The organism is Streptomyces griseoruber, from assembly GCF_001514205.1.
Classification (GTDB): Bacteria; Actinomycetota; Actinomycetes; order Streptomycetales; family Streptomycetaceae; genus Streptomyces; species Streptomyces griseoruber.
In genome coordinates, this window is sequence record NZ_KQ948786.1 from 1 (window position 1) to 55,033 (window position 55,033).

At 71.4% G+C, this 55,033-nt stretch carries 58 protein-coding genes and 1 pseudogene (1 of these 59 cut by a window edge); 40 read left to right on the forward strand and 19 right to left on the reverse strand.

All coding sequences use genetic code 11. From position 1 onward, the window contains the following. Window positions 1-11 precede the first annotated feature (11 nt). From AQJ64_RS40565 to AQJ64_RS40600, 9 genes are all read left to right on the forward strand, one after another. Complete coding sequence (locus AQJ64_RS40565) at window positions 12-656, forward strand: HAD family hydrolase (protein WP_059203451.1); 645 nt, start codon at window positions 12-14, stop codon at window positions 654-656. Between the two features lie 69 nt (window positions 657-725). Then, the gene (locus AQJ64_RS40570; protein ID WP_059203452.1) at window positions 726-1,493 is read left to right on the forward strand and encodes a VC0807 family protein; all 768 of its coding nucleotides are present in this window, start codon (window positions 726-728) and stop codon (window positions 1,491-1,493) included. 66 nt (window positions 1,494-1,559) lie between these two features. Continuing rightward, window positions 1,560-2,786 (forward strand): MFS transporter, encoded by a 1,227-nt coding sequence (locus tag AQJ64_RS40575; protein ID WP_059203453.1) that lies wholly within the window; start codon window positions 1,560-1,562, stop codon window positions 2,784-2,786. Further along, complete coding sequence (locus AQJ64_RS40580) at window positions 2,737-3,909, forward strand: acetoin utilization protein AcuC (RefSeq protein WP_059203454.1); 1,173 nt, start codon at window positions 2,737-2,739, stop codon at window positions 3,907-3,909. The genes AQJ64_RS40575 and AQJ64_RS40580 overlap by 50 nt, the downstream gene beginning before the upstream one ends. Window positions 3,910-4,072: 163 nt before the next feature. Further along, window positions 4,073-4,879, forward strand: a complete 807-nt coding sequence (locus AQJ64_RS40585; protein ID WP_059203476.1) for a phosphatase — start codon at window positions 4,073-4,075, stop codon at window positions 4,877-4,879. 129 nt (window positions 4,880-5,008) lie between these two features. Further along, the gene (locus AQJ64_RS40590; protein WP_004984898.1) at window positions 5,009-5,221 is read left to right on the forward strand and encodes a helix-turn-helix domain-containing protein; all 213 of its coding nucleotides are present in this window, start codon (window positions 5,009-5,011) and stop codon (window positions 5,219-5,221) included. A 166-nt stretch (window positions 5,222-5,387) separates the two neighbouring features. Further along, a complete protein-coding gene (locus AQJ64_RS47160; protein WP_003948845.1) occupies window positions 5,388-5,486 on the forward strand; it encodes a 30S ribosomal protein bS22 in 99 nt (32 codons plus the stop codon). 305 nt (window positions 5,487-5,791) lie between these two features. Continuing rightward, the gene (locus AQJ64_RS40595) at window positions 5,792-6,883 is read left to right on the forward strand and encodes an NAD-dependent epimerase/dehydratase family protein (protein WP_055635594.1); all 1,092 of its coding nucleotides are present in this window, start codon (window positions 5,792-5,794) and stop codon (window positions 6,881-6,883) included. Between the two features lie 14 nt (window positions 6,884-6,897). Next, window positions 6,898-7,959, forward strand: a complete 1,062-nt coding sequence (locus tag AQJ64_RS40600) for a lysophospholipid acyltransferase family protein (RefSeq protein WP_055635593.1) — start codon at window positions 6,898-6,900, stop codon at window positions 7,957-7,959. 229 nt (window positions 7,960-8,188) lie between these two features. Here AQJ64_RS40600 and AQJ64_RS40605 read toward each other — a convergent pair whose 3' ends face one another. From AQJ64_RS40605 to AQJ64_RS40615, 3 genes are all read right to left on the reverse strand, one after another. Continuing rightward, window positions 8,189-9,424, reverse strand: coding sequence for a DUF5667 domain-containing protein (locus AQJ64_RS40605; RefSeq protein ID WP_059203455.1), 1,236 nt, complete (start codon window positions 9,422-9,424; stop codon window positions 8,189-8,191). 252 nt (window positions 9,425-9,676) lie between these two features. After that, entirely contained in the window at window positions 9,677-10,465 is a 789-nt protein-coding gene (locus tag AQJ64_RS40610; RefSeq protein WP_055637481.1) for an ECF subfamily RNA polymerase sigma factor, BldN family, read from the reverse strand. Window positions 10,466-10,783: 318 nt separating this feature from the next. Beyond that, complete coding sequence (locus AQJ64_RS40615) at window positions 10,784-11,716, reverse strand: HAD family hydrolase (RefSeq protein WP_079062236.1); 933 nt, start codon at window positions 11,714-11,716, stop codon at window positions 10,784-10,786. A 116-nt stretch (window positions 11,717-11,832) separates the two neighbouring features. On the opposite strand from AQJ64_RS40615, the gene AQJ64_RS40620 reads away from it, so the two are divergent. From AQJ64_RS40620 to AQJ64_RS52510, 7 genes and pseudogenes are all read left to right on the forward strand, one after another. Then, window positions 11,833-12,108: a glutaredoxin family protein gene (locus AQJ64_RS40620; protein WP_055637483.1), complete on the forward strand. Its 276-nt coding sequence runs from the start codon at window positions 11,833-11,835 to the stop codon at window positions 12,106-12,108. Between the two features lie 261 nt (window positions 12,109-12,369). Beyond that, the gene (locus AQJ64_RS40625; RefSeq protein ID WP_055637484.1) at window positions 12,370-13,134 is read left to right on the forward strand and encodes a redox-sensing transcriptional repressor Rex; all 765 of its coding nucleotides are present in this window, start codon (window positions 12,370-12,372) and stop codon (window positions 13,132-13,134) included. Further along, a complete protein-coding gene (locus AQJ64_RS40630; protein ID WP_055637485.1) occupies window positions 13,131-14,831 on the forward strand; it encodes a glutamyl-tRNA reductase in 1,701 nt (566 codons plus the stop codon). The genes AQJ64_RS40625 and AQJ64_RS40630 overlap by 4 nt, the downstream gene beginning before the upstream one ends. 5 nt (window positions 14,832-14,836) lie before the next feature. Beyond that, window positions 14,837-15,796: a hydroxymethylbilane synthase gene (gene hemC / locus AQJ64_RS40635; RefSeq protein ID WP_055637486.1), complete on the forward strand. Its 960-nt coding sequence runs from the start codon at window positions 14,837-14,839 to the stop codon at window positions 15,794-15,796. Then, window positions 15,793-17,502 (forward strand): bifunctional uroporphyrinogen-III C-methyltransferase/uroporphyrinogen-III synthase, encoded by a 1,710-nt coding sequence (locus tag AQJ64_RS40640; RefSeq protein WP_055637487.1) that lies wholly within the window; start codon window positions 15,793-15,795, stop codon window positions 17,500-17,502. The genes hemC and AQJ64_RS40640 overlap by 4 nt, the downstream gene beginning before the upstream one ends. Window positions 17,503-17,888: 386 nt before the next feature. Beyond that, the gene (locus AQJ64_RS40645; RefSeq protein ID WP_059203456.1) at window positions 17,889-18,254 is read left to right on the forward strand and encodes a hypothetical protein; all 366 of its coding nucleotides are present in this window, start codon (window positions 17,889-17,891) and stop codon (window positions 18,252-18,254) included. A gap of 114 nt (window positions 18,255-18,368) precedes the next feature. Further along, a pseudogene (locus AQJ64_RS52510) lies at window positions 18,369-18,604 on the forward strand (hypothetical protein); the annotation flags it as partial. On the opposite strand, the gene AQJ64_RS40650 reads toward AQJ64_RS52510, so the two are convergent. Continuing rightward, on the reverse strand, window positions 18,567-18,875 hold the full coding sequence (locus AQJ64_RS40650) for a hypothetical protein (protein WP_055637489.1): 309 nt from the start codon (window positions 18,873-18,875) through the stop codon (window positions 18,567-18,569). The pseudogene AQJ64_RS52510 and the gene AQJ64_RS40650 overlap by 38 nt on opposite strands. 87 nt (window positions 18,876-18,962) lie before the next feature. On the opposite strand from AQJ64_RS40650, the gene hemB reads away from it, so the two are divergent. Beyond that, window positions 18,963-19,955 (forward strand): porphobilinogen synthase, encoded by a 993-nt coding sequence (gene hemB / locus AQJ64_RS40655; RefSeq protein ID WP_055637490.1) that lies wholly within the window; start codon window positions 18,963-18,965, stop codon window positions 19,953-19,955. On the opposite strand, the gene AQJ64_RS47170 is transcribed toward hemB, so the two are convergent. Next, window positions 19,919-20,209 (reverse strand): hypothetical protein, encoded by a 291-nt coding sequence (locus tag AQJ64_RS47170; RefSeq protein WP_079062237.1) that lies wholly within the window; start codon window positions 20,207-20,209, stop codon window positions 19,919-19,921. The genes hemB and AQJ64_RS47170 overlap by 37 nt on opposite strands. 250 nt (window positions 20,210-20,459) lie before the next feature. On the opposite strand from AQJ64_RS47170, the gene AQJ64_RS40660 reads away from it, so the two are divergent. Further along, entirely contained in the window at window positions 20,460-21,653 is a 1,194-nt protein-coding gene (locus AQJ64_RS40660; RefSeq protein ID WP_055637491.1) for an aminotransferase-like domain-containing protein, read from the forward strand. A gap of 18 nt (window positions 21,654-21,671) precedes the next feature. On the opposite strand, the gene AQJ64_RS40665 is transcribed toward AQJ64_RS40660, so the two are convergent. Genes AQJ64_RS40665 through AQJ64_RS40675 form a run of 3 tightly spaced genes read right to left on the reverse strand, consistent with a single transcriptional unit; the run spans window position 21,672 to window position 23,482 of the window. Further along, window positions 21,672-22,457: a DUF4253 domain-containing protein gene (locus AQJ64_RS40665; RefSeq protein ID WP_055637492.1), complete on the reverse strand. Its 786-nt coding sequence runs from the start codon at window positions 22,455-22,457 to the stop codon at window positions 21,672-21,674. 36 nt (window positions 22,458-22,493) lie between these two features. Continuing rightward, the gene (locus AQJ64_RS40670) at window positions 22,494-22,679 is read right to left on the reverse strand and encodes a DUF397 domain-containing protein (protein WP_059203457.1); all 186 of its coding nucleotides are present in this window, start codon (window positions 22,677-22,679) and stop codon (window positions 22,494-22,496) included. Further along, a complete protein-coding gene (locus tag AQJ64_RS40675; RefSeq protein WP_059203458.1) occupies window positions 22,676-23,482 on the reverse strand; it encodes a helix-turn-helix domain-containing protein in 807 nt (268 codons plus the stop codon). Before AQJ64_RS40675 ends, AQJ64_RS40670 begins: the two co-directional genes overlap by 4 nt. 112 nt (window positions 23,483-23,594) lie before the next feature. Between AQJ64_RS40675 and AQJ64_RS40680 the strand changes: the two genes are divergently transcribed. Continuing rightward, window positions 23,595-23,996: an ATP-binding protein gene (locus tag AQJ64_RS40680; protein ID WP_055636859.1), complete on the forward strand. Its 402-nt coding sequence runs from the start codon at window positions 23,595-23,597 to the stop codon at window positions 23,994-23,996. Here AQJ64_RS40680 and AQJ64_RS40685 read toward each other — a convergent pair. Beyond that, on the reverse strand, window positions 23,993-24,403 hold the full coding sequence (locus tag AQJ64_RS40685; RefSeq protein WP_055636858.1) for a VOC family protein: 411 nt from the start codon (window positions 24,401-24,403) through the stop codon (window positions 23,993-23,995). The two genes, AQJ64_RS40680 and AQJ64_RS40685, sit on opposite strands and share 4 nt — an antisense overlap. Before the next feature lie 108 nt (window positions 24,404-24,511). Continuing rightward, window positions 24,512-26,275 (reverse strand): arginine--tRNA ligase, encoded by a 1,764-nt coding sequence (gene argS, locus AQJ64_RS40690; RefSeq protein WP_055636857.1) that lies wholly within the window; start codon window positions 26,273-26,275, stop codon window positions 24,512-24,514. A gap of 139 nt (window positions 26,276-26,414) precedes the next feature. On the opposite strand from argS, the gene lysS reads away from it, so the two are divergent. Then, window positions 26,415-28,160, forward strand: coding sequence for a lysine--tRNA ligase (gene lysS / locus AQJ64_RS40695; protein WP_055636856.1), 1,746 nt, complete (start codon window positions 26,415-26,417; stop codon window positions 28,158-28,160). A gap of 57 nt (window positions 28,161-28,217) precedes the next feature. On the opposite strand, the gene AQJ64_RS40700 is transcribed toward lysS, so the two are convergent. The 3 genes from AQJ64_RS40700 to AQJ64_RS40710 all read right to left on the reverse strand — a co-directional run bounded on the left by AQJ64_RS40700 (window position 28,218) and on the right by AQJ64_RS40710 (window position 31,504). Then, on the reverse strand, window positions 28,218-29,510 hold the full coding sequence (locus tag AQJ64_RS40700) for a DUF2637 domain-containing protein (RefSeq protein WP_079062238.1): 1,293 nt from the start codon (window positions 29,508-29,510) through the stop codon (window positions 28,218-28,220). A gap of 73 nt (window positions 29,511-29,583) precedes the next feature. Beyond that, on the reverse strand, window positions 29,584-30,549 hold the full coding sequence (locus AQJ64_RS40705; protein ID WP_059203459.1) for a hypothetical protein: 966 nt from the start codon (window positions 30,547-30,549) through the stop codon (window positions 29,584-29,586). 118 nt (window positions 30,550-30,667) lie between these two features. Next, the gene (locus tag AQJ64_RS40710; RefSeq protein WP_059203460.1) at window positions 30,668-31,504 is read right to left on the reverse strand and encodes a hypothetical protein; all 837 of its coding nucleotides are present in this window, start codon (window positions 31,502-31,504) and stop codon (window positions 30,668-30,670) included. Window positions 31,505-31,725: 221 nt separating this feature from the next. Here AQJ64_RS40710 and AQJ64_RS40715 point away from each other — a divergent pair, with 221 nt between their 5' ends. Then, window positions 31,726-32,919 (forward strand): RtcB family protein, encoded by a 1,194-nt coding sequence (locus AQJ64_RS40715; protein WP_059203461.1) that lies wholly within the window; start codon window positions 31,726-31,728, stop codon window positions 32,917-32,919. 66 nt (window positions 32,920-32,985) lie between these two features. On the opposite strand, the gene AQJ64_RS40720 is transcribed toward AQJ64_RS40715, so the two are convergent. Next, window positions 32,986-34,245: a tyrosine-protein phosphatase gene (locus AQJ64_RS40720; RefSeq protein WP_055638352.1), complete on the reverse strand. Its 1,260-nt coding sequence runs from the start codon at window positions 34,243-34,245 to the stop codon at window positions 32,986-32,988. Between the two features lie 91 nt (window positions 34,246-34,336). On the opposite strand from AQJ64_RS40720, the gene AQJ64_RS40725 reads away from it, so the two are divergent. Both AQJ64_RS40725 and AQJ64_RS40730 read left to right on the forward strand, forming a co-directional pair. After that, entirely contained in the window at window positions 34,337-34,621 is a 285-nt protein-coding gene (locus AQJ64_RS40725) for a hypothetical protein (protein WP_206189922.1), read from the forward strand. Next, the gene (locus tag AQJ64_RS40730) at window positions 34,609-34,911 is read left to right on the forward strand and encodes a hypothetical protein (protein ID WP_206189921.1); all 303 of its coding nucleotides are present in this window, start codon (window positions 34,609-34,611) and stop codon (window positions 34,909-34,911) included. The genes AQJ64_RS40725 and AQJ64_RS40730 overlap by 13 nt, the downstream gene beginning before the upstream one ends. A gap of 4 nt (window positions 34,912-34,915) precedes the next feature. On the opposite strand, the gene AQJ64_RS51915 is transcribed toward AQJ64_RS40730, so the two are convergent. Then, window positions 34,916-35,050, reverse strand: a complete 135-nt coding sequence (locus tag AQJ64_RS51915) for a hypothetical protein (protein ID WP_276206738.1) — start codon at window positions 35,048-35,050, stop codon at window positions 34,916-34,918. Continuing rightward, window positions 35,047-35,826 carry an SDR family NAD(P)-dependent oxidoreductase gene (locus AQJ64_RS40735; protein ID WP_055638351.1) on the reverse strand — a complete coding sequence of 260 codons (780 nt, stop codon included), beginning with the start codon at window positions 35,824-35,826 and terminating at the stop codon, window positions 35,047-35,049. The genes AQJ64_RS51915 and AQJ64_RS40735 overlap by 4 nt, the downstream gene beginning before the upstream one ends. A gap of 117 nt (window positions 35,827-35,943) precedes the next feature. Between AQJ64_RS40735 and AQJ64_RS40740 the strand changes: the two genes are divergently transcribed. After that, a complete protein-coding gene (locus tag AQJ64_RS40740) occupies window positions 35,944-36,381 on the forward strand; it encodes an ester cyclase (RefSeq protein ID WP_055638350.1) in 438 nt (145 codons plus the stop codon). Window positions 36,382-36,390: 9 nt separating this feature from the next. Here the strand turns inward: AQJ64_RS40740 and AQJ64_RS40745 are convergent, their stop codons facing one another. Continuing rightward, window positions 36,391-36,726, reverse strand: coding sequence for a YnfA family protein (locus AQJ64_RS40745; RefSeq protein WP_055638349.1), 336 nt, complete (start codon window positions 36,724-36,726; stop codon window positions 36,391-36,393). Window positions 36,727-36,837: 111 nt separating this feature from the next. Between AQJ64_RS40745 and AQJ64_RS40750 the strand changes: the two genes are divergently transcribed. From AQJ64_RS40750 to argG, 14 genes are all read left to right on the forward strand, one after another. Then, window positions 36,838-37,305 (forward strand): hypothetical protein, encoded by a 468-nt coding sequence (locus tag AQJ64_RS40750; protein ID WP_055638348.1) that lies wholly within the window; start codon window positions 36,838-36,840, stop codon window positions 37,303-37,305. Between the two features lie 58 nt (window positions 37,306-37,363). Then, entirely contained in the window at window positions 37,364-37,837 is a 474-nt protein-coding gene (locus AQJ64_RS40755; RefSeq protein ID WP_059203462.1) for a MarR family winged helix-turn-helix transcriptional regulator, read from the forward strand. A 6-nt stretch (window positions 37,838-37,843) separates the two neighbouring features. Beyond that, window positions 37,844-38,947, forward strand: coding sequence for a permease (locus tag AQJ64_RS40760; protein WP_079062239.1), 1,104 nt, complete (start codon window positions 37,844-37,846; stop codon window positions 38,945-38,947). Further along, complete coding sequence (locus AQJ64_RS40765; RefSeq protein WP_055639126.1) at window positions 38,944-39,702, forward strand: TIGR03943 family putative permease subunit; 759 nt, start codon at window positions 38,944-38,946, stop codon at window positions 39,700-39,702. Before AQJ64_RS40760 ends, AQJ64_RS40765 begins: the two co-directional genes overlap by 4 nt. Window positions 39,703-39,796: 94 nt before the next feature. Then, window positions 39,797-40,885: an LLM class flavin-dependent oxidoreductase gene (locus AQJ64_RS40770; protein WP_059203463.1), complete on the forward strand. Its 1,089-nt coding sequence runs from the start codon at window positions 39,797-39,799 to the stop codon at window positions 40,883-40,885. Then, window positions 40,882-41,481, forward strand: a complete 600-nt coding sequence (locus AQJ64_RS40775) for an FMN reductase (RefSeq protein WP_055637325.1) — start codon at window positions 40,882-40,884, stop codon at window positions 41,479-41,481. The genes AQJ64_RS40770 and AQJ64_RS40775 overlap by 4 nt, the downstream gene beginning before the upstream one ends. Before the next feature lie 93 nt (window positions 41,482-41,574). Continuing rightward, on the forward strand, window positions 41,575-42,294 hold the full coding sequence (locus AQJ64_RS40780; RefSeq protein ID WP_079062240.1) for a response regulator transcription factor: 720 nt from the start codon (window positions 41,575-41,577) through the stop codon (window positions 42,292-42,294). Beyond that, window positions 42,295-43,710: a sensor histidine kinase gene (locus AQJ64_RS40785; RefSeq protein WP_055637326.1), complete on the forward strand. Its 1,416-nt coding sequence runs from the start codon at window positions 42,295-42,297 to the stop codon at window positions 43,708-43,710. A 96-nt stretch (window positions 43,711-43,806) separates the two neighbouring features. After that, a complete protein-coding gene (locus tag AQJ64_RS40790; RefSeq protein WP_079062241.1) occupies window positions 43,807-45,072 on the forward strand; it encodes an ArgE/DapE family deacylase in 1,266 nt (421 codons plus the stop codon). 331 nt (window positions 45,073-45,403) lie between these two features. Further along, window positions 45,404-46,135 (forward strand): hypothetical protein, encoded by a 732-nt coding sequence (locus AQJ64_RS40795; RefSeq protein ID WP_055637327.1) that lies wholly within the window; start codon window positions 45,404-45,406, stop codon window positions 46,133-46,135. Window positions 46,136-46,392: 257 nt separating this feature from the next. After that, window positions 46,393-46,959, forward strand: coding sequence for a sigma-70 family RNA polymerase sigma factor (locus AQJ64_RS40800; RefSeq protein WP_059203464.1), 567 nt, complete (start codon window positions 46,393-46,395; stop codon window positions 46,957-46,959). 96 nt (window positions 46,960-47,055) lie between these two features. Beyond that, window positions 47,056-49,476, forward strand: coding sequence for a SpoIIE family protein phosphatase (locus AQJ64_RS40805; protein WP_059203465.1), 2,421 nt, complete (start codon window positions 47,056-47,058; stop codon window positions 49,474-49,476). A 99-nt stretch (window positions 49,477-49,575) separates the two neighbouring features. Next, window positions 49,576-49,812, forward strand: coding sequence for a hypothetical protein (locus AQJ64_RS40810; RefSeq protein ID WP_055633736.1), 237 nt, complete (start codon window positions 49,576-49,578; stop codon window positions 49,810-49,812). 402 nt (window positions 49,813-50,214) lie between these two features. Continuing rightward, entirely contained in the window at window positions 50,215-51,663 is a 1,449-nt protein-coding gene (argG, locus tag AQJ64_RS40815) for an argininosuccinate synthase (protein WP_055633735.1), read from the forward strand. A gap of 61 nt (window positions 51,664-51,724) precedes the next feature. On the opposite strand, the gene AQJ64_RS40820 is transcribed toward argG, so the two are convergent. Together AQJ64_RS40820 and AQJ64_RS40825 are read right to left on the reverse strand one after the other, a co-directional pair. Next, entirely contained in the window at window positions 51,725-52,162 is a 438-nt protein-coding gene (locus AQJ64_RS40820) for a hypothetical protein (RefSeq protein WP_055633734.1), read from the reverse strand. Window positions 52,163-52,238: 76 nt separating this feature from the next. Further along, window positions 52,239-53,036 carry an SAM-dependent methyltransferase gene (locus AQJ64_RS40825; protein WP_055633733.1) on the reverse strand — a complete coding sequence of 266 codons (798 nt, stop codon included), beginning with the start codon at window positions 53,034-53,036 and terminating at the stop codon, window positions 52,239-52,241. Window positions 53,037-53,469: 433 nt separating this feature from the next. On the opposite strand from AQJ64_RS40825, the gene gdhA reads away from it, so the two are divergent. Continuing rightward, the gene (gene gdhA, locus AQJ64_RS40830; protein ID WP_055633732.1) at window positions 53,470-54,834 is read left to right on the forward strand and encodes an NADP-specific glutamate dehydrogenase; all 1,365 of its coding nucleotides are present in this window, start codon (window positions 53,470-53,472) and stop codon (window positions 54,832-54,834) included. A gap of 88 nt (window positions 54,835-54,922) precedes the next feature. Further along, window positions 54,923-55,033 carry the beginning of an AAA family ATPase gene (locus tag AQJ64_RS40835; protein WP_055633731.1) on the forward strand. The gene runs 621 nt beyond the window's last position, so the window shows 111 of its 732 coding nt (coding positions 1-111); its start codon is at window positions 54,923-54,925; its stop codon lies beyond the right edge, outside the window.

Here is a 55,033-nt window from a genome sequence, read left to right on the forward strand (position 1 = left end):
GGGTTCATTGCATGCGCTACGACCTGGTGATCTTCGACAACGATGGCGTCCTGGTGGACAGTGAGCCCATCTCCAACCGGCTGCTGGCCGCCTATCTCACCGAGCTCGGGTACCCCACCAGCTACGAGGACTCCATCCGGGACTACATGGGGTCGGCGATGCACCGGGTCCACGACCTGGTCGAGGCGCGGACGGGGCAGCGGCTGCCGGCCGAGTTCGACGACGTCTTCCACCGGAGGGTGTTCGCGGCCTTCGAGCGGGAGTTGCAGGCCGTGGGCGGGGTCGTGGACGTCCTGGAGAAGCTGGCGGCGGACGAGGTGCCGTACTGCGTGGCGTCCTCCGGTAGTCATGAGCGGATCCGGGTGGGGCATCGGACGACCGGGCTGGACCGGTGGTTCGACGAGGGGCGGATCTTCAGCTCGCAGGACGTGGGGAAGGGCAAGCCGGCGCCTGATCTGTTCCTGTACGCCGCCGAGCGGATGGGGGTGGCTGCGGGGCGGTGTGTGGTCGTGGAGGACTCTCCGCTGGGAGTGCAGGCGGCGGTGGCGGCCGGGATGGACGTGCTCGGGTTCACCGCGATGACCCCGGCCGCGAAGCTCGCCGGTGCCACGCAACTCTTCTCCGGCATGGGGGAGTTGGCGGGGCTGCTGGCCTGACATTTGTCATGCCGAGTTGCTTACGATCGTTTCTACTGGTGGACCCCTGCCCGCGGCGAAGCTGAGGGCATGACGACGAACACGGTTGCCCAGGGTCGGAAGAAGACGAACGCGTTCGCGCCGCTCCTCATGGACGTGGCGGTGCCGATCGGGTCGTACTACCTGTTCAAGAGCGCGTTCGGGATGAGCACGTTCGCGGCGCTCGCCTGGAGCAGCGTCGGGCCGGCGGTCCGGACGGTGTGGAGCGTGGTCAAGGAGCGCAAGGCCAACGGGCTCGCCGGGCTGATCCTGGTGGTGAACGTGGTCGGGCTGCTGCTCAGCTTCGTCGCCGGCGACCCGCGGCTGATGCTCGCCAAGGACAGCGCGGTCAGCAGCACGGTCGGCATCGGGATCCTCGTGTCCGTGTGGCTGGGGAGGCCGATGATGACCGCCGGGCTCAAGCCGTTCCTGGTGAAGGGGAAGGCCGACCGTGAGGCCGCCTGGGAGCGGCTGCTGTCGGGCGGGTCGGTGCGCTCTGCGGCCTTCCTGCGGGCCGAGCGGGTCTACTCGGTGGTCTGGGGCGTCGTCCTGCTGGCGGAGTGCGTGGTGCGGCTCGTGGGGGCTTACACGGTGCCCGTGGACACGATGGTGTGGCTGGGGTCCGTGGTGATGGTCGTGGCGATCGGGACCGGGGTCGTGGTGAGCGGCGGGCTGGCGGCCGGGCCGATGGTGGGGATGATCGGTGCGGAGACCGGCGCGGAGACCGGCGCGGAGGGCACCGCCGAGGGTGGCGGTGAGCGTGAGGTGGAGGGGCACGGTCGGGGGCAGGGGATGCCGGCTCTGGTCGCCGCGAAGTAAAGCTGAGGGAAATTCATCTTTGGCTGGATCTACCCACGAGTACGCCGGGGCCCTACGCTCGCCGCCATGACAGAAGTGCTGCGGCGCGGTAGGGCCTCTTTGGCGTTCAGCTTCTTTGCGCAGGGGGCCGCGTTCGCTCTGCTCGTGACCCGGATTCCGGCGATCCAGGACCGGTACGGCGTCTCGGACGCGCAGCTGCCGATCTTCCTCGCCGCGGTGCCCGTGCTGGCCGGGGTCGGGAGCGTGACGACCGAGCAGCTGGTGAAGCGGATACCCGCCAGCCGGCTGCTGCGCTGGTCCCAGCCAGTGGTGCTGCTGGCGCTGGTCGGGGTGGGGTCGGGGGACGCGATGGCCGCCCTGGCGCTCTCGCTGGCCGTCTTCGGGCTCGCGGTGGGGGCGCTCGACGCCTCGATGAACATGCTCGGGGTGAGCCTCCAGCGGACGTACGGGCGCAGCATCATGCTGAGCTTCCACGCGGCGTACAGCCTCGGTGGGATCGTGGGGGCCTCGCTGGCGTGGGCGGGGGCGCACTGGCATCTCGCGCTGTGGCTGTCGTACCTGCCGGTGGTGGCGGTGCTGCTGCCGGCGGCGCTGGTGGCCAGTCGGTGGTACGTCGACGGGGACGCGGGGAGTGGGGCCGGGGTCGTCGAGGACGAGAAGGCCCGGGACGGTGGGGGTGTCGTCTTCAAGCTGCTGCTGCCCTTGTGCCTGGTGATGTCCTTCGCCTACATCGGGGACTCGACCGTCTCCAACTGGAGTGCGAAGTATCTGCAGGACGTGCTGGGGAGCTCGGAGCAGCTCGCGACCGTGCCGTACAACGTGTACATGGTGACCACGCTGGTCGGGCGGGCCCTCGGGGACTTCGGGGTTCGGCGGTTCGGGGCGGCGGCCGTGGTGCGGCTGGGGGCGCTGGTGGCGGCGGCCGGGTTCGCGGTGGTGGCGGTGGCGCCGGGGGCCTGGGTGGGGATGGGCGGGTTCACGCTGGTGGGGCTGGGGCTGTGTGTGCTGGTGCCGCAGACCTTCGCGGCGGCGGGGCGGTTGTTCCCCGGGGCGTCGGATGCGGCCATCGCCCGGCTGAACGTCTTCAACTACGTCGGGTTCCTGGTGGGGTCGCCGTTGGTGGGGGCGTTGGGGGACGCGTGGAGCTATCGGGGGGCGATGGTGGTGCCGATGGTGTTGGTGCTGGTGACGTTGGTGTACGCCAGGTCGTTCGTCGCTCAACCGGACCGATACGGTGGCGGGCATGAGCGGCCGCGCACAGCTGATGTGGGACGAGGCAGTAACGGGCTATGACTTCGGTCCGGACCATCCGATGGATCCGGTACGGCTGGAGCTGACCCGGAACCTGGTGGGTGCCCTGGGGCTCGACCGGGAGCTGGCGGTCGTAGGGGCGAAGCCGGCCGGCGAGTCGACCTTGCGGCTGGTGCACCGGGAGGACTACGTCGAGGCCGTGAAGGCGGCTTCGGCGGATCCCGCGGCGGCGGATCAGGGGTACGGGCTGGGGACGATGGACGATCCGGCGTTCCTGGGGATGCACGAGGTGTCGTCGGTCATCGCCGGGTTGTCGGTGGGGGCGGCGGAGGCGGTGTGGCGGGGGGACGCGCTGCACGCGGTGAACTTCGCGGGTGGGCTGCATCACGCGATGCCGGGGGGTGCGTCGGGGTTCTGCATTTACAACGATGCATCGCTGGCGATCGCCCGGTTGCTGGAGTTGGGGGCCGAGCGGGTCGCGTACGTGGATGTGGACGTGCATCACGGGGACGGGGTGCAGGCCGCGTTCTGGGAGGATCCGCGGGTGCTGACGATCTCGTTGCACGAGCATCCCCGGACGTTGTTTCCGCAGACCGGGTGGCCGGAGGAGACCGGGGCGGGGGCCGGGGAGGGGTCGGCGGTGAACGTGGCGTTGCCGGCGGGGACCGGGGATGCGGGGTGGTTGCGGGCGTTCCACGCGGTGGTGCCGGAGCTGATCGCTGATTTCCGGCCGGATGTGCTGGTGACTCAGCACGGGGCCGATACGCATTTCGAGGATCCGTTGGCGCATTTGGCGGTGTCGCTGGATGCGCAGCGGGCCGTGCAGGTGGCTTGTCATGAGTTGGCTCATGAGTACGCCGGGGGGAAGTGGGTCGCGTTGGGTGGGGGCGGTTACGCGGTGGTGGAGGTGGTGCCGCGGTCGTGGGCGCATCTGGTGGGGATCGTGGCGGGGAGGGAGGTGGCGCCGGAGACGGTGATTCCGGAGAGTTGGCGGGCGGAGGTGTTCGCTCGGACCCGGCAGTTGGCGCCGGTGCGGATGACTGATGGGCGGTGGCCGGTGGAGTGGGGCGTGTGGGAGGCGGGGTACGACCCTGCGGACCGGTTGGATCAGGCGGTGTTGGCTACGCGGCGGGCTGTTTTCCCGTTGCGGGGGTTGTTGGCGTAGCGGTCTCGCCCACCCGCTCGCCCGTCTCGGTCGGTTGAGAGGTGCCCCGCTCTGCGGGGCTCCGCTCCTGTCCCTCCCCCCTTACGCCAACCGTGCTCACTTCCCTCCGTTCGGGTCGTCGGGGAGGAGGGCGTGGGGGAGCATCGGGAGGGTGTTCAGGGATGTGGGTGGGATTCGGGGTTATCTCGTGGGGGTGGGGTTGGCGGGGGTGGTGGGGACCGCTCGGGAGGTGAGTCTGCGGAGGTATCGGGCGTTTGCCGCCCGCGATCCTCGGGTGTTGATCGGGGTGTGTCCCGAAGGGGATTGGGGGGTGGGGGAGTTGGTCGCGTTGATGGCGGCGAGGTGTGGGGTTTCGGACGATCCGCTGTGTGTTTCAGGGCAGGATGTGATTGATCCCGAGCGGACCGTTGCCGCGCTGGATGCCTTCGGGGAGCGGGTGGGGGCGGTTGCCCAGCGTGGTGGAAGCGTGTTGCTCGGGACCGGGCACCCGGACCGGCTGCTGGGGTTCTACGCCGGGCTTGCGGACGCTTTGTCGGCGGTGGGATGTACTGTCCTCACCCCAGCGCAGGGTCGCTGTGTCGACATAACGACCCGGTTCGGTCTACGTACCTGCCATCTCGACTACGTCGGAGGGGTTGGGGTCGTGCGGGAGTGCGGTGGTGAACGCGCCGGTTGTGCGACCCCCGTGCACAGCCATTCCCCGCTGCCGGTTCGGGTGGCGCTCGGGGCGGCCGCCGAGGAGGGCGGGGGGCTGCCGGATCTTGTGATCGGGGACCATGGCTGGGTCTGCGGTGCAGGTCAGCTGGGGGTTGAGGCCATCGGGCTGGCTGATACCGATGACCCGGCGTTGTTCGTGGGGGAGGCGGAGGGGGCCGTATCCGTCGTCGTTCCACTTGATGACGGCGTGCGGTCCGATTACTACCTGCCGCTGACCCGCTACGTACTCAATCGAGCGTGTCTGTCACAGTAGGCCTGCGATGGGTGCACCTCTTCCCCACTCGCATCACCCGCCCCTACATTGGGGAGTGAGCACGCAACGACGAAGAGTCACCGGAAGGGGAAGCCGGTGGCCGTCGAGTGCGGAAGGTTCAGGTGTGTCATGGCTGCAGCAGGCGAAAGGCCTCTGAACGAGGTTCAGTTCCTTACCGTGGCGGAAGTCGCCTCGGTGATGCGAGTGTCCAAGATGACCGTGTACCGGCTGGTGCACAGTGGTCATCTGCCCGCGATCCGGGTGGGGCGGTCCTTCCGCGTCCCCGAGCAAGCGGTCCACGAGTACCTCCGCGAGAGTTATGTGGGGGTGGAAACCGCCTGACGGACGGCGATCGTGGAGGGGGCCGGCACAGCGTACGGGTACCTCGGACCCCCTCCGGAGCCCTCGATTACGACCTCGGCGCTCGGGCGGGTAGGCTGGCCCCTCGTAGGTCGTATGGGCCCATGGCGCCCAAACACCGAGTGATGAGAAGTGAGCGAGGGTAGTCGTGGGCTCTGTTATCAAGAAGCGGCGCAAGCGGATGGCCAAGAAGAAGCACCGCAAGCTGCTCAAGCGCACGCGCGTTCAGCGTCGTAACAAGAAGTAAGGCCTGTCCTTCACTTCTTCGCGAGGCGCGAGCCGCGGAAGCGTGGTGTGGCCCCCAGTCGGTTCTGCCGGCGGGGGCCACTCGCATGTCCGGGTGGTGTGCGGTGGGCTGAATGCCGTGCGTGTGTCTGGACGGGCGCAGAGCCCAGAGGCCTCGCTGATCTGGTCGTATGGCCGGTCCGGTCGTCACTTCGTGCATCGGGCGGTCATCACAGCGCAACATCGACCCGATAGGTTGGCCCGCACGCGGGGAACGCGGCAGGGTACGAGCAGTGCATCAGTGCGGACGAGAGGAAGGCGCTGGTCTTGGGGAAGGTCGTGCTCGTCACCGGAGTGGCCCGCCAGCTGGGGGGCCGGTTCGTCCGACGGATTCAGCGTGACCCGGACGTCGAGCGGGTCGTCGGGGTGGACGCCGTGCGGCCGGAGCATCATCTGGGCGGTGCCGAGTTCGTCCAGGCCGACATCCGGCAGTCCACCATCGCGCGGGTGCTGGCCGAGACCGGCGCCGACACCGTCGTCCACCTCGATGTGACGGCGACCGCGCTGGGCAGCGGCAGCCGGACCACGGTCAAGGAGACCAACGTCATCGGGACCATGCAGCTGCTCGGCGCCTGTCAGAAGTCGCCCACGGTCAAGCGGCTGGTGGTCAAGTCCAGCACGAACGTGTACGGGTCCGCGCCCCGGGATCCCGCTGTCTTCACCGAGACGACCTCCGCCAAGTCCTTGCCCAGTGGTGGGTTCGCCAAGGACACCGTCGAGGTCGAGGGGTATGTGCGCGGGTTCGCGCGGCGGCGGCCCGATGTCGCCGTGTGCGTGCTGCGGTTCGCGAACATCCTGGGGCCGACCGCCGAGACCCCGCTCGCCTCGTACTTCGCGCTGCCCGTGCTGCCGACCGTGTTCGGCTACGACCCGCGGCTGCAGTTCGTGCACGAGGACGATGTGATCGAGGTGCTGCGGATCGCCTCGCACGAGCCGGCGCGGGGCACGCTCAACAGCGGGACCTTCAACATCGCCGGGGACGGGGTGCTGCTGCTGTCGCAGTGCTCGCGGCGGCTCGGGCGGCCCACCGTGCCGCTGCTGCTGCCGGCCGTCACCTGGGCGGGGTCGCTGGTGCGGACGCTGGGGATGACGGACTTCTCGCCCGAGCAGATCCGGCTGCTGACCCATGGGCGGGTCGTGTCGACCACGCAGATGCGCGAGACGCTCGGTTTCGACCCGCGGTACACCACGGCGGAGACGTTCGCGGACTTCGCACGCAGCCACGGGCCCGGGCTGCTGCCGCCCGAGGCCGTCGCGCGGGCCGTCGAGCGGGTCGGTGCGCTGCCGCTCGCCCGCAGCGGCCCCGGCAGCGCCCCCGGCCCCTCCGTGGTCCACCCCCCGACGCCGAGCGCCAACTGAGGAGCGCATCAACGATGGCGGACGCCAAGGTCATTCCGTTCGACGACGACCGGACCCGCGGGGGCGCCTCGGCGCGGCCGGCGCGGCGCCGGAGCGTGGGGAGCCGACGCAAGAACGGCGAGCCCGCACCGGTCCGTGAGCTTGCCGAGGCCGGTGAGATCGGCGCGGTCCAGCCCCTGCCCACCAGGGCTGTTGAGCAGGATGATGTTCCTGTGACGACGGATGCGCGGGACGAGGGGGGCCTGGAGCGGCGTATCGCGGGCGGGCTGTCCTTCCTGCGGCGCCGGCTCACGGGTGACTACGAGGTCGACGACTTCGGCTACGACGAGGAGCTCACCGACCAGGTCCTGATGTCGCTGCTGCGGCCGGTGTACGAGAAGTACTTCCGGGTCGAGGTCAAGGGCATCGAGAACATCCCGGCGGAGGGTGGGGCGCTGATCGTCGCCAACCACTCGGGGACGGTGCCGCTGGACGGTCTGATGATGCAGGTCGCCGTCCATGATCGGCATCCGGCGGGCCGGCATCTGCGGCTGCTCGCCGCCGATCTGGTGTTCGTGCTGCCGGTCGTCAACGAGCTGGCGCGCAAGCTCGGGCACACTCTCGCCTGCTCGGAGGACGCCGAGCGGCTGCTCGGGGCGGGGGAGCTGGTCGGGGTGATGCCGGAGGGCTTCAAGGGCATCGGCAAGCCCTTCAGCGAGCGCTACAAGCTCCAGCGGTTCGGCCGGGGCGGCTTCGTCTCCACGGCGTTGCGACAGGGCGCGCCGATCATTCCCTGCTCGATCGTCGGGGCGGAGGAGATCTACCCGATGATCGGCAACGCGAAGACGCTGGCGCGGGTGCTCGGGTTCCCGTACTTCCCGCTGACGCCGACCTTCCCCTGGCTCGGTCCGCTGGGGGCGGTGCCGTTGCCGACGAAGTGGACGATCCAGTTCGGGGAGCCGATCCCGACGGACGGCTATCCGCCGGAGGCGGCGGAGGACCCGATGCTGATGTTCAACCTGACCGACCAGGTACGCGAACAGATCCAGCACACGCTGTACAAGCTGTTGGTGCAGCGGCGGTCGGTGTTCTTCTGACGTGAGTGGGGCCGGTCACCGGTCGGGCGTGGTGCCGAGAGTCGGCGGTCGGAGTCCGGCGCGGCTGTTCGAAGCCTGCGAAGCGGTGCGAGAGCAGCAGACGCAGGGGCCAGGCTGCTGGTGCAGCGGCGGTCGGTGTGCTGCTAGGGCCTTCGGGTGTACGGCCAGGGCCTTTGGGCGTACGGCGGTGGGGGCGTCCCTCTCTGAGGGGCGCCCCCACCGGGTGTTTCTAGGTTGCGTCCTCGCTGTCGATGCCGAGGCCGGGGAGGAGGCCGGGGAGGAGGGGTGGGATGGTGACGTCGGGGGCGGTGGAGGGGGTGCTCGTCGACGGGGATGTCGAGTTCGTGCCCTCCGGCTGGTCCAGGAGGCCGCCCGTGCTGCCGCCCAGGAGGCCGTCGTCGGTCGTGCCGGAACCGGCCGACTTGCTGGGGCCGCCGCCCGTGCCCGTGCCGCCGGTGTGGGAGGCGTCGCCGGTGCCGGGGCTGGTGGAGCGGCCCGTGCCGGTCGAGGTGTCGGCGGACGACGAGCCCGAGCCCTGTCTGCCGGTGCCGCCCTGGGCGGGGGGACGGGGGAGCCGGGACTGGAGCGGGGCGACTTCCTCGTCTATGGCTTCGAAGACCGACGACACCTGCTGACTGACGTCGCCCAGCTGGACGGGCAGCCTCTCGCGCAGGGCGCCCCAGGCCTCGCGGTGGGAGCGGGAGAACGCGTCCAGGGCCTGGATGGGGCCCAGGGAGTCCGGGTCGCGCTCGTACGCCTCGTGGAGCAGGCGGTGGCCCTCGGAGGCGTCGTGCTGCATGCCGTTCAGCGCGCGGCGGATCTCGCCCAGTGATTCGTGGTCGAGGGGGCCGCCGCGGTCGCGCTCCATGAGGCGGCGGGCCTCGCTGAGCCGGGTGGAGGCCTGGTCGAGGTAGGTCCGGCCGCGTTCGTCGTCGCCGTCGGACAGGTAGTTGAGCTTGAAGTCCTCGATGCCGCGCTTGAGGCCGTAGAGCCCGTCACCGGGGAGGGCGTCGGAACTCGCGGCCGCCACCCCGCCGAAGGCTCCCGCGGCCACGCCCACGCTCAGGCCGCCCGCGGTGAGGCCCTTGGCGATCCGGCTGCGTGGCCGGAGCTTTCCCAGGGGGCTCGCCCGGTGCGCGCCGCCCTTGGCACGAGGGGATCGTTGTTCGGGTACCGACCTGTCCGCCGCCTCGCCTCCTGCGGTGCCCGCTTGCAGCATGGCCTCCATCGCGGCGACCAACTGGGCCCGCTGGACGACCTTGACCTCGGGGTCGAGCTCCGGTTTGGGCAGCTCGGCGAGACTCGTCGCGAGGGCCAGGAGGCCGCCCCGCTCGGTCTGGTCCGCAGCGGCCGGCGCCGGCGGTGATCCTTCGGTCTGCTCGGCCGCCGTGCCCTGGTCGGACTGCTCCTCCAGGGCCTGGGCGAAGGCGTTCGCCCGCCGGTGCGCCGATACGTTCGCGATCACTGGCGGCACCTCCTCTCGTCATGACGGTCGACTCCCCGGGGATCTCGAGGGTTGCACGGCCCGTTCTGCTTTCCCTCGATCGAGTGATCGGGGTCGGCCGGGACGTGACCACAGGGAGCCTGTATCCCGCACAACGACTGGCGCGGCACTTGGGTTACGGACGGAGGGTGTTCGGATCGGGAAGCCAACAGACTTTCACTGAACGTGAGTTGGGGATTGCCGACAGCTGGGGCGCACCGGGCCCGGGCGGGCTCAGCGGGCGTCGTCCGGCAGGAGCCGGGCGAGGGTGCGGACGGCGCGGTACTGGAGGGTCTTGATGGCACCCTCGTTCTTGCCCATCACCCGAGCGGTCTCGGCGACGGACAGGCCTTGCAGGAAGCGGAGGGTGACGCATTCCTGCTGCTGGGGGTTGAGCCGGCGTACGGCGTCCAGCAGGGCGGCGTTGGAGAGGGACTCCAGGACGGAGTCCTCGGGGGAGCGCTCGACCTCGTTGGCGTCGAGCATCTCGCCGGTGGTCACCTCCAGCCGGAAGCGGCTGGACTTGAAGTGGTCGGCGACGAGGTTGCGGGCGATGGTGACGAGCCAGGCGCCGAAGTCGCGGCCCTGCCAGGTGAAGGTGCCGATGCGGCGCAGGGCGCGCAGGAACGTCTCACTGGTGAGGTCCTCGGCGGTCGCCTTGCCGCCGACGCGGTAGTAGATGTAGCGGTACACGGTGTCGCTGTACTGGTCGTACAGGCGCCCGAACGCGTCGGCCTCGCCGGCCTGGGCGCGTTCGACGAGGTCCATCATCCGGGCGCTGTCGCTGTCGGCCGCGGGACGGCGGGCCGAGGTGGTCGCGCCGTTGGCGGAGCGTCCTCTTCTGCCGACCGCGGCGCTGCTTTCCGCCAGCGCGTAGCACGGGCCCGCGGGTCCCGCGGGGACGGCGGTGGCGAGGGCCGGGACGCCGAACGCGGTGGGGACGCGCAGCGACTGTTTGATCATGGCGACTGTTGCGCGCAGCGTAGCCAGGCCCGAGGCGTCAACCCCGACGTGTGGGTACACGGGACTCCCAGAGGCAGAGCTTCCATCACGTGCAGTGCGGGACCTTTCACCCGTCGTAGCGACAGGGGGGTACCGGTTTGCGTCTGAGGAGAATAACGCTTCGTGCAGGCGCTGCTACACCGAGTTGCTCAAAACTTCGATTACGTCGCTTCTGTGCCCGATTGGCGTGCGGTCAAGTTCCACAGGGTGAGCGGTTATTGATCGGAAGGGTTTGGGTTTCGGGTCGGTCCGGGGCGTGTTGTGGCTGTGCGCGGACAACGCGAATAGACGGCCGTACCGGGGGGTACGACCGTCTGTTCGGTGCGGGTCCGCCGTGGCTCAGCGGCGTCGCTTGTGCAGGGCGATCGCCGCCGCCGTGCCGCCCGCCACCGCTCCCACCCCTGCCGCGGCCGGGATGCCGACCTTCGCCGCCTTGCGGCCCGTGCGGTAGTCGCGCAGGCGCCAGTCGAGGCCTCGGGCGTGTTTGCGGAGTTTGGAGTCGGGGTTGATGGCGTAGGGGTGGCCGACGAGGGAGAGCATCGGGATGTCGTTGTGGGAGTCGCTGTAGGCGGCGCAGCGGGAGAGGTCGAGGCCCTCCGCCGCGGCCAGCGCGCGGACCGCCTCCGCCTTGGCGGGGCCGTGCAGCGGCTCGCCGACGAGCTTGCCCGTGTAGACGCCGTCGACCGACTCGGCGACCGTGCCGAGGGCACCGGTGAGGCCGAGGCGGCGGGCGATCACCGTGGCGATCTCCACCGGGGCGGCTGTGACCAACCACACCTTCTGACCGGCGTCCAGATGGGCCTGGGCGAGGGCCCGGGTGCCCGGCCAGATGCGCTCGGCCATGTACTCGTCGTAGATCTCCTCGCCGATCGACTGGAGCTCGGCGACGCGGTGGCCCTTGACGATGGACAGGGCCGAGTCGCGGGCGTCCTGCATGTGCTCGGGGTCCTCGATGCCGGCCATCCGGAACCACGCCTGCTGCCAGGCGAACCGGACCAGGTCGCGGGTCTCGAAGAATTTGCGTTTGTACAGGCCACGGCCGAAGTGGAACAGGGCGGCGCCCTGCATCACCGTGTTGTCCAGGTCGAAGAAGGCGGCGGCCAGCGCGTCGCCGTGGACCGGGAACTGCGGTTCGGCCCCTTCTTCTTCCGGGGCCTGGTGCTGTTCTTCCTGAGTGGACTTGCGGGCGGCCTCAGCCGAGGCCTCGCCAGCCAACACGCTCCGCGCCGTGGCGGAGCGCCTACGGGGGGTGAGCCATCCGAGAGCGGCCATGGCGTGAGCATAGCCAGTTTGTTCGGTGGTTCCGGAGCCACGAGGTTCGGAGGGTGTGAACTCTCCGCGACCGCGCCGTTAAAGAGGTGAGAGGAACAGGCGCGAGAATGGCCCGTATGAGTCCCCTCTTTCGACGGAAGGGGCCGGCCCCGCAGGACCGGCTCGTCACGCTCATCGGGAAGCCCGACTGCCATCTGTGCGAGGACGCGCAGGCCGTGATCGAGAAGGTGTGCGGCGAACTCGGCGTGCCCTGGGAGCACAAGGACATCACCGAGGACAGGGCGCTGTACGACGCGTACTGGGAGCAGATCCCGGTGGTGCTGGTGGACGGCAGGCAGCACACCTTCTGGCGGGTGGACGAGACGCGGCTGCGCAAGGAGCTGGGCGACTAGGAACTGACCGACCGGTACAAGACGGGCCCGGTGTCGCTTAGGATCGATGGCGCTTTGGTCTCGGGGGCGGGATTCACGAGGAGTGTGCCGGTTTTGCCCCCAGGGATGTCCCTAGGAACGACGCGCGTGACCCCGGTCACGTTGGCCGGGCAAAACGGACACCATCTTTGTGCACGCGTTCACAAAGACATAGCCTGCTGTCGACGGGGCGGTCTGGGTCCGTGTGACCGCCCGCAGCCCCGCTCTACCCGCAGGAGCACCGTGGCAACTGGCCGAACTCACCGACCGGCGACCCGTAGCCGAGGGATTCCCGAGGCCACCGTCGCCAGGCTTCCGCTGTACCTCCGCGCGCTGACCGCGCTGTCGGAGCGCTCGGTACCCACGGTCTCCTCCGAGGAGCTGGCCGCGGCCGCGGGGGTCAACTCCGCCAAGCTGCGCAAGGACTTCTCCTACCTGGGTTCCTACGGAACGCGCGGTGTCGGCTACGACGTCGAGTATCTCGTCTACCAGATCTCCCGTGAGCTCGGGCTCACCCAGGACTGGCCGGTGGTGATCGTCGGCATCGGAAACCTGGGCGCCGCCCTCGCCAACTACGGCGGGTTCGCCTCCCGCGGCTTCCGGGTCGCCGCCCTCATCGACGCCGACCCCGCGATGGCCGGGAAGCCCGTCGCCGGCATCCCCGTGCAGCACACCGACGACCTGGAAAAGATCATCACCGACAACGGCGTGTCGATCGGTGTCATCGCCACGCCCGCCGGTGCCGCCCAGCCGGTCTGCGACCGGCTCGTGGCCGCCGGGGTCACCTCCATCCTGAACTTCGCGCCGACCGTCCTGTCCGTCCCGGACGGCGTCGACGTGCGCAAGGTCGACCTCTCCATCGAGCTCCAGATCCTCGCCTTCCACGAGCAGCGCAAGGCCGGCGAGGAGAGCGCCGCCCACGAGGGCGCCGCAGTGCCGCCCGTGGCGCACGACGAGACCACCGACCAGGGGCCCGACGGGGACGTACCCGCCGTGATGCCCGCATGAGTCTCCTCGTCGTCGGACTGAGCCACCGCAGCGCGCCGGTCAGCGTCCTGGAGCGGGCCTCCCTCTCCGCGGACGCCCAGCTCAAGCTGCTCCAGGACACGGTCGCCGCCGAACCGGCCGCCGAGGCCGCCGTCCTCGCCACCTGCAACCGCATCGAGCTCTACGCCGACGTGGACAAGTTCCACGCCGGTGTCGCCGAGCTGTCCACGCTGCTCGCCCAGCACAGCGGGGTGGGGCTGGAGGAGCTGACCCCCTACCTCTACGTCCACTACGAGGACCGGGCCGTCCACCATCTGTTCTCGGTGGCCTGCGGGCTGGACTCCATGGTCGTCGGCGAGGGACAGATCCTCGGACAGCTCAAGGACTCGCTGGCCAGGGCGCAGGAGCTGCACACCGCCGGCCGGCTGATGAACGACCTGTTCCAGCAGGGCCTCAGGGTCGGCAAACGCGCCCACTCCGAGACCGGCATCGACCGCGCCGGACAGTCGCTGGTGACGTTCGGGCTCGAGCAGCTCGCCGCCGGCGCCGAGGTGCGGGACTGGGTGCGGGGCAGAAGAGCGCTGGTCATCGGCGCGGGCTCGATGTCCTCGCTGGCCGCCGCGACCCTGGCGCGCGCGGGCGTCGCCGAGGTCGTCGTCGCCAACCGCACCTTCGACCGCGCCGAACGCCTGGCCCGGATACTGGGCGAGGACGAGAACACGGACGTGGCGGCCCGCGCGGTCCCGATCGAATCGGTGCCGGCCGAGCTGACACGTGCCGACGTCGTCGTCTCCTGTACGGGCGCGACGGGACTCGTCCTCACGGCGGAGGCCATCGCGGCGGCCGTCGAGGGCCGCACCGGCGAGCCCGTCGTCTTCGACGAGGAGAACCCCGCCGTACGGACCCTGCCGCCGACCTCCCTCGGCACCGACGAGGGCTGCCCGCTGGACGTGTCCGCCGTGCAGCAGCAGCCCGGGTTCTCCGTGATGGGCGAGGCCGCCGTGGCCGGCATGGACGCGGCGACCCTGGAGCAGCACGCGGCCTGGGTCGACAACGCGACCGTGGACCGCCGCACCGCCGGCCGCCGCGGCCCCGAGGCCGACGCCGAACTGATCGCCGCGCTCGCCGCCACCGCCGCCACCGTCGGCCGCATCCCCGAGCGCCGCAGGCCCGAGCCGGTCGCCGGCCCCGTACGCCCCGAACCGGTGCTGTTCCTCCTCGACCTCGCGATGCCGCGGGACCTCGACGCGGCCGCGCACCGGCTGGCCGGGGTGCGGCTGATCGACATCGAGTCGCTCGCCGAGGCCTCCGCCGACGCGCCGATGGCCGCCGACGTGGACCTGGTGCGGCGGATCGTCGCCGACGAGGTCGCCGCGTTCGGCGCCGCCCAGCGCGCCGCGCACATCACGCCGACCGTGGTCGCGCTGCGCTCGATGGCCGCGGACGTCGTCGCGAACGAGATCGCCCGCCTCGAAGGGCGGCTCCCCGGACTCGACGACAAGCACCGCGCCGAGATCACCCAGACCGTCAAGCGTGTCGTCGACAAGCTGCTGCACGCGCCGACCGTCAGGGTCAAGCAGCTCGCGGCCGAACCTGGCGGCGCCGGGTACGCGGACGCGTTGCGGACCCTGTTCGACCTCGACCAGGAGGCGGTGGCCGCCGTGTCCCGGGCCGAGGACAGCACCGAGAAGAACGCAGAGAACCGAGGGCCCGCATGAGCGGCATGAGTACGAGAGCACTGAGGCTCGGGACCAGACGGAGCAAGCTCGCCATGGCCCAGTCCGGGCAGGTCGCGGACGCCGTGCGCCGGGTCACCGGCCGGCCGGTCGAGCTCGTCGAGATCACCACCTACGGCGATGTCTCCCGCGAGCACCTCGCGCAGATCGGCGGCACCGGTGTGTTCGTCACGGCCCTGCGTGACGCGCTGCTCGGCGGGGAGGTCGACTTCGCGGTTCACTCGCTGAAGGACCTGCCGACCACGCAGCCCGAGGACCTGGTCCTGGCCGCCGTACCGGTGCGCGAGGACCCCCGCGACGTGATCGTCGCCCGGGACGCGCTGAAGTTCACCGACCTGCCGCGCGGTTCGCGCATCGGCACGGGTTCGCCGCGCCGCATGGCGCAGCTCAACGCGTACGCCCGCGCCCACGGGCTGGACATCGAGACGGTCCCGATCCGCGGCAACGTCGACACGCGGATCGGATACGTCAAGGGCGGCGAGCTGGACGCGGTCGTGCTGGCCGCGGCCGGACTGAGCCGCATGGGCAGGATCGACGAGGTCACCGACTTCCTGTCGATAGACACCGTCCTGCCCGCCCCCGGCCAGGGAGCCCTGGCCATCGAATGTGCCGCGCACGACGCGGACCTGATCGCCGCGCTCGGCGCGCTCGACGACCCGTTCACCCGGGTCGCCGTGACGGCCGAACGGTCACTGCTCGCCGCCCTGGAGGCCGGTTGCAGCGCCCCTGTGGGCGCGCTGGCCGACCTTCTGGCCGACGGGCAGATTGTCAAGGAAATGCGCCTGCGGGCCGTCGTCGGGACCACCGACGGCACCCGTACGGTGCAGCTGTCCACCACCGGTCCCGTGCCCGAGACGCACGACGGGGCAATGGCGCTCGGTCGCGAACTCGCCGCCGAGATGCTCGCCCAGGGCGCGGCCGGTCTGATGGGGGAGCGAGCACAGTGAGCCCCACCGCCCTTCCTGCCGCCGCCGTTCCTGAGCACGGGCACGTCACCTTCCTGGGTGCCGGACCCGGGGATCCGGGACTGCTGACTCTGCGCGCCGTGGAGGCGCTGGCGAACGCGGACGTCCTCGTCGCCGAGCACGAGGTGCTCGACGTCGTACGGACGCACGCGCGGCCCGGCGTGTCCGTCGTGAACGCGGAAACCGGTCCTTCGTCGGACCCGCTTCCGGGCACAGGCACGCCTCACCCCAAGCTTGTTGACGGCACGTCAACAAGCGTCGAGGTACCCGCTGTGCGGGATGCCTCACATCTTGTCATGGAGGCCGCGCGGGGCGGCAGGCGGGTCGTCCGTGCGGTGTCCGGGGACCCGGGACTGGATACGTACGCGGCCGAGGAAATGCTCGCCTGCGCCGCCGCCGGGGTGCCGTTCGAGGTGGTCCCGGGCGTGGCGGCGGCCGTCGGCGTGCCCGCGTACGCCGGTGTGCCGCTGCGGGACGCGCAGGGCGCCGACGTCCGGTTCGTGGACGCGCGCACGGCGTCCGACCGCTGCTGGACGGAGGTCGGCGCCTCCGACGGGACGGTGGTCGTCTCCACGACCCTCGACTCCGTCGCGGCGGCCGCCGGCGAGCTGGTCTCGGCGGGCCGCAAGCCCGACACCCCGATGACGGTCACGGTCGCCGGTACGACGACCCGCCAGCGCACCTGGTCGGCGACGCTCGGCACGATCGCGCAGACGCTGAAGCAGGCGAAGGTGCTGCCCTCACCGGAGGGCGGCCGCCCGGTGATAGCCGTGGTCGGCGAGCGTTCCGCCCCCGCCCAGCGCGACCGGCTGGCCTGGTTCGAGTCCAAGCCGCTGTTCGGCTGGAAGGTCCTCGTGCCGCGCACGAAGGAGCAGGCGGCGTCGCTCTCCGACCAGCTGCGGTCCTACGGCGCCGTGCCGCACGAGGTCCCGACGATCGCCGTCGAGCCGCCGCGCACCCCCCAGCAGATGGAGCGGGCCGTCAAGGGCCTGGTCACCGGCCGCTACGAGTGGATCGCCTTCACGTCGGTCAACGCGGTCAAGGCCGTCCGGGAGAAGTTCGAGGAGTACGGCCTCGACGCCCGTGCCTTCGCGGGCATCAAGGTGGCCGCGGTGGGCGAGCAGACCGCCAAGGCGCTGATCGCCTTCGGCGTGAAGCCGGACCTGGTGCCGAGCGGCGAGCAGAGCGCCGCCGGTCTCCTCGAGGACTGGCCGCCGTACGACCCGGTGTTCGACCCGATCGACCGAGTCTTCCTGCCGCGCGCCGACATCGCCACGGAGACCCTGGTCGCCGGGCTGATCGAGCTGGGCTGGGAGGTCGACGACGTCACGGCCTACCGGACCGTGCGGGCCTCGCCGCCGCCGGCGGAGACCCGTGAGGCGATCAAGGGCGGCGGCTTCGACGCCGTGCTCTTCACCTCGTCCTCGACCGTACGGAACCTGGTGGGCATCGCCGGGAAGCCGCACAACGTGACGGTGATCGCCTGTATCGGCCCGGCGACGGCCAAGACGGCCGAGGAGCACGGCCTTCGGGTGGATGTGATGGCTCCCGAGCCGTCCGTGCACAAGCTGGCGGAGGCGCTGGCGGACTTCGGGCTGCGGCGTCGGACCGCGGCGCTGGAGGCCGGGGATCCGGTGACCCGGCCGAGCGAGCGGCGGCCGGGGTCGCGGCGCAGGCGGGCGACGTAGCAGCCTGTTCGTGGTCCGCCCCGAGGGCATTCGCCTCGGAGGCACCTTGCGCGCCCCGCCGTCTCTGTCGGAGACGGCGGGGCGTTCTTCATGAGCAGGGGCCGCAAGCCAAAGGCGCACGGGAGAAGCGCAAGTATGCAGACTTGAGCCGAACACCTACCCACAGCAGCCCCCCGGCCCCGATGTCGCTTGTCACGTCAGTCAGCAACTGTCGCTTCCAGCCCGGGAGTTGCGCCGCTCACCGTACAGACCCACCGAGAGATCACATCATGCTCGGCGGGGCCGGTTTGACGTGGACGCGTACGCGAGGGGTGAACTAGTGTTCGTTTCATTGCGGCCTCACAGGTACCAACAGTGATGCGCCGCCTCATGAAGCAGGGGGAATCGTGTTCAAGTCAAAGCTCGCTCGTGCAACGCTGGTGGTCAGTGCGTCCGCCGTCCTGGTCGTGGCGATGTCTTCCTCGGCGCAGGCCATCACCAACAAGACCGTCTCCCTTCCGGACAGCCGTGGTTACATGCACTTCCACGACGACGGCGATGTGTTCTCGGTCTGTGACACCAGAGCCGATGGGCACGGCGTGAGCGGCAATCTGATGAATGCCGACAACGCGGTTGTGTTCACCCTCAAGGACGATACCGACGACGGCTGCGCCAAGAAGGGGTATAACGTCGGCATCCGCGCCGTCCGGATGGAGATCTGGTGGGATGGCGACTTCTCGAAGGTGTACTACTCCGACTGGTTCCGCGAGTAGACCGCGGGTGCGTTAGCTCTCACCCCGTGCACTCGTCTTGCTGCTTGATCTGGTCGGGGGTTTGAGAACTGCTGCGGTGGGGCTGCTCCGGTGTTGCGGGAGCAGCCCACGGGTCAGTCGCCGCGGCAAGAGCTGATCGCGGCGGGGAGGGTCGCCGTGTCGGCGTACTGCACGACGAAGCTCGTGAAGCAGCCGAGCGGGCCTGGCTGGACGTCGCCCCCGGGACGCGGACCGCGGCGGTGCTCGAGCGGGATCTGCCCGCCGACCGGATCGGGCTGCTGAACCTGGCCACGGGCAAGGTGCAGCGCTGGATCAAGGTCGACAGGAGCGTCGGCGGCGTGCAGTTCTCAGGTGTGGCAGCGGGTGGAGGAGGCTGGTGGACACCGCGAGCATGGCGTCACCGCGCGCCGCCATCCGGATCCGCAGCGCCTCGGCCGCCGGCCGAAACAGCCCGGGATCCGCGTCGAAGCCACCGCCCTGCACCCCTGGAGTCACCTCGGCCAGCCGGTGCGCGTCCTCCTCGTAAAGGATCGTCTCCTCCACGATGCCGTCGGGGCGGCGGTACGTCACCTGGGCAGCGGATGCTCCGAACATCTGCGACGCGACGATTGCGACGTCCACGCCAGGGGTTGCCTGCCAGAGAGGACCGGTAAGGGATCGACAGGTCGTCGGCAAGTGGTCTCCCGGGCCGGGCGTAGCGTAGGGCACATGACGACGTACGGATCCTTCCCCGGATCGCGGCCGCGGCGGCTGCGGACCACCCCCGTCATGCGGCGCATGGTCGCCGAGACCCGGCTGCACCCGGCCGACTTCATCCTTCCCGCGTTCGTGCGGGAGGGCGTGAGCGAGCCGGTGCCGATCCAGGCGATGCCCGGGGTCGTGCAGCATACGCGCGACAGCCTGAAGAAGGCCGCGCTGGAGGCCGTGGAGGCCGGGGTCTCCGGGATCATGCTCTTCGGTGTGCCGGAGGAGTCGAAGAAGGACGCCCTGGGGACGCCGGGGACCGACCCGGACGGGATCCTTCAGGTCGCCCTGCGGGACGTGCGGGCCGAGGTCGGCGACGACCTGCTGGTGATGTCCGACCTGTGCCTGGACGAGACCACCGACCACGGGCACTGCGGGGTGCTGGACGACCAGGGCCGCGTCGACAACGACGCCACCCTGGAACGGTACGCGGAGATGGCGCAGGTGCAGGCCGACGCCGGGGCGCACGTGGTGGGGCCCAGCGGGATGATGGACGGCCAGATCGGGGTCGTCCGCGACGCGCTCGACCAGATCGGGCGGGAGGACGTGGCGATCCTCGCCTACACCGCCAAGTACTCGTCCGCGTTCTACGGGCCGTTCCGGGAGGCCGTCGGGTCGTCCCTGAAGGGCGACCGGAAGACCTACCAGCAGGACCCCGCCAATGCCCGTGAGTCGCTGCGGGAGTTGGCGCTCGACCTGGAGGAGGGCGCCGACATGGTGATGGTCAAGCCGGCCGGCCCCTACCTCGACATCCTGGCGCGGGTCGCGGACGCGGTGGACGTGCCGGTGGCCGCCTATCAGATCTCCGGCGAGTACTCGATGATCGAGGCCGCCGCGGAGAAGGGCTGGCTCGACCGCGACCGGGCGATCTTCGAGACGCTCACGGGGATCAAGCGGGCGGGGGCGCGGAACATCCTCACCTACTGGGCCACCGAGGCGGCGTTGAAGCTTCGTTGACGGTGCCGGGGCAGGTTGTCGGTCCGGTGCGGCGTCGTCGTGGCCGGTCGCGCCCCGCGGCGGAGCCGCATGTCGACAGGGTCCCGCGCCCCTTTGGGGTGTTGCCCGGCCGCGGCCGGCTTCGCTCCGGTGCTGGAGGGGCCCTCGTCTCGTAGGCCCTGGCCGTCGTTGCAGGCGGTGAGGGTCAGGGCGGCCGTCGCGGTGAGGACCGCGGTGAGGAGGCGGACGCGAAGGGGAGTGGGGCGTGTGGGCATGGGGCAAGCCTGAGTCGTGGCGCCCCCGAGCTTCCACACCTGCCGGGCAAGTCGGGACGCCGGTCCGGTCCCGTAGCGTCTGACCTGCGGAGACGGTGTCCTTCTGGGACGGGATCCGGGACGCGGCCGGGGGCATCCCCCCTTCGGAAGGAGCCCTGTGTACGGGGCGAAGGGGACGGTCGGGGCGTGGGCGCGGTCCGGATGCCGGAAAGTCGCGTGTAGGCGCCACCCATATCCCTAGGGTGCGGGCATGACTCTCGCACCCGTCCCACCACCGGCCCTCGCCGCCCGTGCCCGGTCGACCGGGGGCTCTCCCGTCCGGGACATCCTCGCCGTCACCGCCCGCCCCGAGGTGATCAACTTCGCGGGTGGGCTGCCCGCCCCGGAACTCTTCGACCGGGAGGGCGTGGCCGAGGCCTTCCGGCACGTCCTGGAGGAGACGCCCGCGCGAGCCCTCCAGTACGCCACCACCGAGGGGGAGCCCGCGCTGCGCGAGGCGCTCGCGGCCCGGACCTCGGCCCGGGGCCTCACCACCACCGCCGACGACGTCCTCGTCACCACCGGCAGCCAGCAGGCCCTCTCCCTCCTCGCCACGGCCCTGCTCGACCCCGGCGACACGGTCCTCGTCGAGTCCCCCTGCTACCTCGCCGCCCTCCAGGTCTTCACCCTGGCCGGCGCGCGGGTCGTGGCGGTGCCGGGTGACGCGGAGGGGCCGGACCCGGAGGCGCTGGCGGAGCTGGTGGTGCGGGAGCGACCCAAGCTGCTCTACACCGTCCCCACCTTCCAGAACCCCACCGGCCGCACCCTGCCCGCCGCCCGCCGCGCCGCGCTCGCCTCCGTCGCCGCCCGCCACGGCCTGTGGATCGTCGAGGACGACCCCTACGGCGAACTCCGCTACGACGGTGAACGCGTCCCCTGGATCGCCGCCCACCCCGACGCCCTCGACCGTACGGTGCTGCTCGGCTCCTTCTCCAAGGTCATGGCGCCCGGCCTGCGGCTGGGCTGGCTGCGCGGACCCGCCGAGCTGCGCCGGGCCTGTGTCGTCGCCAAACAGGCGGCCGACCTGCACACCCCCACGGTCAACCAGCTCGCGGCGGCCCGCTACTTGGCCGTCAACGACCTCGACGCGCATGTGGCGAAGGTGGCCGCCGTCTACCGCGAGCGGCGGGACGCCATGCTGGCGGGACTGGGCGAGGCCCTCCCGGACGGCTCTGTCTGGAACCGGCCCGAGGGCGGCATGTTCCTCTGGGCCCGGCTGCCGGAGCCGTACGACACCACCGCCCTGCTGCCGCAGGTGGTCGGGCACGACGTGGCGTACGTCCCCGGCGCCCCCTTCCACGCCGGTGAGCCCGACCGCTCCACCCTCCGGCTCTGTTTCGTCACGCAGACGCCGGAGGAGATCGGGGAGGGGCTGCGGCGGCTGGGCAAGGGACTCAGGGGCTGAGAGGCCGTCGGGCCGGGCTCAGTCCCACCAGAACGACCAGATGTGCTCTCCGACGAGCTGATCGGCGTAGGACTCCGGCGATCCCGGGCCCTGCGTGATGGTGTCCGGGCAGAACGCGAAGTGCTCGGCGGTCACCGCCCGCGCCTCCGCCACCGTGGTGGGCGGGGCGGCGACGGACAGCACCAGGACGTCGAAGCCGAGCCCCACGACCCGTATGCCGAAGCGGTCCTCCCAGGAGCGCAGGACCGCCGACAGACGGGCGGTGTCGCCCTCGTAGTTGGCCGGGCCGCTCCAGCCGACGGCCGTGGGCACGTCCGCGCTGCGGCGGGCCGGGACGAGCGCGAGATGCGGGGTGCGGAACCAGGAACGGCCTTCGCCGGACAGGGAGTCGGCGATCTGCGCGGCACGGGTGTCCGGATCGGAGGTCAGCGCCGGGCTCGCGGCCGGTCCCGGCCACTCCTCGCCCTCCGCGGCGACCTCCGCCCAGTACTCTGCGAGGACCTCCTCGGCGTCATGGTCGCCCGGGTAGGACACCTCCCCCGGCATCAGCTCCCACTCGTCCGGACCGCCCTGCGGCCCACCCAGGTCGACGAGGACCGGCAGCAGCCCCGCCCGCCCCGAACGCGCCCCCAGCGCCGCCCAGTTGCCCGGCGCGGCCGGCCGCTCCGCATGCCACAGGAGCGGCTCGTGCCACGGCCCCTCGTCCGTCGCGTCGATCAGCCGCCCCGGCGGCAGTTGAAGCCCCAGCGAACGACCGCTCGGATCGGAGGCCAGCTTGGGCAGCGGGTTGGGAAGAGTCGCCATGCCGGTGACTGTAGGGGCAGCCACTGACAACGGGGTCTACTTGAGGGCGGCGGTGAACCCGGCCCAGGCGGCGGGGGCGAGCTGGAGGGCGGGGCCGCTGTGGGGGGCGTGCTTGGAGTCGCGGATGTGGATGGCGGAGGGGGTGAGGGCGACTTCGAGGCACTGGCCGCCTTCGCTGCCGCTGTAGCTCGACTTGAACCACTTCAGGGCTTCGGCGCTCATTGCTCTCCTAGCAGGCGGTCGAGCAGGCCCACCGAATCCTGGGTGGTCAGGGCCTGTGTTCGCAGCATCGCATACTTGCGCGCCAGGATGGACACCTCATCTGCGTCGGAAACCCACTGGCTGCCGCGTTGGCCCTCGGCGTAGGCCAGGTGATGGTGATCAGGGGTCTCCAGCAGGGTGAAGGGACCATCGAGTCCGGCGTGACACGGACTGCTCATTGGCAGGAACTGCAACGACACACACGGCAGTTCAGCCAGTTCCCGCAGATACCGAAGCTGTGCCGACCGGTCCCCGATCTCCATGTACAGCACCGGCTCCCACACCACGAAACTCAAGGTAGGCGGGTTCTTCCGGCGCAGGATCTCCTGGCGGTCCAGCCGGAGGGCCGTGTACGTCTCGATCTCGTCCTCGTCGTACGCCGGAACCCTGTTGCGCAGTACGGCCCGGACGTACGGCTCGTTCTGGAGGAGGCCCGGCAGGACCGCGTTGTCGTACCAGGACAGCGCGATCGCCTCCCGCTCGTGCTCCATGTACAGCTCGGCCCACAGCGGGAACTGGTCGATCTCGGGAAGGTTGGCCACCCCCGTCGCCAACATCCCCTTCGTGTCCAGGACTTCGTCCAGCAGCGCCGCCAGGTCCGGCTTCAGCGCACGTCGGCCCTGCTCGATCGACGCGATGGTCTCCTCGTCGACCCGGACGAGTCCGGCGAGGCCGATCTGGGTCAGGCCCGCCCCGCGCCGGGCCGTGCCGAGCTGTCTGCCCAGCATCTTCATGGTGGAGAGGTTCTTCTTGCGCTGGCTCATGGTGCTGCCATCCCCCCGCTTGCCCGTGCCCGACCCGGTGGCGACCCGTACAAAAAATCTGTACGGGTTCACTCGCTGCTCAACGGTAGTCACTTTCCGTGACTCTTGTCCCGTGAACGAGACGATTCAACTCCCGCCCCTGTGCGAGAGGTTCTTCCGGCGTGAGCGGCGTTCCGTGCCGGACGCGCGACGGTTCGCGTCGGAAACCCTCGCCGGGTGGGGGCTCGCCGGGACCGAGCGGGCCGACGACGTGCTGCTGTGTGTCAGCGAGCTGGTGACGAACGCGCTGCTGCACGGCGTACCGCCCGGCCGTCAGTTCCTGCTGTTCCTGCGGTACGACGGCCGGGCGTTGCGCATCGAGGTCCACGACAGCGGGCCGGGGATGCCCCGGGTGGTCGAGCCGGAGGGTGAAGGCGGGCGGGGACTGCTGCTGGTGGCCGCGCTGAGTGACGATTGGGGGGTTCGGGAACGCGGGCTAGGCAAGGCGGTGTGGTGCGAGTTCGCCGGACCCTAGTCGCGCTTGGGCCAGATCGGGCCCTCGTCGGTCCAGGTGACGCCCTTGTTGCGGCAGAGGCAGAAGGGATGGCCGATCGGGTCGGTGTAGATCCGCCAGCCGTAGCCGTTGGGGCCGATGAAGTCCTGCCTCAGCGTGGCGCCGAGGTCCAGGACGCGGCGCTGCTCGGACTCGATGTCGTCCACTTCGAAGTCGAGGTGGAACTGCTTGGGGTGCTCGCTGTCGGGCCACTGCGGAGCGCGGTAGTCGTCCACCCGGATGAATGCCAGCTCGATCTCGCCGAACTGGATGCCGGCCCAGTCCTCGGAACTGCCTTCCTTGATCGGACGGCCCGTCACCCCGGAGTAGAAAGCAGCCAGCTTCATCGTGTCCGGGCAGTCGATGATGAAGTCGGTCAGTCTCAGCATCCCGCGATCTTGCCACAGGACAAGCCGCCCTGGGCGGGCTCTACGGCGCCTGGGTCGGCGCCGGTCAGCTGCTGACCGGCGCCGAACGGGAGCAGGAGCGATGGACGCTCAGAGCCTCTCGGGCGTCCGGATGCCCAGCAGGGCCATGCCCTGGTGCAGCGTGCGGGCCGTGACATCGCACAGGAGGAGGCGGTTCTCCGCCACGTCCTTCGGCGGCTGCGGCTTGATCACCGGGCACTTGTCGTAGAACGAAGTGAACAGCGACGCCAGCTGGTACAGGTACGCCGCCACCTTGTGCGGGGCGTACTCCGCCGCCGCCTCGAAGACCAGGTCGCCGAACGCGTCCAGGTGCAGGCCCAGCGCCCGCTCCGCCGGGTGCAGTTCCAGCTCCGGATGCGCGGCCGGCCGTACGTCTCCCGCCTTGCGGAGGATCGACTGGATACGGGCGTACGCGTACTGGAGGTAGACGGAGGTGTCGCCGTTCAGCGAGACCATCTGGTCCAGGTCGAACTTGTAGTCGCGGTTGGCCGACGTCGACAGGTCCGCGTACTTCACGGCGCCGATGCCGACCTGGGCGGCCCGCTCCCGGATCTCGTCCTCGGTGAGGTCCTGCGCCTTCTCCCGGACGACCTCGGCGGCCCGCTGCACCGCCTCGTCCAGCAGGTCCTCCAGCCGTACGGTCTCGCCCTCACGGGTCTTGAACGGCTTGCCGTCCGCGCCCAGCACCGTGCCGTAGCCCATGTTGTGCGCGGTGACGTCGTCGGTGAGCCAGCCCGCCCGCCGCGCCGTCTCGAAGACCATCTTGAAGTGCAGCGACTGCCGGACGTCCACGACGTAGATCAGGGACGTGGCGTGCAGGTCCTGGACCCGGTTGCGGATCGCGGTGAGGTCGGAGGCCGCGTAGCCGAAGCCGCCGTCGGCCTTCTGCACGATCAGCGGGACCGGCTGGTCGTCCTTGCCCCGGATGTCGTCGAAGAACACGACGAGCGCGCCCTCCGAGCGGACCGCGACACCCGTCTCCTCCAGCAGCCGCGCCGTCTCGGGCATACCGTCGTTGTACGCCGACTCGCCGACGATCTCGTCGTCGCGGATCTCCATGTCGAGCTTCTCGAAGACCGAGTAGAAGTAGACCTTCGACTCGTCCACGAACCGCTGCCAGAAGTCGAGGGTCTCCTTGTCGCCGGACTGGAGGGCCACCACCCTCTTGCGCGCCCGCTCCTTGAAGTCCTCGTCCGCGTCGAAGACCGCACGCGAGGCCTTGTAGACCCGGTTCAGGTTCGACATGGCCTGCTCGCCGTCCGTGTCGGTCTCCCCGGACAGCGCGTCCGGGTTCTCGATCAGGTACTGGATGAGCATGCCGAACTGGGTGCCCCAGTCGCCGATGTGGTGCCGGCCGATCGTCTGCTCGCCGGTGAAGTCGAGCATGCCGCGCAGGGCGTCGCCGATCACCGCCGAGCGCAGATGGCCGACGTGCATCTCCTTGGCCACGTTCGGCTGGGCGTAGTCGATGACCGTGATGCCCGGGTCCGCCTTGGCCGGTACGCCGAGCCGGTCGCCGTCCGCGTACCGCGCGGCCAGGTTCTGGGTGATGGCCCGGTCCGCGAGCGTGATGTTGAGGAAGCCGGGGCCGGAGACCTCGACGTCCTGGATCAGGTCCGCGCCGGTGGTGATGTGGGAGACGACCTGCGTCGCCAGCTCCCGCGGGTTCGCCTTCGCCTTCTTCGCGAGCGCCAGCATCCCGTTGGCCTGGAAGTCGGCCCGGTCGCTTCGGCGCAGCAGCGGGTCGGCGGAACCGGCCTCCGGCAGGGCAGCCGAGAGTGCCGCCGCGAGGCGCTGCTGGACGGAGTCGCTGAGGGACGTGACCGAGGCCATAGGAAGGGGTGCCGTTCTCCTCGTGGGAATGGATCGTCCCCTCAGTATCCCATGGGGGGTAAAGCCGTTTTCCCGGTCGGGACACGGTCTGTGACAATGGAGCGTCACCCGTAGCGTCACCCGTTCAGTAAAGAAGGACGTGCCGATCGTGGCTCAGAGCACCGAGACCACCGACTGGGTCTCCCGTTTCGCGGACGAGGTCATCGAGGAGTCGGAGCGTCGGGCCCCCGGCAAACCTGTGGTCGTCGCCTCCGGCCTCTCGCCCTCGGGCCCCATCCACCTGGGCAACCTCCGCGAGGTCATGACCCCCCACCTCGTCGCCGACGAGATCCGGCGCCGCGGCCACCAGGTCCGCCACCTGATCTCCTGGGACGACTACGACCGCTACCGCAAGGTGCCGGCCGGCATCGCCGGGGTGGACGAGTCCTGGGCCGAGCACATCGGCAAGCCGCTGACCTCGGTGCCCGCACCGGCCGGGTCGGCGTACCCGAACTGGGCCGAGCACTTCAAGGCCGCGATGGTCGCCTCGCTCGGTGAGCTGGGCGTGGAGTTCGACGGGATCAGCCAGACCGCGCAGTACACGGCCGGCGTCTACCGGGACCAGGTCCTGCACGCCGTCACGCACCGGGCCGAGATCGACGCGATCCTCGACCAGTACCGCACGAAGAAGGCGCCCGCCAAGCAGTCGCAGAAGCCCGTCGACGAGGCCGAGCTGGAGGCCGCCGAGGGCTCCGGGGCCGCGAGCGAGGACGACGGCAGCTCCGGCGCCGGGTCCATCGGGTACTTCCCGTACAAGCCGTACTGCGGCAACTGCGAGAAGGACCTGACCACCGTCACCGCCTACGACGACGACTCCACCGAGCTGACCTACTCCTGCACCGCCTGCGGCTTCTCCGAGACCGTCCGGCTGAACGAGTTCAACCGCGGCAAGCTCGTCTGGAAGGTCGACTGGCCCATGCGCTGGGCCTACGAGGGCGTGATCTTCGAGCCCTCGGGCGTCGACCACTCCTCGCCCGGCTCCTCCTTCCAGGTCGGCGGCCAGATCGTCGGCATCTTCGGCGGCAAGCAGCCCATCGGGCCCATGTACGCCTTCGTCGGCATCACCGGCATGGCCAAGATGTCCTCCTCTCGGGGCGGCGTGCCCACGCCCGCCGACGCGCTGAGGATCATGGAGCCGCAGCTCCTGCGCTGGCTCTACGCCCGCCGCCGCCCCAACCAGTCCTTCAAGATCGCCTTCGACCAGGAGATCCAGCGCCTCTACGACGAGTGGGACAAGCTCGACGCCAAGGTCGCCGAGGGTTCCGCCCTCCCGGCGGACGTGGCCGCCCACTCCCGTGCGGTCGGGACCGCCGGCGGTGAGCTGCCGAGGACGGCGCGCGCGCTGCCGTACCGGACGCTCGCGTCCGTCGCGGACATCACCGCCGGACACGAGGACCAGGCGCTGCGCATCCTGAGCGAACTCGACCCCTCCGACCCGCTCACCGCCCTCGACGAGGCCCGCCCGCGCTACGACAAGGCCGAGGCCTGGATCAACACGCACGTCCCCGCCGACCAGCGGACCGTCGTGCGCGAGCAGCCCGACGCCGAACTGCTGAAGTCCCTCGACGAGGCGTCCCAGCAGTCCCTGCGGCTGCTGCTCGACGGACTCGCCGAGCACTGGTCGCTCGACGGACTGACCCACCTCGTCTACGGCGTCCCGAAGGTCCAGGCCGGGTTCCCGGCCGACGCCACGCCCAAGGAACTGCCGCCGGAGATCAAGACCGCCCAGCGGACGTTCTTCGCGCTGCTCTACCACCTGCTCGTCGGCCGCGACACCGGTCCCCGGCTGCCCACGCTGCTGCTCGCGGTGGGGCAGGAGCGGGTGCGGGGCCTGCTCGGCGAGTGACGCCGTGAGGAAAGCGCCCGCTGCCTCGGGGCAGCGGGCGCTTTCTCATGTGCGCTCCTACGCGATGTGCTCGTCCGCCATTTCCGCGTTGAGACGGTTGGAGAAGCGGTTCACCATGCGCTTGGCCTCGGCCTCGGGGAGCGTGATGCCGTAGATCGCCTCGACGTCGACGATGAACCCCTTGGGGGTCGGCGCTCCGTTGCCGCCCTTGATCGACTCACGGAAGACCTGGTAGTACGCGTCCTCGTCCGGCTCGTAGCCGCCGCCCTCGCCCAGCTCACGGGTGCGGCCGCCGGGGCCCACCGGGATGGGGAACGTGCCGGTCTCCTCCGGGGCCGGTTCCTGCTCGGGGGCCGGGGGCTCCTCCTCGTACTGCTCGCGGTACTCGGTGGCCTGCTGCTCCTGCTCGTACCACTGGGCGTACTGCTCGGAAGGGTCGTAGTTGGGGTCGTAGCCGCCGTGGTACTCGACCTCTTGCGGAGGCGTCTGGAACCAGGGGCTCTGGTCGGGGGTGGGGGCGGGCTCCGGCTGGGCTTCGTAGAAGCGTTGCACCGCGTTCTGGTCGCCGCCGGGGTACGCGCGCCGCTCGCCGGGAGGTGCCGCCGCCACCGGGGCGGCCGGCAGCTCCTGGTGCTGCGGGGCCGGAGGGAGTACCGCCGGTTCTATGCCTGCCGCGGCCAGGCCCGCGGGGGCCGTTTCCGCGAGGGGGACCCCGTAGCGGGCCAGGCGCAGCGGCATCAGGGACTCCACCGGGGCCTTGCGGCGCCAGGCGCGGCCGAAGCGGGAGCGCAGGCGGGCCTGGTAGACGAGACGTTCCTGCTCCAGCTTGATCACCTGGTCGTAGGAGCGCAGCTCCCAGAGCTTCATACGGCGCCAGAGGAGGAACGTGGGGACCGGGGAGAGCAGCCAGCGCGTGATGCGGACGCCCTCCATGTGCTTGTCCGCGGTGATGTCGGCGATCCGGCCGATCGCGTGCCGGGCGGCCTCGACCGCGACCACGAACAGGATCGGGATCACCGCGTGCATGCCCGTGCCCAGCGGGTCCGGCCAGGCGGCCGCGCCGTTGAAGGCGATCGTGGCCGCCGTCAGCAGCCACGCCGTCTGCCGCAGCAGGGGGAACGGGATCCGGATCCAGGTCAGCAGCAGATCCAGGGCGAGCAGGACGCAGATACCCGCGTCGATGCCGATCGGGAACACATAGGAGAAGTTCCCGAATCCTTTTTGCAGAGCCAGCTCGCGCACGGCCGCGTACGAGCCGGCGAAGCCGATGCCGGCGATGATCACGGCGCCGGTCACGACCACGCCGATGAGAACGCGGTGCATCCGAGTCAGCTGGATTGGCGCGGACACCTACTCCCCTCCCCTTGCGTGTTGTTGCGCGCAACAGGGTGGCACATGTGTACGGCGGACGCGTGTCCGGCTGTCAGCTCTTCTTGGACGAGGCCTTGGACGAAGCCCTGGACGCCGTCGCCTTGGAGACCGCCGAAGCGGACTTCGTCGCCGTCGGCTTCGGGGTCGCGGACGCGGACTTCGACGCCGACGCGGAGGGCGACGGGCTCGTCGTCGCGGCCGAACCGCCGCCGCTGCCCTCGCCGTTGGCGGACCTGACCGCCGCGACGACCTCCTGGGCGGCCTTCTTCGCCGACGCCGTCAGGGTGTCGGCGCTGGGCGTCTTCTCGCCGGCCAGACCGGCGCCGTTGTAGTCGAGCGTGATGACGACGTTCTCGACCCGGGCCACGACCGTCTGCTGCTTGAAGGCGCCTTCCTTCTTCTTCAGGTCGTACCGCACCACCGTCGCCTGATCGCCGGTCCCGGTGACGGTCTCCGTCTTGGCGTTCTTGGCGTCCGTCACCGTCTGGGCGGTCTTGACCTGCTTCGCGTAGTACGTCTGCGCCTGCGACTCGGCGTCACCGGTCGCCGCGTCCGACTCGAACCGCAGCAGCGAGACATTGAGCCAGCGGAACTGCGAGCCCTTCACCCCGTTGTTGTCCAGACTCGACCAGGAGCAGCTGGCGCGGGCGCCGGTGTCGGAGGAATCGCCCTCCTTGGCGGAGGACGTGCCCTTGGGCACCAGGTCCGTCAGCGTCTTCTTCGACAGCACCTTGCAGGCGCTCGGCAGCGTCGCGTACGCGGCCGCCTCGACGGCGGGGGCGGAGCTCGCGGCGGTGTCGCCGGAGCCGCCCGCGCCCTGCGCGCCGTCCGCAGCGGAGGCGGAGCCGCCGGCCGAGCCCGAGTCCGAGCCGGAGTCCGAGGAGCACGCCGCGGCGAACACCATCACCGGCACCGCGAGAGCGGCGGCCAGGACGCGGTTCAGGCCTCCCGTGCGGGTGGCGCGCTGGGCAAACTGGTCGTCTCGCTGGGCTCGTCGCTGCATGGTTCCTTCACTCATGACGCTCGTGGTTCCTGCGGTCGGATCTGGTCCGAGGGGCCACGGTACGCGGTGAGACAGCTGTGCGGTTCCGCTTCACCCGCTTTGCGGACCCGCCGGGGGCCGACGCCGAAGGCCGCTATCCAGCCAGGGAGTCGGCCAGCTGAGAAGCCAGTTTCCGGGCCTTGTCCTGCATTTCCTTGCTGTCCGGGACGGTTCCGACCGTCGCCGGCTGCTCCTCGTACTCGATGGTCACGATGACGTTGGACGTGCGGAACGCCACAGTCACCGTGCGCTGTTTGACCGTGGAACCCGAGCTGCTGAGCACGTCGTCGACGAACGCCTCGTCACCGAGGTCGTCCAGCAGGCGCGGCTGGAGGTCGGTGGGGGTGGAGGAGGGGGAGGAGCTCGCGGAGCCGGAGCCGGAGGTCGAGGGCGACGCGGAGGAGGAGGCGGAACCGGAGGAACCGGCGGAGGGGGACGACGTGGCGGAAGGGGTCTCCGTGCCGGACTCGGAGGCCGTGGGCTCCGGGAGGTCGGCGGCGGTGACCTTCTTCGCGAACAACTCCTGGGCCTCGTCGTCGTCGCTGACGGAGTTGTCGTAGGAGACGACGCGTTCGAGGTCGACGAAGAGGTGGTCCGTGGCGTCCGCCGACTGCACCTTCCAACGGCAGCCGACCTTGCGGTCCGTGTCGAACGTCAGCGTCGCCTCGCCCTCGTAGGCGGTCTCGCGCTGCTGCTCGTCGGTGAGTTCCTTGATACCGGGCAGCAGGGAGTCGAGCGTGGAGCGGCCGACGGCGCTGCAGGCCTCGGGGAGGGTCGTGTACTTGCCGGGCTGCGCGGCGGCCGAGGCGGTGCCGGCCTCGCCGGGGTTGGAGTCGTCCGTGGAACCGCCCTTGTCCGAACTGCCGGTGCAGCCGGCCAGCAGCACCGCGAGGAGTGCGGCGATGCCGGAAACGTAGGCCTTCCGGTGCACGGTCGGCTCCTCTCGACGGTTCGCGTGGTGATCGCGGCGATCGCGGTGATCTTGGTCCAGTGTCCCCGCTGCTTAATCGCTTGCCGGACGGGGGCGGCCCCAGCAGACAATGTGTATCGCACGCAACACCGTGAACGCCGGTCCGATGTCCTATTCGTTGATCTTGGCGCCGGTTTTGCGACTTGAGACTTCTGTTGTGTATCCGGGGGATTGGGGACGATATGTCATACGTGGAAATGCCGGGTGCGAAGGTACCGATCCGGATGTGGACCGACCCGGCGTCGGTGGAGGACGTGGCACTCCAGCAGCTGCGCAACGTCGCCACCCTGCCGTGGATCAAGGGCCTGGCCGTGATGCCGGACGTCCACTACGGCAAGGGTGCGACGGTCGGGTCGGTCATCGCGATGCAGGGCGCGGTCTGCCCGGCGGCGGTGGGCGTGGACATCGGCTGCGGGATGTCCGCGGTGAAGACCTCCCTGACGGCCAATGACCTGCCGGGGGACCTGTCCCGACTGCGCTCGAAGATCGAGCAGGCGATTCCGGTGGGGCGGGGGATGCATGACGACCCCGTGGATCCGGGTGGGCTGCACGGGTTCGGGACCGGGGGGTGGGACGACTTCTGGGGGCGGTTCGACGGAGTGGCCGAGGCGGTCAAGTTCCGGCGGGAGCGGGCTTCGAAGCAGATGGGGACGCTCGGATCCGGCAACCACATGATTGAAATCTGCCTCGATCAGTCGAGTGCGGTCTGGCTCATGCTGCACTCGGGTTCTCGGAACATCGGCAAGGAGCTTGCCGAACACCACATCGGCGTGGCTCAGAAGCTCCCGCACAACCAGGGGCTGGTCGACCGCGACCTGGCGGTGTTCGTTTCGGACACTCCGCAGATGGCCGCATACCGTAACGACCTCTACTGGGCGCAGGAGTACGCCAAGAACAACCGCGCGATCATGATGGCTCTTCTGAAGGACGTGATCTGCAAGGAGTTCAGGAAGGCGAAGCCGATCTTCGAGCCGGAGATCTCCTGCCACCACAACTACGTGAGCGAGGAGCGGTACGAGGGTATGGACCTTCTCGTCACCCGCAAAGGTGCGATCCGGGCGGGGTCCGGCGAGTACGGGATCATTCCCGGATCCATGGGGACCAGCTCGTACATCGTGAAGGGGCTCGGGAACGAGAAGGCCTTCAACTCGGCGTCCCACGGTGCGGGTCGCCGCATGAGCCGGAACGCGGCGAAGCGGCGCTTCACGGTGAAGGACCTGGAGGAACAGACGCGGGGCGTCGAGTGCCGCAAGGACTCCGGAGTGGTGGACGAGATCCCCGGCGCGTACAAGAACATCGACCAGGTCATGCAGCAGCAGCGTGATCTGGTGGAGGTCGTGGCGAAGCTGAAGCAGTTCGTCTGCGTGAAGGGCTGACGGGCGAGGCTGGATCGCCGGTTCGCCCGCCGACTGGCCGTCAGGATGACGTTCACCCGTGTGGGTTCAGGAGAGTCGTTTCTCCAGGAGTGTCACCGCGTACGGGCTGCCCGTGCCGCCGTCCTTCGCGCGTTGTTCGCCCACGACCGTGTAGCCCGCCGACTCGTAGTACGAGCGCAGGCGGGGGTTGGAGGAGAGGCAGTCCAGGCGGGCGTAGGGGCGGCCCGTTGCGGCGATGCGGGACTCGGCGTGGGTCAGGAGGGTGCGGCCCGTTGCCGGGGGTGCCGTGTACGGGGTGGTCATCAGGCGGTGGACGTAGCCGGCGTCGGGTGGGCGGGGGCCCCAGGCGGCGGGGTCGTCCCACCAGAGTTCGTAGGCGCCGGTCAGGGAGCCGGCGGTGTGGGTGAGCCAGACCTCGCCGTCCTGCATGCGGTCGCGGAAGTGGGTCTCGTCCTTCTCGCCCGGCTTCCACTGGTCGATGCCGTGGGCGAGTTGCCAGAGGGCGCAGGTGTCGCGGAGGCGGACCAGGAGGGGGGCGTCCGCCGGGGTCGCCCTGCGGTGGGTCGGATCCGGCCAGGTGGTGGGGAGCGGTTCGAGGAGGTGAGCGCGGAGGGCGTCCGAGAGGGTCTCCGCGTTCAGGCCCAGGGCGTTCGTCACGTAGGACTCCACCGAGCCGTACCGCGACCGCAGGGACTTCAGGAACAGGCGCATCGTCGACCCGGGGGCCCTCCCGAAGGCCGGCCAGGCGGGGGAGCGGCCCTCGTTGCGGGCCTGCCAGTCGGCGAGCAGGGCCGGGGCCGCCAGTTCCGTCAGGGTGAAGTCGAAGACGATCGTCTCGTCGGGGACGCCCAGGAGGGCCAGGACCAGGGCCGCGAGCTGGCCCGTGCGGTCCTTGCCCGAGGCGCAGTGGAAGGCCAGCGGGGCCGCCCCGGCGTCCGCGATCAGTTCGAGGGCTGCCGCGATCTCCTTCGTGCCGTCCTCCGCCACCTCCGTGTAGCGGGCGGAGAGGTAGGAGGCGGGGTCCACGTCCTGGGTCAACGCCGCCTGGTTGTAGGGGCGGTGTTCGATGCTGAGGTTGTGGTAGGCGAAGGAGGGGTCCGTCGGGACGCGGCCCGAGGTGTCGGCCTCCCAGGGGTGGCGGAGGTCGATCACGGTGGCCACGGACAGGGACAGGAAGCGGTGCCAGTCCGGGGTGTCCTTCGTCAGCTTGCCCAGGGAGTCCGCGCGGTAGAGCCGGCCGGGGCGGATACGGAGGCCGTCGGCGGTGCGGTAGCCGCCCAGGTCGCGGAAGTTGCGCAGCTTGTCGAACGCGAGGTGTCTGTCCACGGCGTGACTCTATGCGGACGGTCCGGAACCGGGTGGGGGCGAACTGGTGTCTTAGGCTGGCCAGTTCGGGTCGTTGACACGGGGGTGTCGGATGCAGCGGATGCGTGGGTCGGTGGCGGTGGCGGGGCTCGTGCTCGTCGTGGGGGCTCTGCTCGCCGGGTGTTCGCAGGGGTACGAGGACGAGCGGGGGAAGGGGGACGCGCCGGTCGCCGGGAAGGCGGGGGACGACACCCCGGCCGAGGTGTTCAACATGCCGGACGGGTTCGGGAATCTCGCCACCAAGTGTGTGGGGCACGGGTTCCGGGCGTATGTGACGACCAACGCGACCGGGCCGTCCAATGTGCAGATCGTCGAGGACACGTCGTGCGGTGGGTGAGCGCGGGGGCGGTGGCCGTGCTCGTGCTCGCGCTGGGCGGGTGTTCGCAGCAGTACTACGAGGAGCGGGGCAAGGCCGACGCCCCGGTGGCGGGGCGGGCGGGGGAGGACTCCGCCGCCGAGGTCTACAACTTCCCCGACGGGTTCGGGAACCTCGCCACCAAGTGTGTGGGGAAGGGCAGGCGGGCGTACGCGACGACGAAGTTCGTGCAGCAGCAGGACGAGGACGACGTGATCATCGTTCCGGCCAACGCGGTGATCGTCGACGACCCGGGGTGTCAGGCGCCGTGAGCGGTCACTTCGCGTGCCGCACCGCGTAGATCATGACGAACGCCACGATGTGGATGCCGAAGAGGAAGTAGCCGAGCCACCACCACATCTGGCGTTCGTCGTGCGGCCCCTTCGGTTCCCGCGGGTCCTTGGACGTCATGACAGTTCCCGGTGGACCTTGGTGTTCGAGGCCTGGGCGCGGGGGCGCAGCACCAGGAGGTCGACGTTGACGTGGCTGGGCCGGGTCACCGTCCAGGCGATGGTGTCGGCGACGTCGTCGGCGGTGAGGGGGTCGGCGACGCCCTCGTAGACCTTGGCGGCCCTGTCCTCGTCGCCGCCGAAGCGGGTGAGGGCGAACTCGTCGGTCTTGACCATGCCGGGGGCGATCTCGATGACGCGGACCGGCCGGCCGACGATCTCCAGGCGGAGGGTCTCGGCGAGGACGTGGGCGCCGTGCTTGGCGGCGACATAGCCGGCGCCGCCCTCGTAGGTGCCGTGGCCGGCGGTGGAGGAGACGACGACGATCGTGCCGTCGCCGCTCGCGTCCAGCTTGGGCAGCAGGGCCTGGGTGAGGTTGAGGGTGCCGATGACGTTCGTCTCGTACATCGAGCGCCAGTCGGCCGGGTCGCCGGTGGCCACCGGGTCGGCGCCGAGTGCCCCGCCGGCGTTGTTGATCAGGACGCCGACGGTCGTGAAGGCGGTCGCGAACTCGTCGACGGCCGCGCGGTCCGTGACGTCCAGCGGGTACGCGGTCGCCGAGCCGCCCGCCGCGACGATCTCCTCGGCCAGCGCCTCGATGCGGTCCTTGCGGCGGGCGGTGAGGACGACGCGGTAGCCGGCGGCGGCGAGCCGGCGGGCCGTGGCGGCGCCGATTCCGCTGCTCGCACCGGTGACGACGGCGATGCGGGAGGCGGCGGACGGGGCGGCGGTGGCCATGGGACTGCTCCTCGGGCGTGGCGTGGCGGGCGCGGAAGAATGCCGGCCTCGAAAGGCCGTCCGGCCAGGATAGGTGGGAAAATCGAGACGGGTGATCCTCTGTCCGGGAGGTGGACCATGGGACAGGCGCGAGAGGTCATGGACCGGCTGACCGAAGCCCTCACCACGAAGGCGGACCCCAAGAGCGTCGCCGAGCTGTACGCGCCGGACGCGGTCGCCGTCACCCCTGACGGCGGGGAGCTGCACGGGCGCGAGAACATCGTCGACTACTGGCGGCAGATGACCGAGATGATCACTGACGCCCGCTACGAGTCGGTGTACGCGTACGAGGTCGGCGACACCGCGATCGACGAGGGGTACTACCACGGCAGGAACACGGGGCCGATCCCGCTGCCGTCGGGTGAGTCGCTGCCGGCCACCGGCAAAGAGGTGAGGCTCCGCGGGGTCGATTTCGCCGAGGTGGCGGACGGCCGGATCGTCCGTTACCGGCTGTACTTCGACCAGATGGAGTTCCTGGAGCAGCTGGGGCTGCTGCCCGAGGGCATGCAGCAGTGAGGGAGCCGCTCAGTCGCCGCGCGGGGCCCACATGATCACGGCCATGCCCGCGAGGCAGATCAGCGCGCCCGCGATGTCCCAGCGGTCGGGCCGGAAGCCGTCGGCGACCACGCCCCACAGGATCGAGCCGGCGACGAAGATCCCGCCGTACGCGGCGAGGACGCGGCCGAAGTGGGCGTCGGGCTGGAAGGTGGCGACGAAGCCGTAGGCGCCGAGGGCGAGGACCCCGCCGGTGGCCCAGAGCCAGCCGCGGTGTTCGCGCACGCCCTGCCAGACCAGCCAGGCGCCGCCGATCTCGAGGAGCGCGGCGAGGGTGAAGAGGGCGGCGGAGCGCAGCACGAACATGCCGTTCAGCCTCGCACGCCCCGGTACGTCACCTGTTGGAGGGCGCCTCACCGCCCGCTCTCCGTGGGATACATCCCACCGGTAGGACCCGGCCGACGGAGGAGTGGTGGTATGCGCAGGATGCGGGGGTTCGCCGTGTGGGGGGCCATGGGGGTGCTGGCGGTGGGCTCGCCCGCGGTGGCGGGGGACGCGGCCGAGGCCGATCTGTCGTACCACGGGTTCGCGGTCCTGCACGGCGGGCGGGTCGACGTACGGCTGACTCCGCGCAACCACGGTCCGGCGGACGTGGCCGACGCGACCGTACGGCTGCGCTGGTCGGTGCCGCTCGCGGCGCGGGGCCAGCGGTTGCCGGACGGGTGTGCGCGGACCGGGGAGCGGTCGGTGGTGTGCCGTACGGGTGCGCTGGCGGCGGACACCCTGGGGGAGCGGATCGAGCTGGGGGTACGGCTGCGGGGGCGGCCGGCGGAGGCGACGCTGGACGTCGACACGGTGTGGGCGGGCGGGGCGGTGGACCGCAACCGGGCCAACGACCGGCAGCAGGTGCTGGTGCTGGACACGGGGGACGCCTACTACTTCTGAGGGCCGTGAGGTCCCTGAGTACGATCTCAGCAGGCGGCGCTGACGAAGGGGTTGGGCGATGTCCGGGAACGTGCGGTCGGGTCTGCTGGACGAGCTGTCCGTGGTCTCCCGCCGGTACGTGGCGTCGTACGCCCTGTTCAACCAGGCTTTGGCGGACCGGCTCGGGCTGCATCCGACCGATCTTCAGTGTCTGAATCTGCTGACGTTGGAGCCGGACCCGGTGACGGCGGGCCGGGTGGCCGAGCTGACCGGGCTGACCACGGGGTCGGCGACCCGGCTGGTGGACCGGCTGGAGCGGGCGGGGTACGTGGTGCGGGAGCGGGACGCGGTCGACCGGCGGCGGGTGCTGGTGGCGCCGGTGCCGGAGCGGATCGCGGAGTTCGGGCGGATGTGGGAGCGGCTGGGCGGGGACCGGACGCCCCTGTTCGCGGATCTGGCGGATGCGGAGCTGGCCGTGATCGTGCGGCACATGAGGCGGACGGTGGAGTTCCACGGGGAGCGGATCGCGCGACTGCGGGAAGGCCGGGTGTAGGGGGACATGCGGGACACGGGCATACGGGGCTCCGGCATACCGGACTTCCGGGATTCCGAGACGCTGGAGTTCGGCGTGGTGCAGGCCCGCCGGCAGGCGCGGGCGGCCGAGGCGGCTCAGGAGGCTCAGGCGGCCGAGGCGGTGTCCGTGCGGGGGCTGCCCCGGCACTGGCTTCTGGTGCTGTTCGGCGCGGCGGTGCTGCCGGGGGCGGTGCTGGTGGTCGTGGGGCGGTCGCTGGAGGAGCCGGCCGTACAGGCGTGGCGGACGGTGTGTCTGGCGGTGACCGTGCAGGCGCTGCCGTTCTTGTTGCTGGGGACGGCGCTGTCGGGGGCGATCAACGCGTTCGTGCCGGCGAGTGTGTTCAGCAGGCTGCTGCCGAAGCGGCCCGCGCTGGCGGTGCCGGTGGCGGGGGTGGCGGGGGTGGTGCTGCCGGGGTGCGAGTGCGCTTCGGTACCGGTGGCGAACAGTCTGATCGGGCGGGGGGTCACCCCGGCGGCGGCGTTCGCGTTCCTGCTGTCCGCGCCCGCGATCAACCCGGTGGTGCTGACGGCGACGGCGGTGGCGTTCCCGGGCAGCCCGGAGATGGTGCTGGCCCGGCTGCTGGCCTCGCTGGTGACGGCGGCCGCGATGGGCTGGCTGTGGCTCTGGCTGGGGCGCGAGGAGTGGCTGCGGCCGGCCGTGCGGCACACCGGGCACCGGGCGGGGCACAGCCGCTGGGAGGAGTTCCGGCAGGGTTTCCAGCACGACTTCCTGCACGCGGGGGGTTTCCTGGTGGTCGGGGCGATGGCGGCGGCGACGTTCAACGTGGCGGTGCCGCGGTCGGTGCTGGACGTGTTCTCGGGGTCGCCGTGGCTGTCGGTGCTGTTCCTGGCGGCGCTGGCGATCCTGCTGGCGGTGTGCAGTGAGGCGGACGCGTTCGTGGCGGCCTCGCTGAGCGGGTTCTCGCCGGTGGCGCGGCTGGCGTTCATGGTGGTCGGGCCGATGGTCGATCTGAAGCTGATCGCGTTGCAGGCGGGGACGTTCGGGCGGGCCTTCGCGGTCCGGTTCTCCTCGGCGACGGTGGTCGTCGCGGTGGTGTGCAGCGCGGTCGTGGGAGGGGTGCTGCTGTGAAGCGGTTCATGCGGGTCGCGTTGCTGGTGCTGTGCGGGCTGGGTTTGTTGCAGACCGCGCTGTTCACGGACGAGTACCTACGGTTCGTGAAGCCGGGGATGCGCTGGCTGCTGATCGCGTCGGGTGTGGTGCTGGTGGGCCTGGGGGTCCTGGAGGCGCTGTCCGCGCGCCTGGGGCGGAAGGAGCGGGGACGTCACGAGGGGCACCACGAGGGACCTGGGGAGCACGACGGTCACGGCCATGACCACTCCCGGGTCCCGCGCGTGGCCTGGCTGCTGTTCCTGCCGGTGCTGAGCCTGCTGTTCTACGCCCCGCCCGCGCTCGGCTCGTACACGGCCGCACGGGAGCCGGCCAAGGTGGTCGCGGTGCAGGACGACGGGTTCGATCCGCTGCCGGCGACCTCGCCGCTGCCGATCACGCTGACCGGGTTCACCCAGCGGGTGCAGCAGGACCGCAGCCGGGCGATCAAGGGGCGCGCGGTGCAGCTCACGGGGTTCGTCTCGCCGGCCGACGGGGGCGGCTGGTACCTGACGCGGATCCTCATCAGCTGCTGCGCGGCGGACGCCACCACGCTGAAGGTACGGGTGTACGGCGGCACCCCGCCGAAGGCGGACACCTGGGTGACGGTCACCGGGACCTGGCACCCGGGCGGCACACTGGGCACCTCGTCGGCGGCGGTGGCGGTGGACGCCCGGAGCCTGAAGAAGGTGCGCAAGCCGTCGAACGCGTACATGGACGCGCTTCCCCTGGGCTGACGCCGGGCCTCCTCGGGAGCCGGGAATAGCCGGAGGCGGGGGACCGTTCAAGGGCTATAGTTGAACGGTCAACAACTTGGGAGGTTGAGCGACCATGCAGTTCGGGATCTTCACGGTGGGCGATGTGACGCCGGACCCGACGACCGGCCGTACGCCGAGCGAGCGGGAGCGGATCAAGGCCATGGTCGCCATCGCGCTCAAGGCGGAGGAGGTCGGGCTCGACGTCTTCGCCACCGGGGAGCACCACAACCCGCCGTTCGTGCCCTCGTCGCCGACCACCATGCTCGGGTACGTCGCGGCGCGCACGGAGAAGCTGATCCTCTCCACCTCCACCACCCTCATCACCACCAACGACCCGGTGAAGATCGCCGAGGACTTCGCGATGCTCCAGCACCTGGCCGACGGCCGGGTGGACCTGATGATGGGGCGCGGCAACACCGGTCCCGTCTACCCCTGGTTCGGGCAGGACATCCGGCAGGGCATCAACCTCGCCGTCGAGAACTACGCGCTGCTGCGCCGGCTGTGGCGGGAGGACGTCGTGGACTGGGAGGGCAAGTTCCGCAGCCCGCTCCAGGGCTTCACCTCCACGCCGAGGCCCCTCGACGACGTCCCGCCGTTCGTCTGGCACGGCTCCATCCGGTCCCCGGAGATCGCCGAGCAGGCCGCCTACTACGGTGACGGCTTCTTCCACAACAACATCTTCTGGCCCGCCGACCACACCAAGCGCATGGTCGAGCTGTACCGGTCCCGGTACGCCCACTACGGGCACGGCACGCCCGAGCAGGCCATCGTGGGGCTGGGCGGCCAGGTGTTCATGCGGAAGAACTCGCAGGACGCGGTGCGCGAGTTCCGCCCCTACTTCGACAACGCGCCCGTCTACGGGCACGGCCCGTCCCTGGAGGACTTCACCGAGCAGACCCCGCTGACCGTCGGCACGCCCGAGCAGGTCGTCGAGAAGACCCTCGCCTTCCGCGAGTACGCCGGCGACTACCAGCGCCAGCTGTTCCTGCTCGACCACGCGGGGCTGCCGCTGAAGACCGTCCTGGAGCAGATCGACCTGCTCGGCGAGGAGGTCGTGCCGGTGCTGCGCAAGGAGTTCGCCGCCGGGCGCCCGGCCGAGGTACCGGAGGCGCCCACCCACCAGTCGCTGCTGGCGGCCGCACGGAAGGAGACCGTGGCATGAAGCTCGTCGTCGTCTCGGCGGGACTGAGCGTCCCCTCGTCGACCAGGCTGCTCGCCGACCGGCTCGCCGGGGCGGTCGGGGCGCGGACGCCCGTGGACGTCCAGGTCGTGGAGCTGCGCGACCTCGCGGTGGAGATCGCGCACCACTTCACCAACGGGTTCCCCGGGCGCGGGCTCGCCGCCGCCCTGGACGCGGTCGGGGCCGCCGACGGACTGATCGTCGTCACACCGGTGTTCTCGGCGTCGTACAGCGGACTGTTCAAGTCGTTCTTCGACGTGCTGGACCGGGACGCGCTGACCGGGAAGCCGGTGCTGATCGCGGCGACCGGCGGCTCCGCCCGGCACTCGCTGGTCCTGGAACACGCGCTGCGGCCGCTCTTCGCCCATCTGCGGGCCGTCGTCGTCCCGACCGCCGTCTACGCCGCCTCGGAGGACTGGGGTGCCGAGGGGCTGCCGGAGCGGATCGAGCGGGCCGCGGGGGAGCTGGCGGCGCTGATGGGCGGCCTGTCGGCGGTGCGGGTCCGGCAGCCGGTGAAGGACGCCTTCGACGTCGTACCGTTCGCCGAGCAGCTGGCGGCGCTGCGGCCCGCGGGGTGAGGTTGCCTCCGGCTGAGTGAGAGGGCAGTAAGAAGCCCGGCGGAAGGAAGATCATCAGGTCGTCCGACCCGGAAAGCTTGGCAGACTGGCTTCGTGCCTCCCACCCTGCTGCTCGCCGAAGACGACCGCGCCATCCGCCACGCCCTGGAACGCGCCCTGGCCCTGGAGGGGTACCAGGTCACCGCGGTCGCCGACGGCGTCGAGGCGCTGGCCCACGCCCACAAGTCGCCGCCGGACGTGCTCGTCCTCGACGTGATGATGCCCGGGATCGACGGACTCCAGGTCTGCCGGGTGCTGCGCGCCGAGGGCGACCGCACGCCGATCCTGATGCTGACCGCGCTGGTGGAGACCGCCGACCGGATCGCCGGGCTCGACGCGGGCGCCGACGACTACGTCGTCAAGCCGTTCGACGTCGAGGAGGTCTTCGCCAGGCTGCGGGCGCTGCTGCGGCGCACCAACCCGGCCGGTGTCCCCGTACCGGCGGAGCCCGCCGCCCCCCGGCAGACGCCCGAGCGGTACCTGGAGGCGGCCGGGCTGCGCATGGACCCGCAGGCGCGGCGGGCCTGGCGGGGCGAGCGCGAGCTGGAGCTCACCCGCACCGAGTTCGAACTGCTGGAACTCCTCGTGCGCAACGCCGGGATCGTCCTCGACCACTCCACGATCTACGACCGCATCTGGGGCTACGACTTCGGCCCCGGCTCCAAGAACCTCGCCGTCTACGTCGGCTACCTCCGCCGCAAACTCGACCACCCGGCCGCCTCCCCGCTGATCCACACCGTGCGCGGCGTGGGATACGTGCTGCGGGAGGACTGAGTGGGCCGGCTGCGGCGGCTGGTGGGTGGGCCGCGGCCGAAGCTGGTGTCGTTGCGGACGACGTTCGCGGTGTCGTTCGCGGCGGTGACCGCCGCGGTGACCGTGCTGGTGGGGGTGTTCTCGTACTCGGCGGCGGCCCGGCTGGTGCGGGTCGACCAGGAGTCGGTGTTCGACGAGGTCGTGCAGGATCTGCGGGACGAGGTGCGCGGGCACGCGATGGCGCCCGAGGACTTCTTCTCCGCGGCGCCGGGGCACGACATCGTGCGGCCCGCGCGGACCAACGTGCAGGTGCTCGGGGCCGACGGGGCGGTCGTCGACAGCGGGAGCCCGCGGCTGCCCGTGGTGGCCGCCGACCGGAAGGTCGCGGCGGCCCCCGCGGCCGGGCGGATGGCCGAGCACAAGGACGTGGACGTCGGCAGCGACGTGTACCGGGTCGCGACCGTCGCGCTCGGCGGCGGGCGTGGCGCGGTGCAGGTGGCGCAGGAGTTCAGCGACACCGAGGACCTGCTGCGGGCGCTCCAGCAGCGCACCCTGATCCTGATGACCGCCGTCGTGCTGGCCGCGGGCCTGTTCGGCTGGTGGCTGGCCCGGCGCATCACCCACCGTCTGGTGATCCTCACCACCGCCGCCGAGGACGTCGCCCGCACCCGGCGGCTCGGCGTGCAGGTGCCGGTCACCGGTCATGACGAGGTGGGCCGGCTCGGCCGGGCCTTCGACCGGATGCTGGGCCGGCTCGCCCAGTCGGAGGAGGACCAGCGGCGGCTGGTGCAGGACGCGGGGCACGAGCTGCGCACCCCGCTGACCTCGCTGCGGACGAACATCTCGCTGCTGCGGCGGATCGACGAGCTGCCGCCCGCCATGCGCGAGGACCTGGTCGCCGACCTCACCCAGGAGGCCCGTGAGCTGACCGACCTGGTCAACGAACTCGTCGACCTCGCCGCCGGCCAGGCCGACAACGAGCCCCCGCAGAAACTGGACATCGCCGACATCGCCGAGGAGGTCGCGGGCCTCGCCCGGCGCCGCACCGGACGGGTGATCCAGGTCCGGGCGAGCGGCGACACCACGACCGACGGCCGGCCGGGCATGCTCCAGCGGGCCGTGTCCAACCTCGTGGAGAACGCCACCAAGTTCGACCGCGAGGGCGTGGCGCCCGTCGAGATCACCGTCACCGGGCCCGCCCGGCCCGGCGTCGTCCGCGTCGAGGTCCTCGACCGCGGGCCCGGCATCGCCGTCGAGGACCTGACCCGGGTCTTCGACCGCTTCTACCGCGCCGCCGACGCCCGCTCCCTGCCCGGATCCGGCCTCGGCCTGTCGATCGTGCGGGAGGTGGCCCTCTCCCACGGCGGCGCCCCGTTCGCCCACCGGCGGGCGGGCGGCGGCTCGGTGATCGGGTTCACGGTGGGCGGGGGGTTGTGACGAGGGCGGTCGGCGTACGACGCTCTCCACGTCGGAGGCCGGCGGTGAAGGGGAGCGGACACGTTGCTGGGTGACCGGGTGCTGAGTGACCAGGCTTTGAGTGACCAGGAGAAGGCCGTGCTGGCGGCGGTCGACGAGCCGGACGCCGTAGGGACGCTGCGGGAGCTGATCGCGGTCCCGAGCGTCACCGGGAGCGCCGCCGAGTCCGAGCTCCAGCACCGGCTGGCCGGGCGGCTGGAGCGGCTGGGGCTGGACGTCGACCTGTGGTCCATGGACCTGCCGGAACTGTGCGCGCACCCGGACTTCCCCGGGATGGAGGTGCCGCGCGAGGAGGCCTGGGGGCTGGTCGGCCACACGGCCGACGGCGGGGACGGGCCGACGCTGATCCTCCAGGGGCATGTGGACGTCGTACCGCCCGGCGACCCGGCCGCGTGGGACGGGGATCCGTTCGTGCCCCGGGTGACCGGTGATCTGGTGCACGGGCGCGGGGCGTGCGACATGAAGGCAGGGCTCGCGGCGCAACTGGCCGCGCTGGCGGCGATCAGGGCGGCCGGGGTGCGGCTGCGCGGGCGGGTCGCCGTGCACTTCGTCGTCGGCGAGGAGGACGGCGGGATCGGCGCCTTCGGGACCCTCCGGCGCGGACACGGCGGCGACGCGTGCGTGATCGCCGAACCGACCGGCGGGACCGTGATCACCGCGAACGCGGGCGCGCTGACCTTCCGGCTCAACGTGCCCGGCCGGGCCGCCCACGCCAGCTCGCGCGAGGCCGGGGTGAGCGCGATCGACGCCTATCTGCCGCTGCACCGGGCGCTGGCCCGGCTGGAGGCCGACCGCAACCGCGACCCCGACCCGCTGCTCGCCGAGTACCCCATCCCGTACTCCCTCTCCGTCGGCACCCTGCGTTCCGGCGACTGGGCGAGCAGCGTGCCCGACACGCTCGTCGCCGAGGGGCGGTTCGGGGTGCGGCTCGGGGAGGACCCGGCCCTGGCACGGGCGGCACTGGAGCGGTGCGTGGCCGAGGCGTGCGCCGAGGACCCCTGGCTGCGGGCGCATCCCGCGACCGTGACCTGGCCGGGCGGGCAGTTCGCGAGCGGGCGGCTGGCGGCCGGGCATCCGCTGCGGGACACCGTGGCCGAGGCGTACGCCGACGCCACCGGTGCGGCCCGGCCCCGGGAGCGCGGGGCGACGTACGGCAGCGATCTGCGCCACTACACCGGCGCCGGGATCCCCACGCTCCAGTTCGGGCCGGGGGACATCGGCGTCGCGCACAGCGCCCGGGAGCACGTGTCCGTGCGGGAGGTGACCGACACGGCCCGGACCTTCGCGCTGACCGTGCTGCGGACGGTGGGCGTGAAGTCGTGAGGTGAGGGGCGGCGCCGGCGCGTCGGCGGGGAGGGGGCCCCGTGAGAGTGCCGGCGTTCGCCGTCGTGCTGCGGCACGCGCGGTTCCGGCGGGTGTGGTGCGGGCAGGTGGCGAGCGCCGTCGGGGGCGGGGTCGCGCCGGTCGCGCCGGCGCCGGGTGCGGGCCTTCGCGGACGCCCCCCCGCTGCCGGCGCCGTACGTCCGGGCGCCCGATCGGGAACCCCGGGCGGCCGGTTTCCCTCCTCCGGGGTGGCGGCGGCGGATGAGCGCGGGCCCGCGGGTTTGCGTACCTCCGCCCGACGGGCCCTGTGCGGATGCGAGGATGAGGCGCCATGACTGCCGGGTGGTGTACACGCACACTGCGTGCCGCGATGTTCGCGGCCGTCTGTGTGCTGCTCGCCGCCCTGGGCCACGTCCTGATGTCCGGCGACCACGTCCCCGCCTGGGCCCTGGCCGCCGGTGCGGCCGCGACCGGTGCGGTGGGCTGGTGCCTGGCGGGCCGCGAGCGGGGGCCGGTGTCGGTGGTCGCGGTCGTGGTGGCCGCGCAGACCCTCCTGCACTGGGCGTTCGAGTACGCGCAGACGGTGGGCGCGCACGCGGCTGTGAAGGGCATGGGCTCGATGTCCGTGGACGCCATGGACGCCATGGACGCCATGGATGCCACCACGGATGCCGCGGGCGGTATGGCCGGCATGGGTGGCATGGACATGGTGCACATGGCCGGCATGGGCCACATGGGGCACATGGGCCACACCGGGAGCGGCGGCCGGGGTGTTCTGGAGAGCGTCGCCGGTCTCTCCTCGTCCGGGATGTTCGCCGCCCACCTGCTGGCCGCGCTGTTGTGCGGACTGTGGCTGGCCCACGGTGAGCGGGCCGCGTTCCGGGTCCTGCGGGCGCTGGCCGGCCGGCTCGCGGCGCCGCTGCGGCTGCTGCTCGCCCTGCCCCTCGCGCCCGAGCGCCCGCGCATCCGGCCGCGCCGCCGCCGGTCCCAGCGGGCGCCGCGGCTCCTCCTCGTCCACGCGATCACTTCTCGGGGTCCGCCCCTGGGGGCCGCTGCCGTCTGACGGCAGCCGGTGACCCGGGCCGCCCCTGTGCGCCCCGGGCTTCGGCCGTACGTGCGCGCAGGCGCCGTAGGGCCCTCTCCCCGTATCCGGACCGGGGGCCCGGCCCCCGGCGTCCGGACGACCGAGAAGGACACCCTCAGGTGATCACCTCTGTCCCCGCATCATGCCCCCAGCCCCTTTCCCGGCCCCTTTCCCGGCCCCTTTCCCGGCCCCTTTCCCAGCCCCTTTCCCGGCCCCGTTCCGAGCCCCGTTCCGAGTTGTCCCGCGACGACTCGATCACCGAGTGGGCGCTGGCCGCGCGCGGCGGCGACCCGGCCGCCGTCGAGCGGTTCGTGCGCGCCCTGCACCGGGACGTCCAGCGGTACGTCGCCCATCTGTGCGGCGATCCCCAGGCTGTGGACGACCTCGCCCAGGACACCTTCCTGCGGGCGCTCGGCAGTCTGCACCGGTTCGAGGGCCGTTCCTCGGCGCGCTCCTGGCTGCTGTCCATCGCCCGCCGCGCCGTGACCGACAGCTACCGGTACGCCTCCGCCCGGCCGCGCCCGGCCGACGTACCGGACTGGCAGCTGGCCGTGGAGTCGGCTCAGCCGCGCGGGCTGCCCGGGTTCGACGACGGGATCGTGCTGCTCGATCTGCTGGCCGCGCTGCCGGACGAGCGGCGCGAGGCGTTCGTCCTCACCCAGCTGCTCGGACTGCCGTACGCGGAGGCGGCCGAGGTCAGCGACTGCCCGGTGGGCACGGTCCGCTCCCGGGTGGCCCGGGCGCGCGCCTCGCTGGCCGACCTGCTGGACGCGGCGGAGGAGCGCACGCCCGTGGCCGCCTGAACGGTGGTACGAATGGGTAATAGTGCCTAATAGTGCGACATGTGGGCTGTGCCGTACCCCCGAAGTACGCCACGCAGGAGAGCGAGATGAGCTGCCATGGAGGCACTCACCGCGCGGGTCACCGTCGACGAGCACGCCACTGTGACCGGCTGGAACGAGGGTGCCGAGCGGCTGCTCGGATACCGGGCGGAGGAGATCGTGGGCCGGCGGGCCGCCGTCCTGCTGGCCGAGGACCCGGCCGCCCGCGATCTCCCGGCCCTCGCCGCACTGCCCCGCTGGCACGGCACCCTCACCCTCCGGGACCGGTCCGGCCACCGGCTGAGGGCGAGGGTGCTGGCCCATCACCGCGCGGCGCGGGACGGCACCCGTGACTGGCTCCTGGTCTCCGCGGTACCGGGGGTGCGGAACGGGTCCGAGGACGACACGCTGATGCGGCGGGGCCTGATGCAGTCCCCGTCCTGCGCGACCTCGGTGTACGACACCGACCTGCGCTACCGCCGCTCCAGCCTGGCCGCGCAGCACGCCCTCGGCCTCGGCGAGGAGGAGCTGCGCGGGCTGCGGATGACGGACGTGATCCTCACACCGGTGTCGGAGCTGGTCGAGCGGCGGATGCGGCTGGCCCTGGAGACGGGGGAGCCGCAGTACGTCGAGAACCACGCCCGCGCGCCCGGCGAGGCCCGTGAGCACGCCTGGTCGGTCCACCTCTACCGGGTGGAGGACCCGGACGACGGCCGGGTGCTCGGGGTGGCCGCCACCGGGCACGACGTGACCGAGCAGTACTGGGCCCGCAAGCGTCTCCAGCTGATCGCCGCGGCCAGCTCGCGGATCGGCAGCACCCTCGATGTGGCACGGACGGCGCAGGAGCTGGCGGACGTGGCGGTGCCGGACCTCGCCGACTTCCTCAGCGTGGATCTGCTGACCTCGTTCGAGGAGGACGCGGAGGGCGCGGAGGGTGCCGACGGCGGGGCGGCCGCGGCGGACGCCGGGGCCGGTGACGGGGTGTCGCTGGCGCTGCGGCGGGTCGCCCATCAGTCGGTGCTGCCGGGCGTCCCCGAGGCCGTCCTCGCGCTGGGCGAGGTGGACGAGTACCCGGAGGGCTCACCGCCGGTGGAGAGCCTGCGGTCGGGGCGGGGCCTGTACCGCCGGGTGTTCCCGGCCGCGCTGCCCGCCTGGGTCGCCGACGATCCGCTGCGCATCGCCCGGATCCGCGACTTCGGCTTCCACTCCGTGATGGCCGTGCCCCTGTCGGCGCGCGGGACGACCCTCGGGGTGGTCGTCCTCGCCCGGCACCGGCGTCCCGACCCGTTCCAGGAGGACGACCTGGTGCTCGCCGAGGAGCTGGCCGCCCGGGCGGCGGTCTGCATCGACAACGCCCGGCGCTACACACGGGCCCGGGGCACGGCGGTCACCCTCCAGCGCAGTCTGCTGCCGCAGCGGCTGCCCGAGCAGTCGGCGGTGGAGGTCGCCTCCCGCTATCTGCCGGCCGGCGCCCGGGCCGGGGTGGGCGGCGACTGGTTCGACGTGATCCCGCTGTCGGGGGCGCGGGTGGCGTTGGTCGTGGGGGACGTGGTGGGCCACGGCATCCACGCCTCGGCGACCATGGGGCGGCTGCGGACGGCCGTACGGACCCTCGCCGACATCGATCTGCCGCCCGACGAGCTGCTCACCCATCTCGACGACCTGGTGGCCCGGCTGGCCACCGAGGCGGAGGACGCCGAGAACGGGGAGACCGCCGGGGACGTGGGCGCGACCTGCCTCTACGCCGTCTACGACCCCGTCTCCCGGCGGTGCGCGCTCGCCCGGGCCGGGCATCCGCCGCCCGCGCTGGTCCGTCCGGACGGCGGGGTGGAGCTGCTCGACCTGCCCGCCGGGCCGCCGCTGGGCCTGGGCGGACTGCCCTTCGAGTCGGTCGAGTTCGACCTGCCCGAGGGCAGTGTGCTCGCCCTCTACACCGACGGTCTCCTCGACTCCCGCACCCGCCGGGCCGACACGTCCGACGACGGCGTCTCCCGGCTGTGCCGGAACCTGGCCCGGCCCGCCGACTCGCTGGACGCCCTGTGCGACACGGTCCTCGGCGGGATGCTGCCGCAGCGGCCCGCCGACGACGTGGCGCTGCTCGTCGCCCGTACCCGGGGCCTCGACGCCTCCCGGGTCGCGATCTGGGACGTGGAGCCGGACCCGGCGGCCGTCGCCGAGACCCGCAAGAACGTGATCGCGTGCCTGGAGGCCTGGGGGCTGACCGACGCGGCCTTCGTCACCGAGCTGATCGTCAGCGAGCTGGTCACCAACGCCATCCGGCACGCCGAACCGCCGGTCCAGCTCCGGCTGATCCACGACCGGGCCCTCATCTGCGAGGTCTCCGACGCCAGCGGCACCGCCCCGCACATGCGCCGGGCCCGCACCTTCGACGAGGGCGGCCGGGGCCTGCTGCTGGTCGCCCAGCTCACCGAACGCTGGGGCACCCGCCCCGGCACGAAGGGCGGCAAGACGATCTGGGCGGAGCAGAACGTCCAGTAGCGCCGCCGTGCGCGAGGCGTGCGGGAGGCGTGCGGGAGCCGTGCGTGGGGCGTACGCATCCTGTGGCGCTTGGTGGCATGAACCTGATCAACTGGCCCCATGGTCGGACTCATCCTCCGCGCCCTCCCGTTCTGGGTGCGCGAACCCCTGCTGATCGTGTTCGGCGCCGTCTTCGCCGGCTTCCTCTTCTACCTCGCGGCCGCCCGGGACGGTGGCTGGGCGGCCGTCGGCATCGGTGCCGCCGCCCTGCTGTTCACCGCCCTGCGCGTGCACACCGTCCGCCGGGCCTGGCGGGACCGCAGGCTGCTCGAGGAGGCACGAGAAGCGGGAGCGTGAGGCCCGCCGCGACCGCTGCGAGCTTGTCCGGGTTGGCGACGTTGTGCGGCGCGGTGATCCGGCCGTCCTCGTGGAAGTCGAAGGTGACCGTGGGCGAACCGGGAGCCCACCGGTCGCCGCGCCCACGACCGGCCTGAGCGGCTCCATCAGCGCGTTGACCTCCTTCGGCACGGACACCGCCCGCTCCAGCGGGTTCGGCGTCTCCAGGACCACCAGACCACCGGCATCGCCGTCGACACCGACTCGGCGTCCAGGACGGAGTCGGCGAGGCCGGCGTAACCGGCGCCGAGGAGCAGGGCACGGTGTGCGGGACGGGCGTGCGTGACACGGGGCGGATGTGACCCCGCTCACAGCCATCCGGGCGACTTTGCATGGTCATGCGTCATCATGCATACTCTTCCTATGTCCAAGGTCCTCACCTCCCTTCCGGTCGGCGAGCGCGTCGGCATCGCCTTCTCCGGCGGACTCGACACGTCGGTCGCCGTCGCGTGGATGCGCGACAAGGGCGCCGTCCCCTGCACCTACACCGCCGACATCGGCCAGTACGACGAGCCCGACATCGCCTCGGTGCCCGGCCGCGCGCACACCTACGGCGCCGAGATCGCGCGGCTGGTCGACTGCCGCGCGGCGCTGGTCGAGGAGGGCCTGGCCGCGCTCGCCTGCGGCGCGTTCCACATCCGCTCCGGCGGGCGGGCGTACTTCAACACCACCCCGCTCGGCCGCGCGGTCACCGGCACCCTGCTGGTCCGCGCCATGCTCGAGGACGACGTCCAGATCTGGGGCGACGGCTCGACCTTCAAGGGCAACGACATCGAGCGGTTCTACCGCTACGGTCTGCTCGCCAACCCCCACCTGCGGATCTACAAGCCGTGGCTGGACGCCAACTTCGTGACGGAGCTCGGCGGCCGCAAGGAGATGTCCGAGTGGCTCCTCGCCCACGGACTGCCCTACCGGGACAGCACCGAGAAGGCGTACTCCACCGACGCCAACATCTGGGGCGCCACCCACGAGGCGAAGACGCTGGAGCACCTGGACACCGGCGTCGAGACCGTGGAGCCCATCATGGGTGTGCGGTTCTGGGACCCGCGGATCGAGATCGCCCCCGAGGACGTGACGATCGGCTTCGACCAGGGCCGTCCGGTCACCATCAACGGCAAGGAGTTCGGCTCCGCCGTGGAGCTGGTGATGGAGGCCAACGCCATCGGCGGCCGGCACGGCCTCGGCATGTCCGACCAGATCGAGAACCGGATCATCGAGGCCAAGAGCCGCGGCATCTACGAGGCGCCCGGCATGGCCCTGCTGCACGCCGCGTACGAGCGTCTCGTCAACGCGATCCACAACGAGGACACCGTCGCCCAGTACCACAACGAGGGCCGGCGCCTCGGCCGGCTGATGTACGAGGGCCGCTGGCTGGACCCGCAGGCGCTGATGGTCCGTGAGTCGCTCCAGCGCTGGGTCGGCGCCGCCGTCACCGGCGAGGTCACCCTGCGGCTGCGGCGCGGCGAGGACTACTCGATCCTCGACACCACCGGCCCGGCCTTCAGCTACCACCCGGACAAGCTGTCCATGGAGCGCACCGAGGACTCCGCGTTCGGCCCGGTGGACCGGATCGGCCAGCTCACCATGCGCAACCTCGACATCGCCGACTCCCGCGCCAAGCTGGAGCAGTACGTCGGCCTCGGGCTGCTCGGCAGCACGGCCACCCCGGCGCTCGGCGCCGCCCAGGCCGCCGCGACCGGTCTGATCGGCACCCTCCCCGAGGGCGGCGCCGAGGCGATCGCCTCCCGCGGCGAGGTCTCCGAGGAGGACGCCCTCCTGGACCGCGCGGCGATGGAGTCCGGCACGGACTGACCCGCGGCGGACAGCACGGGGCCGGCCGGGCGCGAGACGCGCCCGGCCGGCCCTGCGGCGTTCACGCCGGGCGGAGTTCGGCCTGGTCCTTGGTGGTCGTGACCTGCTCGCCGCCCGTGCTGTAGGTCACCACACCCGACCAGCGGCGGTCGGCGCCCCGGCGCCACTCGGTGAGCAGACCGGGGACCCACGCGTCCGCGACGAGCACCTGGCACGGCTTGGCGTCGGCCGAGGGGCGGTAGGCGGGGAAGCAGGGGATGCAGGCGCCCCGGCCCTCCGCCAGGGCGACGGACAGGGCCACCTGGCGCGGCTCGTGCGTCTCCCGGCCGAAGCGCCGGGCCTTGCGCTGCCCGTCGCGCAGGGCCTCGCAGGCCGTGGCGCGGTGGAAGACGGAACCACCCTGGGTGACGTACACCCGGGCGGTCAGTCCGCGGGGCACCGGGGAGCACTCGGTGCACTGCCCCACCACCAGATCGTGCACACACCGTTCATCGCCCATCTGATCATGTTCATGAACAGGGGGGTCCGCCGACAAGGCCGGATCAGGCCGTGCCGGCCGGTGCGGGCGCCTGGCCTCAGCCGTCCTTGCGGGCCACGCCGCCGTAGAAGCCGATCGGGGGCAGGCCGGGGTCGACGGGCTCGGTGGGGCGCCAGTCCGGGACCAGGACCAGGCCCGGCTCGAGCAGGGTCCAGTCGCGGAAGAACTCCAGGACCCGGGCGTGCTTGCGGGGGTTCATGCTGGCGGTGGCGCTGTTGTAGATCTTCACCGCGTCCGTGCGGCCGCCCTCCTCGAAGAGGTCGACCGTCGCGTGGGACAGGATGAGGTACGACCCCGTCGGCAGCGCGTCGAGCAGGGTCGCGAGGATCGCGTCCGGGTCCTCCGCCTCCGTGACGAAGTGCAGGATCGCCACCAGCATCAGCGCCACGGGCCGGTCGAGGTCGATCACCTTGCGGACGTCGGGGTGGTCGAGGACGGCCCGGGGGTCGCGCAGGTCGCCGAGGACGACGGAGGTGTTCGCGTCGTCGTCGTCCAGCAGGGACCGTGCATGGGCGCTGACGATCGGGTCGTTGTCGACGTAGGCGATCCGGGTCCCGGGGGCGACGGCGCGCGCGATCTGGTGCACGTTGGGCTCGGTCGGCAGGCCGGTGCCGATGTCGAGGATCTGCCGGATGCCGCCCTCCTGGACCACGTGTCGCACGGCACGCTGCATGAAGCTCCGGTTGGCCCGCACGGCCGCCCGCACCTCCGGGGCCGCCTTGATGAACTGCTCCGCGGCCTCCTGGTCGACCTCGTAGTTGTCCTTCCCGCCGAGGAAGTAGTCGTACATCCGGGCCGGGTGGGGCTTGCTCGTGTCGATCCTGGGAGAGGTCATGCTGCCTGGCTCCGTCCGAAACCATGGTGAGTGACTGTCAGATCATCATTTTGGCACGGGCGTTGAGGCCGCAGGCCGTAGCCACCCTCGACGAACTCGAATCCCCGGGCCCGGACCGGCACTTCACCCTGGTGCACGAGGACGGGCCGCCGCCGCGGGGGTGAGGCGGGGCGGCTGTCGTGGGAGGCGGACCGGGCGCAGCCACGCCGCGGCGACTCCCGAGGGCGCCGCTCCCGCGCCCCGGCCGACGCCCTCGCGGCCGACGCGGTGACGCCCATCCGGAGGAAATCGCCGACTGGGTCCGGAAGCTGTGCCACGGCAGCCGTCCGACGGGCGAGACCCTCGTCGTCAGCGGTGGTCCGACGGTCCGCTGAGTACCCACCGTGCGCTCCGCCGTACATCCCCGTGCAACGCCGTACAAGGAGGTACGCCCATGACCGTCCAGCACGCACCGGCCGAGGACCTGCGCCTGACCGCCGGGGTCCATGCCGCCGTCCTGGCGCGGGATCCCGCCCAGTCCGAGTTCCACCAGGCCGTACGCGAGGTGCTGGAGTCCCTGGAACCGGTCCTCGCCCGCCGGCCCGAGTACAGCCGCCACCGGATCCTGGAGCGGCTGTGCGAGCCGGAGCGCCAGCTCGTCTTCCGTGTCCCGTGGGTGGACGACGAGGGCCGGATCCAGGTCAACCGGGGCTTCCGGGTGGAGTTCAACAGCGCCCTCGGCCCCTACAAGGGCGGTCTGCGCTTCCACCCGTCCGTGAACCTCGGGATCGTGAAGTTCCTCGGCTTCGAGCAGATCTTCAAGAACGCGCTGACCGGTCTGCCCATCGGCGGTGGCAAGGGCGGCGCCGACTTCGACCCCAAGGGCCGCTCCGACGGCGAGATCATGCGCTTCTGCCAGTCCTTCATGCTGGAACTCCACCGCCACCTCGGCGAGCACACCGACGTGCCCGCCGGGGACATCGGGGTCGGGACGCGCGAGATCGGCTATCTCTTCGGCCAGTACAAGCGCATCACCAACCGCTACGAGTCCGGGGTGCTCACCGGCAAGGGCCTGAACTGGGGCGGCTCCCACGTCCGCACCGAGGCCACCGGGTACGGCACCGTCTACTTCGTCTCCGAGATGCTCGCCGCCCGCGGCCAGGACCTCGACGGCCGGCGGGTCGTCGTCTCCGGCTCCGGCAACGTCGCGATCTACGCGGCCCGCAAGGCGCACGAACTCGGCGCGAAGGTCGTCGCCCTGTCCGACTCCGGCGGGTACGTGGTCGACGAGGAGGGCATCGACCTCGACGTGATCAAGGACATCAAGGAGGTCCGCCGAGCCCGGATCAAGGAGTACGCCGAGGTCGTGCGCCGGGCCCGCTACCTCGAGGGCGGTTCCGTCTGGGACGTGCCGTGCACGGTCGCGCTGCCCTGCGCCACCCAGAACGAACTCGACGAGACCGCGGCCCGCGCCCTGCTCGCCGGCGGGGTCGTGGCGGTCGCCGAGGGCGCCAACATGCCCACGACCCCCGGCGCCGTACGGCTCTTCCAGGAGGCGGGCGTGGCCTTCGGCCCGGGCAAGGCGGTCAACGCCGGCGGGGTCGCCACCTCGGCCCTGGAGATGGCCCAGAACGCCGGCCGCGACTCCTGGACCTTCGAGGACACCGACCGCCGCCTCGCGGCCATCATGGCCACCATCCACACCACCTGCCGTACGACCGCGGAGGAGTACGGCGCCCCCGGCAACTACGTCGTCGGCGCCAACATCGCGGGCTTCCTCAAGGTGGCGGACACCATGCTGGACCTCGGGGTGATCTGACCAGGCTCGGTCCCGGGCCGGACCGGAGCCGACCCCGGCCCGGGCGAGCCGCCGCGTCCCCCGGCGCGACCGGTGGCAGACTTCCCCGGTGATTATCGAACGCGTGTACGCGCACCCGGCCGGGGACGGCTCGTCCGCCGCAGGCCCGTACAGCGAAGAACACTGGCCCTGGTCCGTGCCCTGCGTCCGCGAGCTCCTG

Bases quoted from the DNA above. Each gene is read 5' to 3' on its own strand.
- AQJ64_RS40565 (WP_059203451.1), top strand. From the start codon at position 12: ATGCGCTACGACCTGGTGATCTTCGACAACGATGGCGTCCTGGTGGAC.
- AQJ64_RS40570 (WP_059203452.1), top strand. From the start codon at position 726: ATGACGACGAACACGGTTGCCCAGGGTCGGAAGAAGACGAACGCGTTC.
- AQJ64_RS40575 (WP_059203453.1), top strand. From the start codon at position 1,560: ATGACAGAAGTGCTGCGGCGCGGTAGGGCCTCTTTGGCGTTCAGCTTC.
- AQJ64_RS40580 (WP_059203454.1), top strand. From the start codon at position 2,737: ATGAGCGGCCGCGCACAGCTGATGTGGGACGAGGCAGTAACGGGCTAT.
- AQJ64_RS40590 (WP_004984898.1), top strand. From the start codon at position 5,009: ATGGCTGCAGCAGGCGAAAGGCCTCTGAACGAGGTTCAGTTCCTTACC.
- AQJ64_RS40600 (WP_055635593.1), top strand. From the start codon at position 6,898: ATGGCGGACGCCAAGGTCATTCCGTTCGACGACGACCGGACCCGCGGG.
- AQJ64_RS40615 (WP_079062236.1), bottom strand. From the start codon at position 11,716: ATGGCCGCTCTCGGATGGCTCACCCCCCGTAGGCGCTCCGCCACGGCG.
- AQJ64_RS40620 (WP_055637483.1), top strand. From the start codon at position 11,833: ATGAGTCCCCTCTTTCGACGGAAGGGGCCGGCCCCGCAGGACCGGCTC.
- AQJ64_RS40630 (WP_055637485.1), top strand. From the start codon at position 13,131: ATGAGTCTCCTCGTCGTCGGACTGAGCCACCGCAGCGCGCCGGTCAGC.
- hemC (WP_055637486.1), top strand. From the start codon at position 14,837: ATGAGTACGAGAGCACTGAGGCTCGGGACCAGACGGAGCAAGCTCGCC.
- hemB (WP_055637490.1), top strand. From the start codon at position 18,963: ATGACGACGTACGGATCCTTCCCCGGATCGCGGCCGCGGCGGCTGCGG.
- AQJ64_RS47170 (WP_079062237.1), bottom strand. From the start codon at position 20,209: ATGCCCACACGCCCCACTCCCCTTCGCGTCCGCCTCCTCACCGCGGTC.
- AQJ64_RS40660 (WP_055637491.1), top strand. From the start codon at position 20,460: ATGACTCTCGCACCCGTCCCACCACCGGCCCTCGCCGCCCGTGCCCGG.
- AQJ64_RS40665 (WP_055637492.1), bottom strand. From the start codon at position 22,457: ATGGCGACTCTTCCCAACCCGCTGCCCAAGCTGGCCTCCGATCCGAGC.
- AQJ64_RS40670 (WP_059203457.1), bottom strand. From the start codon at position 22,679: ATGAGCGCCGAAGCCCTGAAGTGGTTCAAGTCGAGCTACAGCGGCAGC.
- AQJ64_RS40675 (WP_059203458.1), bottom strand. From the start codon at position 23,482: ATGAGCCAGCGCAAGAAGAACCTCTCCACCATGAAGATGCTGGGCAGA.
- AQJ64_RS40685 (WP_055636858.1), bottom strand. From the start codon at position 24,403: ATGCTGAGACTGACCGACTTCATCATCGACTGCCCGGACACGATGAAG.
- argS (WP_055636857.1), bottom strand. From the start codon at position 26,275: ATGGCCTCGGTCACGTCCCTCAGCGACTCCGTCCAGCAGCGCCTCGCG.
- AQJ64_RS40705 (WP_059203459.1), bottom strand. From the start codon at position 30,549: ATGAGTGAAGGAACCATGCAGCGACGAGCCCAGCGAGACGACCAGTTT.
- AQJ64_RS40715 (WP_059203461.1), top strand. From the start codon at position 31,726: ATGTCATACGTGGAAATGCCGGGTGCGAAGGTACCGATCCGGATGTGG.
- AQJ64_RS40725 (WP_206189922.1), top strand. From the start codon at position 34,337: ATGCAGCGGATGCGTGGGTCGGTGGCGGTGGCGGGGCTCGTGCTCGTC.
- AQJ64_RS51915 (WP_276206738.1), bottom strand. From the start codon at position 35,050: ATGACGTCCAAGGACCCGCGGGAACCGAAGGGGCCGCACGACGAACGC.
- AQJ64_RS40735 (WP_055638351.1), bottom strand. From the start codon at position 35,826: ATGGCCACCGCCGCCCCGTCCGCCGCCTCCCGCATCGCCGTCGTCACC.
- AQJ64_RS40740 (WP_055638350.1), top strand. From the start codon at position 35,944: ATGGGACAGGCGCGAGAGGTCATGGACCGGCTGACCGAAGCCCTCACC.
- AQJ64_RS40745 (WP_055638349.1), bottom strand. From the start codon at position 36,726: ATGTTCGTGCTGCGCTCCGCCGCCCTCTTCACCCTCGCCGCGCTCCTC.
- AQJ64_RS40750 (WP_055638348.1), top strand. From the start codon at position 36,838: ATGCGCAGGATGCGGGGGTTCGCCGTGTGGGGGGCCATGGGGGTGCTG.
- AQJ64_RS40755 (WP_059203462.1), top strand. From the start codon at position 37,364: ATGTCCGGGAACGTGCGGTCGGGTCTGCTGGACGAGCTGTCCGTGGTC.
- AQJ64_RS40760 (WP_079062239.1), top strand. From the start codon at position 37,844: ATGCGGGACACGGGCATACGGGGCTCCGGCATACCGGACTTCCGGGAT.
- AQJ64_RS40770 (WP_059203463.1), top strand. From the start codon at position 39,797: ATGCAGTTCGGGATCTTCACGGTGGGCGATGTGACGCCGGACCCGACG.
- AQJ64_RS40775 (WP_055637325.1), top strand. From the start codon at position 40,882: ATGAAGCTCGTCGTCGTCTCGGCGGGACTGAGCGTCCCCTCGTCGACC.
- AQJ64_RS40795 (WP_055637327.1), top strand. From the start codon at position 45,404: ATGACTGCCGGGTGGTGTACACGCACACTGCGTGCCGCGATGTTCGCG.
- AQJ64_RS40805 (WP_059203465.1), top strand. From the start codon at position 47,056: ATGGAGGCACTCACCGCGCGGGTCACCGTCGACGAGCACGCCACTGTG.
- AQJ64_RS40810 (WP_055633736.1), top strand. From the start codon at position 49,576: ATGGTCGGACTCATCCTCCGCGCCCTCCCGTTCTGGGTGCGCGAACCC.
- argG (WP_055633735.1), top strand. From the start codon at position 50,215: ATGTCCAAGGTCCTCACCTCCCTTCCGGTCGGCGAGCGCGTCGGCATC.
- AQJ64_RS40820 (WP_055633734.1), bottom strand. From the start codon at position 52,162: ATGGGCGATGAACGGTGTGTGCACGATCTGGTGGTGGGGCAGTGCACC.
- AQJ64_RS40825 (WP_055633733.1), bottom strand. From the start codon at position 53,036: ATGACCTCTCCCAGGATCGACACGAGCAAGCCCCACCCGGCCCGGATG.
- gdhA (WP_055633732.1), top strand. From the start codon at position 53,470: ATGACCGTCCAGCACGCACCGGCCGAGGACCTGCGCCTGACCGCCGGG.